This window comes from Lysinibacillus sp. NPDC097287, assembly GCF_044761695.1.
Taxonomy (GTDB): Bacteria; Bacillota; Bacilli; order Bacillales_A; family Planococcaceae; genus Lysinibacillus.
Genome location: NZ_JBIWCX010000008.1, coordinates 1 through 57,671, shown reverse-complemented (window position 1 = coordinate 57,671; position 57,671 = coordinate 1). Strand labels below are relative to the sequence as shown.

Genomic DNA, 57,671 nt, shown 5'->3' with positions numbered 1-57,671 from the left:
TTGAACAAGCTAATGCACAGCTAGTGCCAAAGCGTGCTTTACTACAAACGGCACAGACAAGCTTACAAGATGTTGAAGAACAACTTGCTCAGATAGAGGAAACACTAAAAGATATCAACGTGTCTGGTTTGAAAAAAGAGAAGCAGCTAAAGGCATTAACGGAGCTTTTACAATCAACACCTGAGCGTACACGTGAAGAGGTATCAGAGGCCATTACAGTGGCAAAAGAGAATTTAGAAGAACTAGGTCGCAAAGAAAAGCAATTACCATTAAGAAAAAAATTACAAGAACAGTGGCGTGAAAAGCTGCTAAGTGCAACGGAATATGATTTAGATGAAATTCGTAAATTGTACGTGCGTCATGCAAATGTCATTGGGACAACTTGTGTGGCTTCAGCGAGTAAAGAATTTATGGAAAACTATCCAACGTTTGATGTCGTGATTATCGATGAGGTTTCAAAGGCAACCCCGCCAGAACTACTCTTACCAATGCTAAAAGGTAAGAAAATTATTTTAGTAGGTGATCATCATCAGTTACCACCACTGCTGGGTGACGATACACTTGAAGAAACATTGAAGTCGCTGCTAGATGAAAATCCGAATTTTGATGGGGCGCAGGAACTGAAAAGTCTATTGCGCGAATCATTGTTCGAGCGATTATTCAATAATTTACCGGCAACACATAAGCAAATGCTAGCTATCCAGTATCGTATGCACGAAAAAATTATGAATAGTATCACACCGTTTTATGCCCACGAGGAAAACGGCTTACAATGTGGTCTGCCAGATTCAGATGTAGCGCGAGATCACGGTTTAGAAGGGGAGTTTGTCAGTCGAGAAGATCATTTAATGTGGATTGATATTCCGGATGAAAAGCCATTCTTTGAGGAACAAATGAAAGGCGGCACAAGTCGCTATAATGAAGGTGAACTACAAACAATTCGTCGTATTTTAACTGACTTAAATCAAGCTGTTATAAATGCTAAAGAAGCGGGAAGAATTCCACAGGATGTGCAAAAAAGCGTCGGGGTAATTAGTTTTTACGGCGAGCAAGTGAAGAAAATTAATCGCCTCATACAGCAAGAATTAAATTTACCGCATTTGCAGTTTAGAACAGGGACTGTTGATAAGTTTCAGGGGATGGAAATGGACGTTATTTTAGTGAGTATGGTACGTAACTCCCTAAAAGGTGGAGATATAGGCTTTGCGCGTGATTACCGTCGTGTCAATGTCGCGCTTTCTCGTGCACGTGAGTTACTAATGCTTGTTGGGAGTGCAGATATGTTTGCCAAACGTGCAAAACATCAAGATACGCGTGAGATGTATAGTCAATTGCTGACAACAGTAAAATCTTATAATGGCTTACGCAACCATGAAGGATTGGTGAAGTAAATTGTCGAAATTACAACAACGTTTAATAAAGGAAATACAGCAAAACCACCAAGTGAAGATTGTTGAGCGTAATCAATGGTGTATTCCGATTCGTACTGTTGAGGTAACATATGAACCAATTCGCCGCTCAACAATGGACGTACTGATGACAATGCTCTTGATTAGTATGAAGGAAGCGGATTTCCACGATGCAAAAGAGCTAAGTGAATTGCTATTAGTGGACCCACTTTTTATTGAAGATTTGGTATCAATCATGATGCGTGTACGCTTAATTGAAAAGGTTGATGCTTTTTATCGACTAACTTCAAAAGGGGAATTACAGCTAGAACGAGGGGTTTTTGAGGAAGAGTTAGAGCTGGAGTCGGCAAGCTTGTTGTATAGTCCGTGTCATGAAGCTTTTCTAACTGGTGATTTAGAGAGAATAGAGGAGTTTGATGAACTACCACCGCTTTATCGTTATGTCGATGAAGAGGCGGAGCGTAAAGATACATTTGATGATGCTGAGATCATTGCGGCCCTCACAAAAGAGGATAATGAAGATGATGGTATACCTTCTGTATCGCAAACGATCATTTCAACAATAGCTTCTACAACTGCCACTCAGATTAATGATGTTCCTTGTTTTGAGTTTATTGTCTATGATAAAGACCAGGATATTTATTATGCACGAGTGTGGAATACATTGTTATCTCACTGGGATGAAGTTCTAGAGCAGCAATTGAATGAAAAAGAGCGTCTGAAATGGCGTGAGGCTAATCACTAATAATTAAAGGGTGTTATAAAATCGATGAAAACTGATTTTATAACACCCTTTTTATGTGAAATAATTACTGTATCAAGTAAAACGTTCGACTAGTTCATGCATCCGTTCTGCTTCTGTGTGCAGGTCTACGGAGGAATGCATAATGGAAGTGATTGCGGCTTTTTGCTCATCAATAGAGGCGTTGACCTGCTCGGAAGCGGCAGCCGATTGTGTCGCGACACTGGAAATCTCATTGATAGCACTGACAACGACTAGACGATTAACGGTCATTTCTTTCATTCCGCTATCGAGAGAAGCCAGATGAGTCGTAATACCTTCAATTGAATTAGACAGCGTGATAAATGCATTTTTTACGTCGGCAATTGAATTTACTTGAGTTTCTGAAAGCTGGAGTGTATGCATCATCTTCGAGTCCGAATTGGCAGTATCCGCTTCAATTCGATTTAGCAAATTACGTACACGTCCAGTCGCTTCGTGTGTATCCTCTGACAACTTGCGCACCTCAGCTGCAACAACTGCAAAACCTTTTCCATGTTCTCCAGCACGTGCGGCTTCGATACTTGCATTTAGCGCTAAGAGATTCGTCTGTTCGGATATAGAAGTGATTGTCTGTACGACACTATGAATTTCATGCATCTGTTTTGTCAAATTGGAGAAATTAGTCCGTAAATCTTCTATGACACTTGAGAATTCATCCGAATTTTGCTCCAATTCGTCCACTTTTAAACTACCATTCTCCTGTAATTTTTCAACAGTGCCCATCTCCTGAATTATTTCAGTGTATTTATCTGTCGTCTTTGAAATAAGAAGGGATAGATTTTCCACTTTACCGATTGCAATTTCTGCTTCCTCGGCTTGAGCTACAGCGCCATCAGAAACTTCGGTGATGGCATGGTGAACCTCATCGGCAGAAGCGGTCGTTTCTTCTGTAATGGCACTAAGCAGTTCAGAAGATACCCTCATTTTTTCAGCAGAATCTCTTGTGTTGCTGACCATTTCATTTAAGCTAGATTTCATATTGTTGACGTTACTGGCAAGTACACCGAGTTCATCATTCGTAATGATTGTAATGTCTTCACCCGTCAGTTTCCCTTTGGCGATATCTGAAGTCATCACCATAATTCGACGTATATAGGAAGTCATTCTTCCCGAGAAGAACCAATAGAGTGCGGCGCCGATACACGTTGCAATTAGTGTCATCATCAACGTATAAAAGAGTACTTTCTTGGCGCCGATATTAAAATCCATTTCATAGGTTCCAGCAGCTACAACCCAGCCCCAATGCTCATCCATTGCCGCATATGTAATCTTAGGGGCTACCTCGTCGGGATTGGTTGGAGTTGGCCAGTCATAACGGACAAACCCACCACCTTTTTTCGCCACATCAATTAACTCACGGATAAAATAGCGTCCATCACCTGTTTGGTAATCAAAAGCATTATCTCCTTCGATGTTTGGATGAGCTTTAATAATGCCATCATCAGTAAAGGTGTAAAAATAGAAATTGTCGCCATACTTTACAGGGTTATCGATTGACCTCGTTTTTTCTCCTGTTTTTTGACCAACAATTTGCACTCTTGCTTGCTCTTGGGCTTCTTCTAATGTTAATTGCCCTTTCTCTACTTGTTTATCAAGCTCTGCAATCATATTTACCATTGCATATGTCCCGTTTTCAAGACCAAGCCGGCCTGCGTCATCGAGCTCACTTTTTGCAATAAAATAACTGACGATGCCAACTAATAATGTGGGTATTAAAATAACAATTAAGGCCAAGCTGACAAGTTTGTTTCGCACTGACTTCATGATGACCACACCCCCGTTTTATTTATGTATATTTATTTTTACATAAATAAGTATATTATAAAATTTTTGTATAAAATATACTTGATTGAAATTTCTGAAAATTCGAAGGGGGATATGTTCACATTTAATAATTTTCTTTAGAAATCAGGTGTTTGCTTAATTACTGACTTGTCCAAATGGCTCATTTTACTTAGATTAGGAAGGTGCAGTAACCATTTTTGGGATAAAAAATTCCTTGTGATGATGTGATATAGTGTCACATCATCACAAGGAATTATTTCTTATATGAATATTGATAACTAAGCTTTTTGTGTAATTATCTCACTTACATATTTGGAGACAGCCTCGGTTTCTTCTAGCGAAAATATATCTTTAAATAGAGAGAATTGAGGTACCACTATTTGTGGTGCGACCAACAATGTTATTGTTGTCGTCAGCAAAATTACTTAATTGTAGGTTAGGGACGTTATGTCCATTTACACCTTGATCACCATGAACGGATATGCAGTTGCTGTGAAAACAGATAGCTGGTCCCCGGTACCACCTAATTTAAGTATATAAACTTTGTTGCCATGTTTTGTGCCAGTTAATACCTCACACCAACTTGAATAAGAGTGGGGCACACCATAGTGCGATAATAAAAAATGCCGCCATAAGTGGTCCATTCCATTGATGCATATGCCATTTTTCATCAGGATTACTTGGAGCTATAGCATTGTTTATTTCACTTATAATTAAGCCGGAGTCCGATTCGTTTTAAGGCACTTCAATGAAATTTACATAGATTGCATAGCCGATGAACAGTGATAAACCAACGATAATAGCAGCAGTAATCGTATACCTAGGTTTAAAATGTCGAGCTTGCATTTCTTGTCCTCCCCTTTCCGTTTAACTGCAGAACCTAGCACTTCAATATATGTTTGGTGTTTTAGAGTATGCGAAAATAACTGAAGGTATTTGAGAGTCTAGAAAAACATAACGCACTACGGATATTTGCAAGCTCTTCTATTTTAATGGCAGGAGCTAAAGGAAACGACATAAATGGTAAAGCGATTGGTTTAATATGTGGGACAATTATTTAATACTAGCTATGGTCCTTGGGTTTTTGTTAGTAAAATTAACGATAAAAAATATCAACTCATATAAAAATACAATTGACGCCGAAGTATAAAATGATATTAAACGAGGGCGATTGTTCAATAGAGCAATCGTTGATTTACTAACCCAAAAGTTTAGTTAAATAATTTATAAATTGAAAAGAAGAAAATAATAAAAAGCATTCAGGGAGCTGGGGGATTAACCCATGGCCTTGAATGCTTTTTCACTTCTTTTATTTAGAATGAATTTCCTGTACAGGTTCAATCGTTAGCTTCACTTTAATATTGTGGGGAAGGGTACCCGATTTGGTAAGAATATCTTAAATGATACATCACTTTTTCAACCCTTTTTAAAGCAATATCAACAGCTATGCCTAGTAATATGACGCCCGTTCATTAAACACCCATTTTTCTACGGGTATTGCTTGTTTTTTTCACTTGCTGGCTTTTCATTTTTTTTGTTGAAAGGTCGGTATTCATTTTTCCTTTATTAGCAGAGGACTGGTTCTTTTTGTTTGCAAGCTGTTGCTTCACTGCCTCTTGCAGGCTGATTTTCTTTTTTGGCGCTTCGGATTGATTATTTTCAGTCATTGGAAATTCCTCCTTTTTGAATAAGATAGTTAGTTCAGTATAATCTATTTCCTCTTATTTGTGAAACATTGCACTAAAAATAACAGGGTTGATTCTCCATGTTTTATAAAACAAAGTCTGTTTTTATTTCAAATCTTATTTAGAAAAACTCGAGAAAACAGCCAGTATTTAAAAATAAAACTTTAGTACCCGTGAACACAAGGGAAGGTTCACTATTGGAAAATAACTTTTACGAAGTTTAATTGGCTATGCTAAAAATGGTTAATTCCATTATTGCATTTAATCAAACTTCATACCCTTCAATAAATCCGCAAAAGCATTATTGAATGGTTCTTCCTCTTTGTTCTGCTGTTTCATATAGTTTTGCACCGCACGTTTGTCTACTTTACCGCCGCCTTCTTTTTTACGACGAGCCTCGAATGCAGATAATTTCTCACGATGTCCACATTTACATACAAAAATTTGACCGTCGCCTTCACCACGTAATTCTAACTTTTTCTTACATTGTGGGCAACGAGCGTTTGTGACACGAGCTACATTTTTACGGTGACCACATTCGCGATCTTGGCACACAAGCATTTTGCCCTTTTTGCCGTTCACTTCAAGCATTGGCTTACCGCAATCTGGACAAGACTTTGTTGAGATATTGTCATGCTTGTATTTCTTATCACTTGCTTTAATCGTTGAAACAATTTCTTTTGTGTGATTTTTCATTTCATTGATGAATGTTTCTTTTTTTAATTTGCCGTTCGCGATTTGCTCTAGTTTTTGTTCCCACTGAGCTGTCGTAGCAGGGGATTTTAATTCTTCTGGAACTAAATCCAGTAGCTGGCGACCTTTAGAAGTGATGTAGATTTCTTTACCACCACGTTTTTCAATCATGAACGAGTTGAATAATTTTTCAATAATATCTGCGCGAGTTGCAACCGTACCAAGTCCACCAGTAGATTTTAATGTATCTGCAAGCTGTTTATCGCTTGTTTCCATATATCTCACAGGGTTTTCCATCGCTGTTAGTAGAGTCGCTTCATTGAATCGTGCAGGTGGCTTTGTTTGACCAGATGTTTGCGCGATTAATTTTGTTTTTAATGTATACCCTTTTTCAAGGCGAGGCAGTAATTGTTCTTTTACATCTTCACCTTGGTCTTCATCATCAAATCGGTTTTCGTATACTTCCTTCCAACCGGCGTTAATGATTGTTTTGCCACGCGCAACGAATTTCTCATCGCCAATAGTTGCATTCAATGTTAGCTGTTCGTACTCGAAAGCAGGGAAAAGAACGGCTAAGAAACGTTTCACAACTAGGTCATAAATTTTACGTTCCTTATCGGTCATAGCTGAGACATTTACGTAACCTTCAGTTGGAATGATGGCGTGGTGATCGGATACCTTGCTATCATCTACAAATGATTTCGAAGTTTTTATTGGCTTGTTCAAGACTTTATTTGTTAAAGAACGATATTCGCCGAATCCGCACGCTTTTAAACGCTCAGGAAGGGTACCAACGATGTCTGATGAGATATAACGTGAATCTGTACGCGGGTACGTTAATACTTTGTGCTGCTCATATAGCTTTTGCATAATATTTAGCGTTTCTTTTGCAGAATATCCAAATATTTTATTCGCATCACGTTGTAGTTCTGTTAAATCATAAAGACCAGGAGAAAACGTCTTTTTAGGCTTGCGATCTATGTCAGTTACAATAGCATCCTTGTTGCCAAGTTTTTTAACGATTGCATCGACTTTATCTTTCTCGAAGCTACGGCTATTACCGTTTTTATCTTGCCACGTTAGTTTTAAATTATCAGCTGTTTGAGCTTCGATACCATAGTATGTTTGTGGCTTGAAATGTTTTATTTCATCTTCGCGTTTGGCGATGATTGCTACGACAGGTGTTTGAACTCGTCCTGTATTTAATTGAGAATTATACTTTGTACTTAGCGCTCTTGTTGCATTCAGACCCAAATACCAATCTGCTTCAGAACGTGCTACTGCTGCGTGATATAAGTTTTCATATGCTTTACCAGGTTTTAAATTAGCGAAACCATCTTTAATCGCTTTATCTGTTACAGATGATATCCACAGACGTTTAATTGGTTTATTTACTTTCGCTTTTTCGATAATCCAACGTGCCACAAGCTCACCTTCACGCCCAGCATCAGTCGCAATGATAATTTCATTTACATCGCCACGTGTTAATTGAGATTTAGCGGCGTTGAATTGTTTACCAGATTGCTTAATAACCGTCAATTTTAGACGTTCTGGTAGCATTGGTAAATCTTCTAAATTCCATGTTTTATATTTCACATCATAGCTTTCTGGATCAGCTAATGTTACAAGATGGCCTAGAGCCCACGTAACAATATATTTATCTCCTTCAAGATAACCATTTCCTTTTTTATTGCAATTCAGTACACGCGCAATATCGCGAGCTACTGACGGTTTTTCAGCTAGTACTACACTTTTAGCCATAAATAACATCCTTTCGTAAATCCTTGTGTTTAATATAGCATATAGAATTATTATTAATAATTATTATGTTGAAAACCTGATCCAAAATAGAAGCTTAATTTCTCTTAGAGAGAATTAAATATCTTGTTTAGATGAACGGAATAAATGACGTTGGGACCTTTAGCAATAGGGTTCCTTTTTCAAAGATTCGATCATCGAAATAAACAAAACGTATTGGATATTATATAATCCAATACGTTTTATATTTGCATTGATTTTAATGTTTACACTGTTGGAAGCCCATACACACTATCAAAACTTTGTGATTCGTATTACTTTACATCTTTTGTCCATTCAGCAACTTTATCTTCATTTTCTTTAATCCATTTTTTTGCTGCATCCTTAGGGTCAGTGCCTTCCATAATATCATACATAACACTTTCTATATCCTCTGCAGTCCAGTGGAAGTTATCGAGAACGTTGTATGCTTCCGGATTATCTTCTTTAAACCCTTTACGTGCAAACGTGCCAATATATTCTTCATCTCCGTATACACCTTTAGGATCATCTAAATATTTCAAATCATAAGCATTAAATTTCCAGTGAGGAGACCAACCAGTAACGATAATTTCTTCTTTTTTCTCAATTGCTTGACCAAGTGCTGCTGTCATTGCACTGCCAGAAGAGGTAAGTACCGTCCAACCGTCAAGGTTTGGATAAACCTTATGAGCATTTTCTGTAGCTAGTGTCATATTTGCTCCTGGATCAATGCCTGTAATCGTCTTATCAGCTTCATTTGTTAAATCTTCGATAGAGTTCACATCCATATAACTAGGCACTACCATGCCAAGCTTTGCACCTGTTAAATTTTCACCTAAATCGTCTAAATCATCCTTGTACTTCTCCACTTGTGGGGCATGCGTTTGTGGAAGCCAAGCAGACACCATACCATCAACTTCGCCCTTGGATATAGCTTCCCACATAATCCCATTGTCAAGTGGTGTTAGTGTAACATCATATCCTAAATCCTCAAGTACTTGTCCAATTACATGTGTAGAAGCAATTTCAGTATCCCATTCCACATAGGTTAGGTTGACTTCTTTATTTTTGGTGTCTTCATCACCTGAGCCACAGGCAGCTAATACTATACTTAATCCTAAAGCCAATCCTAACTTCGATAATCTCTTAAATTTCATAAAATCTCCCTTTCTTATTGTATTGTTTTATAGTAATAGAATGAATTTAACCTAAAAATTAACAAGTAACAACTTGATGTTAACAAAGGGTTGTTACTTTTGTCAAATAAGGTATGTCCTAGATAGTACAAGTCAAAATTGAGTTTTAGGGTTCTTGAGATTCCTTCGGATAACAGAGAATGCTCCTCCTTCAACTAATTGGTGGGTTAGTGGAAGAAGGAGCATTCAAATAGTCAAACTTAAGGTATTGCGAATTTACAATGAAATTCTATTCAATTAATTTATATACATTTGTACGAATATATTAACAATATATGTATGTATAACAAGTGTTTTCTATTAAAATAGATAGATTTTTTTGACAAATTTTTGATGTTTTAGCGATATTGCCTTTGTTGGGAGGGGGAGTATGTAGTGCGAATTGTTCTTGGGGGCAAAATTTTAATATGCTATTGTTTGAAGTATAAAAATTGAATAGGCAAACCTAGAGAAATTTAGGGACGCAAAGCTATAGGGACTAAGGTTAAATACTATGTCAGCCAGTTGCCGAAGAGTACATATTACTTTTTGTTATTTTAAATTTTCATAAAAAGTGTAGCACTATTTTTTATGGGAATTTTATAGGAAAAGGAGCCACTCTTAGAGTGGTTTTTTTTATGTGTTTCTTAGGATGAATTCATCAGGAGGAAATATATATGAAGGTAGTAAAAATTGCAACAGTCACGGCCATGGCTTTAAGTTTAGTCGGAGCTCCGATTAATGTCTTAGCAGATCAAAATCAAGACACAAGAGTAACAACAACTACAGTGGGTAGCACCCTTAAACAAGCAAGTGATGCTAGTGTCAGCAAGTTTTATTTATATGGAAATGGCCTATTAAATACATATAATAAAGTATTTAAAGTAGATAAATCTAATATCATCTCGATAACTAACAATGGTGGAAATTACGCTGGATCTCCCCTTGAAAAGGCGATTGATGGCGATATGAATACCCATTGGGAAACAGGTAAGCAAAATAATGCAACATTCACTAATGAGGTTATCTTTAATTTCAACGAAACAACTTCATTAAATCGCATTGTATATGCTGCCCGCCAGTCCAGTGCAAAAGGTAAAGGTTTTGCACAAGAGTTTGAAATACATAGTTCATCTACAGAAGAAGGTAATGATTTTACATTAGTTTCTTCTGGTGAATATAAAGGTTCTACAGGTGATATCGTTGAAATCCAATTTAAACCTACAGAATTTAAGCGTTTGAAATTTGTTTTTAATAAGGCAAACCAGGATTGGGCAAGTGCTGCAGAATTTGGTTTTTATAAAGAAGACGTTGTATCTGATAAGATGGAGAATCTGTTTACGGATGAAAATCGTAATCAAGTCGCAGATGAATTCAATACTATTGAAAAATTAGAAGTTTTAGAGAAGATCGCTCAATCACATCCATTATACGTACAGTTTAAAGAGGATATTGAGAACGCTAAAGCGTTAATAAATGAAGAAAAACTAGAAGCTACAACAGCTATAACAAAAACATTTGAACATTATTCTAATGAAAATTATTCTGCATTATTCAGAGTGAATCTTGAAAACATAAAGGGTATCCGAAACAACGGTGGGAATTATAGTACTGCAGTAATTGGAAATGCTATTGATGGAAAACTAGATACTTATTGGGAAACAAATAAGAGTAATTCAACGGATTTCACAAATGAAGTAGAAGTAGAATTTAAAGAGGCAATAGAACTAAATAGAATCATGTACGGGGCAAGAACATCTGACAGAAAAGGGTTTGCTGAAGAGTTCGAAATTTATGCTTCTCAGACTTCTACAGGAGATACCTATCAACTAGTAGCAACTGGTCAACATAATATGGTTGCTGGATTAGTGGAAGCTAAATTCAAACCTACTACATTTAAACGCGTTAAATTTAAGTTCAAGAAATCAAATCAGAACTGGGCAACTTTATCGGAATTAGCATTTTATAAGGAAGATGTCCTAGAAGAGCGAATAAACAATCTATTTACGAACGGCTTAATGAATGAATTAAAGCCTGAGTTTGCTTCAATGAGCGTGATCAACCAATTAGAGGCAGAAGTTGCTAAACGCCCATTAATGGAACAATTACAAGTAAACTTAAATATTGCAAAAGATGTATTGTACAACGTAAATGTTGCTAACGAAGCAACGGTAACAGCTTCTCAGCGAGGAAACTCTAGTACAGAAGCAAGAGAGCATCAGATTGCAAGAACATCATTCTCTCTAGAAACTTTTGGTAGATACGTAGTGCCTGGCGAAACAATTCAAATTTTTGTTGATGCTGATGAAAAAGGCGTAATGCCGAACTTAGTTTTAGGTCAAATAGCAGATGATAAAAACGGTTGGCATAGAAGATATTCATTGCATCCAGGTTTAAATACGATAACTGCTCCTTCTTATGAAAATATGAAACCTGCAGTCATTTATGTAGAAAATGCTGCTTTACCAAGCGAGCAAGCTTATGCTCCGAAAGTAAGGTTAATAGGTGGGACAGCCTTCCCTGTTTACTATCATGGAAAAACAGATCCTGCAGAGTTTGAAAGAGAATTAGAAGAATATGTAGCAAAAATTAGCACAGATGATAATGACTTTGCAACCGGAAAACCAAAAGATGTTGTGTATAACGTGACAGAATTAATCTCTGAAAACAATACAATTTCTACAAGTGCAGCAGGTGCCCTAAAAGGCATACAAGAACTTGAAGGAACAGGGAAAACAGTTTCTGATACGATGGATGAATGGGAAATAATGTGGAAAGAGTTCCAAAAAGTTAGTGGATATACAGAAAATGAGCAAAGTTTTAATGCAAAGTTTACTTCAAGAGTATTCACAAAAGGTCCTTATGGTTGGTCTGACTGGGGATATACTGGATATAACGGAGGTAACTCACCGAGAAGAGATGGTGGATTCTTCAAACAAATTGTTAAACCATTTAGTGTTCCTGGAAATGATGGTTGGGCTTATTATCATGAATGGGGTCATAATATAAATAACTCCGCTATGGAACATACTGAGGTAACTAACAATATCTATTCCGTAATTATGAGAAAGATATTTAATAACAGTACTGATGATAGAGTAGATTGGAATTCATTGTATAAAAGATTTGCGGGAGAAAAAGTTAATCACGGTTACTGGACTTACCTAGGAGTACTTGAGCAAGTGCAATATTACTATGGTGAAGACAGTTACGGTAAGGCTGCTCGGATTTCTAGAACAAATCCTGATGGTGTTATGAATGGTTTAGGAAGCAACTTACAAAGATTAGTTGTAGGGTTATCTTTAGCGACTGAAACAGATTTAACAGTATTCTTTGAAGACTGGGGATATGTAACAGCTACTGATAAGATGAAGGAGAAGGTAGCTCATTTACCTAAACCAGATGTAAAGTTAGAATACATGCATAGTTTAGGACGTAGCTATGAAGGTGCTGGCTTCTCAAAAGATGCTCAAGTTAATGTGAAATCTCTAACAGCAGATAAAGAAAACAATGCGATTAAATTAACATATGGCATAGATGCAGCTAATAAAGAAGCGTCAATGGGTTATGAAATTCTTAGAGATGGCGAAGTAGTTGGATATACTACTGAAACTTCATTTGTCGATAAAAATGTAGATACTAATGGTTCCTATATTTATGAAATAGTTGCTTATGATAAAAAGTTAAAGAGTTTGAAACCAGTAGAAGTGAAATCACAGCAACCAAATTTATCTGTAGAGGAACAACTAACGCTTAAATTACATCAAAAATTCGATCCAATGAATTTTGTAAAGGCATCATCGTATCAAGGGCATGATATAACGGAAGACGTAATTATAAAATCAAATAATGTAGATGTTACAAAAAAAGGTAACTATGAAATTGTTTACGAAGTGAAGAATGCAAAAATTACAGAAACAAAAACGACGAAAGTTACCGTAGTAAGTGATTTTGCATACATCTCTGATATGGATGCGAAACTAGCTAACATTGCATGGGGCGGATTGAAGAAAGACTTAGCACCTGCTGGTAGTGCAATTACACTTGTTAGACAAGGATTAGATACAACTTACGAAAAAGGTATAGGAGCACACGCAAATTCAGAAGTCGTTTATGACATCGATGGTAAAGGCTTTGATTTCTTTGAAAGTTATATCGGAATCGACCAAGCGATGAAAGGAAGAGCCTCATCTGCAACATTCGAAGTGTGGATCGACGGAGAGAAAAAATTCAGTAGTGATGTATTCAAAGCGGGTACAGAACATGAATTTGTAAAGGTTCCTGTCACGGGTGCAAAAGAAGTAAAGCTAGTTACTACAGATGCTAATAACGGTAACGAGTCTGACCATACAGTATGGGCGGATGCGAAATTTACGCAAGATTCTAGTAAGCCCACAATAACTTTGTCTGAAGAGCTTACATTCGTGAAGCTAAACAGCGACTTTGATGTACTGCAAGATGTTGAAGTGCTCGATACGGAAGATGGTAATCTAATTGAGCAGGTAAACGTAACAACTAACGGCTTTAATGTTAATAAAACAGGCACATACAATGTAGAATACTCTGTCACTGATAGTGATGGCAATACTGTTAAGAAAGCAAGAGAAATCTATGTGTACAGTGATGCTACCTTTGCAAGCGACACAAATTGGAAGTCTGCACAAACTGCTTGGAAAACAGTAAACAAAGATAAGGCTTCAGTTGGTGAATCTATCAAAGTACTTGTTAATGGGGAAATAAAAGAATTTGCTAAAGGTATCGGTACGCATGCAAGCTCTGAAATTGTTTATGATCTTGAAGGCAAAAACTATGATTATTTCGAAACTTTAGTAGGAGTAGATAGAAATATCGTAGAAAATAATAAATCGAGCGTTACATTTAAAATTTTAGCAGATGGAGAAGAAGTCTATAACAGCGGTGTTATGAATTATAATACAGAAGCTAAATTAGTAAGACTTCCAGTAAAGGGCGTTAAAAATCTAACACTTATTGCAAGTGATTCTGGTAATGGAAATGAATCAGATCACGCAGACTTTGCAGATGCGAAGTTCTATATTTCAAATGGACTTCCTCAGCTTACTATCCCAAAATCGACTGCAACTAAAGTGGGGACTCCTATTGATATCAACGAGCAATATACTGCGATTGATGCAGAAGATGGCGATTTAACGACTGCCGTACAAGTAACAGGAGCAGATCAAGTAAACTTCGATCGAGCTGGTAAGTATGAGATTGCTTATACTGTCACTGATAGCGATGGCAATGAAATCATGAAGAAGCGAACAATTTCTGTCGTGAATATGGACGATTATCATTACCTGTCAGATTTCGATTGGAAGTCTACTCAAAACAGCTATACCGCTCCTACGAAAGATATCTCTATTAGCGCTAAAACTTTACGTTTAACAGCAGAAGATGGCAGCGAAGTAGCTTACGAAAAAGGGATTGGCGCACATTCTAATTCAACAATCGTCTATGATTTAACGGATAAAGATGCTGATTACTTTACTTCATTCGTAGGTGTAGACCGTCAAATGTATGGAAGTGTTGGCTCTGTTATATTCCAAGTGTTTGTTGATGGAGAAATGCAATTCGACAGTGGCTTAATGAACTCTAGAGATTCTCAAAAGTTCGTTGAGGTGAATATTAGTGGCGCGAAAGAATTAAAGTTAGTCGTTACTGACGGTGGCAATGGAAATGGCTCTGACCACGCAACGTGGGGAGATGCTAAATTACATTTCGCTAACGCAGCTAGTATATTTACACAAGATTTAGAAGCTGCTATTGAAGAAGCGAAAGCAATCAATATAGAAGACTATACAGCTGACAGTGTGGCTGCCCTAGAAGCAAGCATTGCACAAGCAGAAGAAACTCTTGCTAACAAGCAAGCTACCCAAGCAGACATTGATCAGGCTGTAGCGATGCTAAAACAAGCGAAAGAATCATTAGTGGCAATTGATTTAGGTCAATTCATCACAATACCTGATACAAGTTTAAGCACATTTATTAAACAAACACTAGGTATTACAGGTGAAATAACACTTGGTGATATGTATAAACTTACAAGCCTATCTGCTGCAGCTACTCGAACAGAGCGAGTTGCTAGTCTTGAAGGTTTACAATATGCGAAAAACTTAGTGACATTGGATATCGCGGGGAACGAAGTTACAGATTTCTCGCCACTACAGGGCCTAGAGAAATTAGAAAATCTAATCGCTAATCCTCAAGTAATTGAAATGTCTGCTGTTGATGGTCAGGATGGGATATTCACTATGCCAAATATAGTGAAGGGCTTAGACGGGAAACATGTGAATCCTAAGCAAATTGCTCTTAGAAATACGAAGACGTTTAAAGAAATCGTAGTAAATGTCGAGCAATTAGCACCAAATGCTGAACAATTTATAGTAGATCTTTCAGCAGAAGATAAAGGGACTTACTCAGTCGGCATAGTTTATGAAGTAGAAGGTAACTTAATTCAATTAATTTCTTTTATTGATAATAACTAATATGCTTCTGAAGAGTTTCTCTTTCTATGGAAAGAACTAAACTATCATAAAGACAAAACGGGATTGTCCAATAAGTCCTTAAATGAAAAACCGCTGTACGAAAAATAACTATTTATCGTACAGCGGTTTTTGTCGTCTGTTTAGAACTAAATTGCCCTAAAAGTGATTTTCTGAAAGCTAAAAGTATATATACTTGAATCAGGTTAGTCCCAAGTGTATCAAAAATGAGGCGCAATGGGAGACTAAATCAAAAGAAGCGAAAAAAATTACAAAGGGATTCGCTACAGTTTATAAAAAAAATTCAGGTGAAGGTGTATACATTTTTCTTCCTCATTCGTTACAAAAGTGAAGGCGATGAAAATAAGAAAGCGAGAAGGGTAGCGTTGACAGATGATCTAATTACATCACTTTATAAAGAAAAGGCAGTCATTATCAAGAAATATTTAATAAAGAATGGATGCAGTTTGTTAGATGCTGAAGATATTGTACAAGGAACATTTGTAAAGGCGATTCAATATATGGTAGAGCTTCATGAACAAAATCTTTCAGCTTGGCTTTTTAAGGTAGCGTTGCACGCTTACTATGATTTGTGTCGAAAGAACAAACGGTATCCAAGCTGCTCCATTGAAGATCAAGATCAATTTTTCGCTGGATTAGCAGATGAGCTTGATGGAGAAATGTTGTTTTTAACGAAAGAAAAAGGTGAAGAAATAACAAAAGTTCTCAATATGTTAAACGCTAATCAACGAAATCTGTTGTTACTAAGATATGAAATGGAGCTGTCCTATAAAGAAATTGCAGAGCTAACAAATATGGATGAAAAGACGATTAAAACCTATTTGTATAGGGCTCGTTTAGCGTTCAAAAAGAAATGGGAGGAGACAAACGATGAAAAACTCAAAGATGGATGAATTATTTGATTTTGAAAATGTCGATACAAAACAAATGCTAAAAGAAGCAAAAGGGAAAAGTTATGCACGAATTATTTTAATTAGTTTAAGTATGGCAGTATATATTTTCGGATTAATTTACTTGCAGAAAATACAAATTACGCCTTTTTTACTTGATAATAAAATTTCAGAAATAGATTCTTATTACAATGTGTTTGGCGCAAATACTCACTTAGGCATGTGGGATGAAGAATATCGTTTCATTGGCAGTAGTGCATCAGCTCCAAAGTATAAAATTATTGATGGAAAACCAGTAAGCTTAGGAGAAGTAAAAGCGCCAGGGAAAGTGAACTTTAATGAATTCTCGCTAAATTCTAACTGGCCAAAAACAGACACAAAAGATGTATTTACTTACGATGGCGTTAGAAAACTTCAATTCTATCACCCATCTGTTACTTACGAGGCATATAAAAACGATATGAGTTTAGTAGCGGACATTCCTGATTACAAAAAAGTAGAGATGGGTATCTCCTTTGATAAACCATACACATTACAAGAAGTGCAAAATATGCTACCGAAAAACGCGAAATTTCAGTGGGCATGGGTAGATACGTATGATGAAACGACCCTACAAGGCTTGAAATCATCGGAAGGAACGCCTTCAATCGTTGTATCAGAAGAGACTGCCGCAGGATTCCATTTGTACAATCAAGTGGGAGAGGTAATCGAAAAACCAACAGAAAAATTTGTTGAAAACTTAGAACTTGCTTTAAGAAATAAAGGCGATTACTATAACGACCTAAAAGCAGTAGATGAATTTCTAAAACAAGGAAATGAAACAATCAACAACAATAATATTAGAATCGTTGGTGCTGTTATTACAGGCAGTCCAAAAGATATTCTAAGCGTACAAAATGAAGATTATGTAAAAGCGGCTGTTTTAGGAGCAGTCGTAGATAAGTATTAAGGAGTGATAAATGATGAAGGCTTTTATGGAAAATAGACCTGTTCTGTTTGGAGGTATAGCATTTGGTATTGCTTCTCTGGTGCTAAATTGTCTGTATATTATTTTCTTCAACATGGCCCATGTATACGATGTAATACATGTTTTCCCGATAATTTTTCTGATGGAACCAATTATAGATAAGGTAGGATATTTGGCAACTCCATTTATGTTGCTACCAATCGCGGTTATTCTTGATTTTATGTGTGGCTTACTTTTTGGTTGGATTGCTAAAAAAATTACAAAAACACCTATTGCTTACGTAGTAGCTCTATTACTTCTATTTGGTTTCTATTGGGTAGTTATTACGTATCAATGGATTATGATTATATAATTTTAAAATGTTTATTTCCTGTTCATTTATTTTAAAATGGACAGGTTTTTTTATGTATTGAATCCGCAATAAGGAGCAGAAAAATTGTTAGGAAATTAATTGATGGAAGTGACGCTTATTTACAGTTATGTTGTATGTCATTTTAAAAAATTTTAATGAATGCACTTTTCAAAATACGATGCTTAAGAAAAAACATGCACTTTCGATATGACAATAAACATTTTCTTGAGAAGATAAAGGCATAAAACCGTGTCTATTATGAAAGTTAGTGCGTAAACTAGAATGAATTCTAAAATAGCCTTATCTTCATTCAGCTGAAAACTCCCGCCTTTATAGGTGGTGAGATGAATGCGGGTTAAGCTTTTTTTCAGTAGATGTCCAAATGCAGACTGATTGAAGATAAAGCCTCCGGCGGATGTCACAGATTTTGAAGGGAGTGAATTGTGCGCGCACAATTCAAAATCTGGACGCATTGTTTTTCTGCACGAAAGCGAAGCGTCAGTGGCAATTACGCCGAGACGTAATTGATTGAAAAACGATGGGGTTGACTAGAATGAACGAGGATTTACGAAGGTTACAGCCGAGGTTGGCTGAAATTTTTACACACTTACATGAACATGCAGAAATTAGTTGGCAAGAGGAGCAAACGACAAATTACATTGTGAATTTATTGAAAGAGGCCGGTATGGAACCATGTGTGTTTGAAGATATCCCCGGACTTTATGTCGATATCGGTAAAGGGACACCCAAGGTAGGATTTCGAACAGATATGGATGCACTCTGGCAAGAAGTAGATGGTGTATTAAAAGCTAACCATTCTTGTGGACATGATGGGCATATGACGATGGCAATTGGGACGGCATTATTGTTAAAGGATATGGAATCCGTGCTTTCTGGTGCAGTGAGAATTATTTTTCAACCGGCGGAAGAAAAGGCAGAGGGTGCTCGTGCATTTGTCGAAAAAGGTGTGGTTGATGATTTAGAGTACTTATTTGGTGTACATGTTCGTCCTTTAAAAGAAATGAAGGATGGCACATATGCACCTGCCATATATCATGGAGCGGCCAAGGTTTTTACGGGGACAATTATTGGTGAAGATGCACATGGATCGCGTCCGGAATTAGGTACGAATGCTATTGAAGTAGGGGTTGCAATTGTAGAAGGCTTACAAAAAATTTGGACTGACAGGAATGTTTCGGCTTCAGCTAAAATGACGCAATTTCAAGCAGGGGGTCTTTCGAAAAATATTATCCCAGGGAAGGCGACATTTAGCATAGATGCACGTGCGCAAACAAATGAAGTAATGGAAGCATTAACAACAGGTATTCATCGTGTGGAGAAAACGGCAGAAACAATGTATGAGGCGAAAATTAAGCTTCAGACAGAAGTCCATGTTGCAGCGGCATCAGTAAATGACGAAGCAATGGAAATAATGCGTTTAGCAATTGTTGACGTAGTTGGTGAGGGAGGCTGTGCACCACCAGTAGTTACTCCAGGAGGAGAAGACTTTCATTTTTATACACACGAACGCCCTAAACTAAAAGCGACGATGCTTGGACTTGGATGTGGTGTAACACCAGGTTTACATCATCCTAAAATGACATTTAATAGAGAACGTCTCATTACAGGTGTAAGTATAATTTCAAGAGCTATTTTACGTGCGTTATAAAGATTGAAATTGATATCACAAAAAATTGGAGATTTTTTTCTTATGTAAATGAATTGCATAAGGAAAAATCTCTTTTTTTTAGGTTTTACCAGATGTTGAAAGGGAAATAGGTGATACAACGCTAATATGTAACAGATAGAACGGAATGGGGTGGTGGGAATGGAATTTAGGGATTTACAAATCTTTATGGCCATTGTGGAGCATAGCAGCTATACAAAAGCAGCTGAAGCGTTATTTATTTCGCAACCTACGTTAAGTAAAAGTATGAAGCGGCTTGAAAATGAGTTGCAGGCACAATTATTGCAGCGGACGACAAGGCAGTTACAGGTGACCGATATAGGGGCAGTTGTTTATGAGCATGGGCAAAAAATTTTATATAATCTGCAGGAATTGGGACAGTCCATTCAAGATATACGAGATGTGCAATTAGGAACGATTAAATTAGGTATTCCTCCGTTAATAGGTACATTGTTTTTCCCGGAAATCGCGCGTACCTTCCATCAGCAGTATCCGAAAGTGACGTTAGAACTTGTGGAGCGGGGGGCTAAGCTAATCAGTGAATTAGTACATTCTGGGCAAGTGGATGTGGCTTTTGTAGTTTTGCCGATTGTGGAACCAGCGTTTACGATTGTGCCATTTATCGAGGATGATTTTGTTTTATATGTACATAAAGACCATACTTTTGCACAGTGTGCTGAAGTGTCCGTCGAAGATTTGAAAAATGAAAAGTTTATTTTATTTTCTAATGAATATGCCTTACATGATTTTGTCATTCGAGCTTGTGAAAATGAGGGCTTCTCACCTGACATAGTCTATAAAAGTTCGCAGTGGGATTTAATTGTGGAATTGATTGGTCTGAATTTAGGTATTACAATTTTGCCGCGTGCTATTTATGAAAAGCAGTCAAATGCTAATGTGAAAATCATTCCACTGACGAATTCACTTATTTGGAAACTAGGTTTAGTTAGCTTAAAAGACCGTTATAAATCATTTGCCTTGCAGGAATTAGTGAAAACGATTCATACAGAATCATGGTCATGGCAATCATTTATTCCATTGAAGAATAAATAATATGCGATATATGCATTTCTCTTATGGAAATAAACGGGCTAACATTAAAGTACATTTGAGTACAAGGGGTGATGGGGATGACGAAAGTGAAACAAACTTTTGAAGAAGCGCTTGTGGATTTAAAGGATGGCCATACTGTTATTGTAGGAGGATTTGGACTCTGTGGGATTCCGGAAAAAGCGATTGAAGCAATCCGTCAAAAAGGTACGAAGAATTTAACTGTTGTTAGTAATAATTGTGGTGTCGATGATTTTGGTCTTGGACTTTTATTAGCAAACAAGCAAATAAAGAAAATGGTTTCATCTTATGTGGGTGAAAATAAAATATTTGAGCAGCAATTTTTAAGTGGGGAACTTGAAGTGGAGTTAACGCCGCAAGGTACATTAGCTGAACGTATTCGTGCTGGTGGTGCAGGTATTCCAGCTTTTTATACAGCGACAGGAATTGGGACACCTATCGCTGAAGGTAAGCCGACGAAAGAATTTGACGGTAAAGTGTATTTAGAAGAACGTGCGATTGTTGGCGATTATGCGTTTGTGAAGGCGTGGAAGGCAGATACACTTGGGAATTTAGTGTATCGAAAAACGGCACGCAATTTTAATCCGCTTGCAGCAACAGCTGGGAAAATCACGATTGCTGAAGTTGAAGAAATCGTGGAAGTGGGCGCATTAAATCCTGATGAAATTCATACACCTGGTGTATATGTGCAACATGTTTTTGTTGGCGAGAACTACGAAAAGCGTGTTGAACGCCTAATAACTGCCAAGGAGGTTGGGTAACTATGTCTGAAATGAGAGATCGTATTGTACGTCGTGCGGTGCAAGAAATTGAAAATGGTATGAACGTTAACCTGGGGATTGGTATGCCTACATTAGTAGCAAATGAAATTCCAGCGAGTTATCAGGTGTTATTACAATCTGAAAATGGTCTTCTAGGCATAGGACCGTATCCGACTGAAGCGGAGGTGGATGCGGACTTAATCAATGCGGGCAAAGAAACGGTAACAGCGGTGGCGGGTGCCTCTTATTTTGATAGTGCGGAATCGTTTGCAATGATTCGTGGCGGGCATATCGATTTAGCAATTTTAGGCGGTATGGAAGTTTCAGAGACTGGTGATTTAGCTAACTGGATGATCCCGGGCAAGATGATTAAAGGTATGGGCGGTGCAATGGACCTTGTACAGGGGGCAAAGCGTGTCATTGTCATTATGGAGCATGTGTCTAAGCATGGGGAGTCTAAGGTGAAAAAGGTATGCACACTGCCATTAACAGGACAGGGTGTGATTCATCGTTTGATTACGGATTTAGCTGTTTTTGATTTTACACCTAGTGGAATGGTGTTAGTGGAAAAAGTCGCAGCATTATCAGTGGAAGAAATTCGTGCGAAGACGGAAGCTTCATTTATAGTAAGTGATAGCTTAAAAGTGTATTGAAAATAATTCTGTTTAATGACGTTAAAATACTCGAAAATACAAAAATCGACTAAATCAATGATGGACATCCAATTTTTTGAATGATATATTGAATTTGTCATTACATTTCCATAGTTAGGTAAAATGAGTGGTGAGGTTCAGAGTCACAAATGAGGGATAGATGCTTATGAAGAAAACATTGAAACAACGAATTGTAGAGGCTTCTCTAATACTGTTTCAGCAAGATGGTTATCATGGTGTGACGGTCGATCGTATTGTTGAATATATAGGTGCCTCAAAAGGTGGGTTTTATCATAATTTCAAATCAAAAGATGAACTGTTATATGAAATCCATGATGTGTTTATCTCGTATGTTATTAAAAAGTCACAACAAGCATACGACCAATACGACACACCGATTACTAGATTGTGTGCGATGGTCCAGACACTCACAGAAGTATTTGATGTGTATCAGGCACATATAACGGTGTTTTATGAAGAAAGTGATTCGTTATCAGAAGTGTACAGTGATCTTATCCACAAAAAACGTAATCAGTATCGTGAAATTTTACAGAAAGTTATTGTTGAAGGGCAGCAGACAAGTGATTTTCGTGCGGAATTACCGAGCACGATTGTGACGATGGCTATCGTTGGCATGATTAATTGGACATACAAATGGTATAAGCAGACCGGACCACTGACTATGGAAGAAATTACAGAAGTATTTACGGACATGATTTTACGTTCAATTGTAACTGAACAAGCAAGGGAAGAAGCAACTCAATTTATGTTAGCGATGAAGCCAGCGATAGAGACTGGTTTTATTAATCAGTAGAACAAACCGACTAGTCGGTTTAACTAGATTAGTAGATGCAAAGGGGAGCTAGGGATGAACTTTGAACTAACGAAAGAGCAAGAGATGATTCGTGATATGGTGCGTGAGTTTGCTGAGAAGGAAATTAAGCCGTATGCGCGTGAAGTAGATGAAACATCAACGATGCGAATAGAGAGCTTTGAAAAAATGGCCGAACTCGGTTTGATGGGGATCCCATTTCCAGAAGAATACGGTGGTTCGGGTGGAGACACAGTTTCTTACGCAATTGCTGTTGAAGAAATTGGTCGCGCCTGTGGGGGTACTGGTTTAAGTTATGCAGCTGCTATTAGCTTAGGGGCTGCTCCAATTTATAATTTTGGAACAGAGGAGCAAAAACGAGAATGGCTTGTTCCACTCGCAAAAGGTGAGACACTTGGTTCATTCGGATTAACAGAACCAAACGCTGGATCAGATGCAGGTGGAACGCGTACAACAGCAGTGGTGGATGGCGATGATTACGTCATTAACGGTGAAAAATGCTGGATTACGAATGCTGGTCATGCACGACAAATTATCGTAACAGCGGTGACAGGCAAACGTGACGATGGCAAAAAAATTATTTCGTCGATCATCGTGCCAACCAATACTCCGGGCGTCACAATCAACTGTAATTACGACAAGATGGGTGTGCGTGGATCTAATACATGTGAGATTGTGTTGCAAAATGTCCGTGTACCAAGAGCGAATTTACTTGGTGATGAAAAACGTGGCTTTAGTCAATTTTTAAACACTTTAGATGGTGGGCGTATTTCCATTGCGGCATTGTCTGTAGGGATTGCACAAGCGGCTTACGAAAAAGCGCTCCAGTTTGCAAAAGAGCGTGAACAATTTGGCGTATCCATCTCAAAATTCCAAGCAATACAATTTAAATTAGCTGATATGGCAATGGAAATAGAGCTTGCTCGTACGTTAGTACATAAAGCAGCATGGCTAAAAGATCAGAAGAAACCGTTTGGCAAAGAAGCTGCGATGGCGAAATTATTTGCCTCTGAAATGGGCTTCCGTACTTGCAATCAAGCAATTCAAATTCATGGTGGCTCCGGTTATATGAAGGAATACGATGTAGAGCGTCATTTGCGTGATATTAAGTTAATGGAGATTGGCGAAGGTACATCTGAAATTCAGCGTCTAGTTATTGCTCGTTTAATTGGCTGTTAAAACTATTCAATAGCAAATACAAGGAGGATTTTCATGGCAAATCTTGTGTATCAAACAATTGGTCAGTTGCTGGATGAACAAAGTGAAAAGTATCCGAAACGTGAAGCGCTTGTGTATGCAGATAGAGACTTGCGAATGACTTATGAGGAGTTAAATAGACAGAGCCGCTTAGTTGCTAGAGGTTTGATGGCACTTGGGATTGAAAAAGGTGATCATATTGCTGTGTGGACGACGAATGTGCCTGAGTGGGTGCAAGTACAGTTCGGCACAGGTAAAATGGGCGCTCCCATTGTAACGGTGAACACAAATTACCGAGCAAGTGAGCTGGAATATCTATTAAAACAGTCTGATTCGAAAACCATTATTTTAATCGAACAATATCGTGATCATTCTTTCATAAATACACTGCAAGAATTATGTCCTGAGCTTGAGCACTGTGAACCTGGAAATCTACAATCTAAGCGATTACCTCTTTTAAAGAATGTTATTTTAATAGGCGAAAACACATATCCAGGTGTGCTGAATTGGTCGGATGTATTATCGGCTGCTGAGCAAGTTACGGAAGACCAGTTAGATATAAGACAAGGAACGCTATGCTATGATGACGTCATTAATATTCAATATACATCTGGAACGACAGGCTTTCCAAAGGGAGTTATGTTATCGCATTTTAACCTAGTGAATAACGCGGTTAATATTGCTGAGTGCATGAACTTAACACATGAGGATCGTTTATGTATTCCAGTACCATTTTTCCATTGTTTTGGCTGTGTAATTGGTACGTTAGCTATTACAACTAGTGGAGGCACAATGGTTCCAGTACAGGAATTTTCTCCGGAAGAAGTATTACGAACGGTAGAAAAAGAAAAGTGTACTGCTTTACATGGTGTACCGACAATGTTTATTAGTGAACTTAATTTACCGAATTTTTCGTCATTTGATTTATCAACATTGCGTAAGGGTGTAATGGCAGGCTCGAACTGTCCAATCGAAGCGATGAAAGCGGTTATCGAAAAAATGGGTATGAGAGAGATAACAATCTGTTACGGACAAACAGAGTGCTCGCCAGTTGCTACACAAACAAGAGTAGATGATCCGCTCAAATTGAGGGTCGAGACAGTCGGGCGCGCATTACCAAACCTAGAAGTGAAGATTATAGATCCTGAAACAAATGAAGAAGTGCCACCGAATGTGCAAGGTGAGTTATGCACTAGGGGGTACCATGTGATGACAGGGTACTACAAAAATTCAGAGGAAACTAGTATAGCGATTGATAGTGACAACTGGCTTCACACAGGGGATTTAGCAACAATGGATGAAGCGGGTTATGTTCGTGTGACAGGTCGTTTGAAAGACATGATTATTCGCGGTGGAGAAAATCTTTATCCACGTGAAATTGAAGAATTTCTTTATACGCATCCTAAAATTTTCGATGTGCAAGTAGCTGGTGTACCTGATCCAGTATACGGAGAAGAAGCTGCAGCTTGGATAATATTACGTGATGGTGAGCAGGCAACTGCAGAAGATATTCGAGATTTTTGCCGAGATAAAATTTCAAGACAAAAAATCCCGCGTCATATTTTCTTTATCGAAAGCTTTCCGATGACAGCTTCCGGCAAAGTACAAAAGTTTAAATTGCGTGAGGGTTTTGTAGCAGCAGTTATATAGAAAGGGGGCAGGGAAATGTTCAAGAAGGTATTGATTGCAAATCGTGGTGAAATAGCTAGGCGTATTATCAGAACGTGTAAACGATTAAATATACAAACTGTCGCAGTGTACTCAGAGGCTGATGCAGAGGCGCTACATGTTAGAGAGGCAGACGAAGCGTACTGTATTGGTAAACCACCTGTTGCACACAGCTATTTAAATATTGAGCGTATTCTTGAAGTGGCACACGAAAGCAATGCAGAAGCTATTCATCCAGGTTATGGATTGTTATCAGAAAACGCTGATTTTGCTAGACGTTGTACGGAGGCAGGTTTTGTCTTTATCGGACCGAGTGCTAAAGTAATTGCGTCAATGGGCAGTAAGTTAGAAGCACGTAAGACGATGAAGGCAGCGGGTGTGCCGATTGTAGAAGGTGTGGAAGCGCCAGTGAAAGATGCAGCCGAAGCGATTGAAATTGCGTCCCGTATTGGCTATCCAATAATGTTGAAGGCATCCGCTGGTGGTGGTGGGATTGGTATGCAACTTGTGGAAAGTGCCGAGGAGTTGGCAAAAGCATTTGAAGGGAATCAAAAACGTGCGCAGTCATTCTTCGGTGATGGCACGATGTACATGGAACGATTTATTGCCAATCCCCATCATGTTGAAGTGCAAATTATCGCTGACCATGACGGCAATGTTGTCCCGTTATTTGAACGCGAGTGCTCGATACAAAGGCGTAATCAAAAAGTCGTTGAGGAGGCACCATCCCCGTTCATCTCGGAAGAAACAAGAATGCGTATGTTAGATGTTTCTGTGCAAGCAGTTCAACATATTGGTTATGTGAATGCTGGCACGATTGAGTATTTAGTAGATGCTGACCAAAATTTTTATTTTTTAGAGATGAATACGCGCTTACAAGTCGAACATCCAGTAACGGAAGAGATTACGAAGCTAGATCTTGTAGAGGAGCAATTAAAAGTTGCGGCGAAACAGTCACTATCATTTACGCGTGACAGTATCAAAAAACATGGTCATGCGATTGAAGTACGAATTTATGCAGAAAATCCAACGACGTTTTTCCCTTCCCCAGGAAAAATCACAGAGTTAGAGCTACCGATTGGTGAAGGTATTCGACATGAATGTGGTGTAGAGGCAGGCTCAACTGTTACACCATTTTATGATCCAATGATTAGCAAATTAGTAGTGTGGGGAGAAACGCGTGCGATTGCATGTGAGCGTCTTACACAAGCTTTAGCAAATTACAAAATTGAAGGTATTCAAACAAACATACCAATGCTTCTAAAAACTGTAACGCATGAGCAATTTTTAAAAGGTTCTACAACGACTAAATTCGTTGAAGAATACTATCTACCCCAGTTAGAAGAAATGAAATAAACATGGAGGAGTATTGCAACGATTTTTTGCAATACTTCCTTACTACCAACTATTTGGAGGGATTTATGATGGAAGTTGTAAAAGCGAGTATGGCAGGAACTGTTTGGAAAATTGTCGTGGCCGAGGGCGATCAAGTAACGGCAGGGCAAGATGTTGCGATTTTAGAATCGATGAAGATGGAAATTCCGATTGCCGCAGAAGAAAGTGGCGTTGTTACAAAAATTATTGCCAACGAAGGAGATTTCATTAACCTAGATGATGCTATTTTAGAAATCGGATAAGGGGGCGCTATTATGCAACTACCGAAACATGTGACGTTAAAGGAAGTTGGCCCTCGGGACGGTTTGCAAAATGAAAAAATACAAATAGCCACTGCCGATAAAGTACAGCTGGTGGATTTACTGAGTCAGACGGGACTAAATTATATTGAAGTAACGTCCTTAGTACATCCGAAGTGGATTCCCCAGCTTGCAGATGCAGTGGAAGTATTGCAAGCCATTAAGCGGGAAAAAGATATTACGTATGCAGCTCTTATACCGAATATGCGTGGCTTAGAACGCGCGTTGGAGGCAAATATAGATGAAGCAAGTATCTTCATGTCAGCTAGTGAAAGCCACAATAAAAATAATATTAATAAAACGATATCCGAGACATTTCCGGTGTTAGAGGAAGTCGTTTTAGGCGCAAAAGCAGCTGGTAAGCAAGTACGTGGTTATATATCAACGGTGATTGGTTGTCCTTATGAAGGCTACATACAGCCGGAGCAAGTTTTACGTGTAGCAGACAAATTACTTGAAATGGGCGTTGCTGAAATTTCATTAGGCGACACGATTGGCGTTGGTGTGCCGACACAAGTGGAACGTCTATTAGAAGAATTATTAAAACGATATCCGGCAGAAAAATTTGCGATGCATTTTCATGATACTCGTGGTACAGCGCTTGCGAATATAGTGAAGTCCATAGAAATAGGTATTTCAAAATTCGATAGTGCGCTCGGTGGTCTCGGTGGTTGTCCGTATGCAAAAGGGGCATCTGGCAATGTAGCCACCGAAGATTTATTGTATCTATTTGATGAAATGGGTATTCATACGGGTGTTGAAATGAATGCAGTGCTAGAGGCGGCGACATTTGTTGAACAAAAACTTGGGAAACCAGTTGCGTCCAAACAAATGGCGATTGTCCGCAACGAAAGGAGTGCGCAGACGTTATGACGCAACTTGTTCAGTTTGAAATTCTAGCAGAAGGTGTAGGACTTATCACATTATCGAGACCAGTTGCGGCAAATGCGATGTCTGTGCAGTTATTAACAGAACTAGGTGCTACACTTGACCGCGTTAACGGCGATCCAACTGTGCGTGTTGTTTTACTAACTGGCGCAGGAGAAAAAGCGTTTTGCGCAGGCGCAGATTTAAAAGAACGTCAAGGTATGTCTGATCGACAAGTAAAGCAAATTGTACAATTAATCGGTGCAACAGTGGCAAAGGTAGAAGCACTTGCACAGCCTGTGATTGCCGTGTTAAATGGCGTCGCATTTGGTGGTGGGCTAGAGCTAGCTCTTGCTTGTGATTTACGCATTGCTGCTTCTCATATAAAGGTAGCTCTTACTGAAGCATCTCTTGGTATTATTCCAGGAGCAGGTGGTACTCAGCGTTTACCACGACTTATTGGTATTGGAAAAGCAAAGGAGTTAATTTATACAGCACGGCGTTTAAATGCAGAACAAGCGAAAAGCTACGGAATTGTAGAATATGTGTATGAAGGTCATGAGTTAAGAGAAAAAGCTCTACAACTCGCACAGGAAATGGCGAAGAATGCACCGCTATCATTAGTGCAAGCAAAAATCGCTATTAATCAAGGGGTAGAAGTAGATTTAGCAACGGGCTTAAAAATTGAGTCACTTGCATATAGTGCACTTATTCCAACAGAAGATCGTTTGGAAGGATTGCTTGCTTTCAAAGAAAAGCGGGCGCCGCAATATTCAGGGCAGTAATCGAATGGCATAAGGAGGAATTGAACATGAGCAATGCAACGACAGAAAATACGGCAAATACGATGAAGGAACAAATTTTAGCTGGGGGTCAGCCAAAGTATCACGAGAAAAATACCCAACAAGGAAAGTTATTCGTACGTGAGCGTCTCGAATTATTATTAGATGATGGATTGCAATCGGAGGATGGCTTATATGCCAATTGTTTGGCTGGTGATCTGCCAGCGGATGGCGTTGTCACAGGTATTGGTAAAATCCATGGTCGTACAGTATGTATTATGGCGAATGACTCGACGATTAAAGCAGGCTCTTGGGGTAAACGAACTGTAGAAAAAATTATTCGTATTCAGGAGACAGCTGAGAAGTTAAATTGTCCTTTACTGTATTTGGTTGATTCGGCGGGCGCACGTATTACTGATCAATTAGAAATGTTCCCAGGACGTCGCGGAGCAGGGCGTATTTTCTACAATCAAGTAAAGCTTTCGGGTAAAGTGCCGCAAATTTGCTTATTGTTCGGTCCCTCTGCAGCAGGCGGCGCTTATATTCCAGCTTTTTGCGATATTGTGGTGATGGTGGAGGGCAATGCTTCGATGTACTTGGGCTCACCTCGTATGGCGGAAATGGTCATAGGTGAAAAAGTAGATTTAGAAACAATGGGTGGGGCAAAAATGCATTGCTCGGTATCTGGTTGTGGTGATGTGCTGACAAAAACAGAACAAGAAGCCATTGCCTATGCACGAAAATATTTGGGCTACTTCCCAAATAATTATGCTGAACGCAGTAAAGTAGAGGCCCCGAAGCCACCAGCATCTTTTGAAAAATCAATTGAAGAATTAATTCCTAAAAATCAAAACGTGCCTTTTGATATGTATCAATTAATTGATCGATTAATCGATGAAGATTCGTTTTGCGAAGTGAAGAAGTTATTTGCACCAGAATTAATCACAGGGTTAGGGCGTATTAATGGTCAATCTATTGGGATTATTGCCAATCAGCCTCGTGCAAAGGGTGGGGTATTGTTCCACGATTCTGCTGACAAAGCGGCGAAGTTTATTTCATTATGTGATGCGTTTAACATTCCGCTAATTTTCTTAGCGGATGTACCGGGCTTTATGATTGGAACGCAAGTCGAGAAGGCTGGGATTATTCGTCATGGTGCGAAAATGATTTTCGCGATGAGTGAAGCGACTGTACCTAAGTTAACGGTTATTGTGCGCAAAGCATATGGTGCAGGACTTTATGCTATGGCAGGTCCAGCATTTGAGCCTGATTGTTGTATCGCTCTATCTAATGCGCAAATTGCAGTAATGGGTCCAGAAGCGGCTGTAAATGCAGTGTATGCTAATAAGATTGCTGAGCTTCCAAAAGAAGAGCAGGCAGACTTTATTGCAGAAAAACGAAAAGAGTATCAAGAGGAAATTGATGTCTATCGCCTTGCTTCGGAGCTGATCATCGACGATGTCATCGAGCCAAATGATTTACGTAAAGCACTTGAAACACGTTTGGAATTATATATGTCGAAATATGTGCTATTCTCACAACGAAAGCACGGTGTTAATCCAGTGTAAAAATGAAAAACCGTTTTTAAAAGCCAAGAAAGAGGCTTTTAAAACGGTTTTTTGCTATATTTACCCCATTGCATAGGTGGGCATATCGTATTAAAATATGAGATGGATAAATAGGAGTAGGTGGTGATGGAGTGGCGAAAAATAATATATCAAATGTGCAGGATGATACCAAGCTGCCATTACCGTACCGCGTGTGGATTGATAAACATTATATGGAGATAAAATTCATAGGCTGGTTACTGTTTAGTGTCTACTCTTGTATAGCGTTTTATAAATTAGTGATCGATCGTCTAGTAAACGTTGTAATCGTCTTGTTCCGTGGCGAATATACATTAGGTGAACTTGGTCTATTTGATTATAGCACGTGGCGCGGAACGACTAATTTTGTACCGTTTGATACGATTATGCGATACATAAATTACTCACAGTATTTTAATATGAATTTAATTGTTGTGAATTTACTTGGAAACTTATTGATCTTTACACCGATGGGCTTTTTGCTACCATTATTATCGAAGCGTTTTCGAAAAGTGTGGCCGATACTCCTTGTAGGATTTATCTCGAGCCTAGCGGTGGAAATGATACAATTTATTTTTAGAGTAGGTTCAACAGATATTGATGATTTAATTTTAAATACGGCTGGTGCTTGGCTTGGCTATTTAGCCTATAAATTTATGTTGCGATTTTCAAAAAATAAACAAATAACTTCTTAAGGCTACGTAAAATTTACGTAGCTTTTTTTTTGTAAAAAAAATTATATCTAAAGACCCGTTTGTATATTTGTTTTTTAGTTATCTGTGAATATAGTACGGATTGATGATTTATTTTTTCAAGGTTGGCCCGATAATAAGTGTACAGATTTTGTTTAGTGGGTATATGTAAAGTCATATATACTAAACAACTTACATATTATAGAGAGTAGAGGTGAATACTATGAAAATTTCAGGTTTAATTCAACAAGAGAGAATTGCAGCCTTAGAGGAACGTAGAAAAATTCTACAGCGTAAAGGGGTAGGAGATGCATATCGTAAAAATCTCCAGTATTTTCAACCGAAGAAAAACCCCGTTTTAATCGAGTTAGAGAATTTATTATTTGGTCATAAAGATCATGATTTATATGAACAACACAAAGAAGAATTGAAAGAAATTACACCTCAAGAACAGGCAACTATTCAAGAAATGCAGCAAGCTGAAAAGAATGTGCGCGCACATGAGCAAGCAAACAGAGCATTTGATAGCGAACCATTAAATGCGAATGGAGCTAGCTCTAGAGAAGAAGAAACACTGCATATTTTAGAATCCGTTAGAAGTGCTGCATTAGCGCCTGCCGAACCGTCTCCGCAGGATTTGCGTGTAGCAGCAAGTGCGAGTGCGCATATTCAGCAAGTAGAGGCACAACTAAATGGTACTGAAATAGCAGAAATCGAGTATGTTGACGATGAGCCAGCATTTGTTCGAGAACCGATTGAAGTAAATGTACCAGAGCGATTCACAAAGAATTTGAAATTAGACCCATTTGCAGATACAATTTTCGGTAGGAGCTATGAAGAAGCGTATAAGGCAAACATTTTTAAACAAGCTGCCGAAAAATATACAGCACATTCTGAAATGGCGAAAAACGGCTATCTACCGAGGTATGAACCTACGTTTTCGTGGACAGCCTAATGATATAAATGGGGGACTTTCACGTGGCTAAAGCGAAACATGCTAAAACAAATGCAGTGCGACAATTAGAGCAACAAAAAATACAATTTGATGTGTTGGAGTATGAGACTGGTGACGGTCAAGTGGACGGAATTTCTGTAGCCGAAAAAATCGGACATCCCGTTTCTCGTGTATTCAAAACATTGGTGGCAAAAGCAAGTGCACAAAAATTATTTGTCTTTGTTATTCCAGTTGCAGAAGAACTCGATTTAAAAGCAGCGGCAAAAGTCGTTGGGGAAAAGAAAATCGAAATGCTACCTGTGAAGGAGTTACTTGGTTATACAGGCTATGTGCGCGGAGGATGTTCACCGGTTGGTATGAAGAAATTATATCCGACAGTTATTGATACAACGGCGCGTGAGCAAGGGAGTATCATTATTAGTGCAGGTAAAATAGGTATGCAAGTGCACGTCCAAATAGATGATTTATTGGCAGTGACGAAAGGACAGCTCGCGCCAATTACGACTATCCATGAGTAAAATTTTGGATAGTTTTTTTATTTGGTGAATTATGGAACAACTAACGATGTCGGTTCGTTTGGTTAAAGAAAGTATTAATTTTAGAATGCTTGTTGATTGGAGTGGAGGTTGGGCGACTCATAGGGGTAGCATCCTAAATGAGACCCTGGAGCGAGGCTTGTATAGGAGCGAGGGCTAAAAGCGTCACGTCCTGTGACAATTTATCTGCGCGAAAGCGAAGCGACAGCAGCACACGCCTTCGTGACCAACATCCTGTTGCCCACCGGAAAGCGCCCAGCCGGAACGGAAATCAATCCCATGTTACGGTGATGAGCCAAAATATGATACAGTATAGCAATCTTATACATAAGGAGTAGTTTGTAGAATGCGAAGGGTTATTGGATGGCGTTGGACGTTTTTTATCGTCGGCATGATCATTATGTCGCTCGGCATTACTATGTCGATAAAAGGGAAAGTTATAGGAACAAGTCCATGGGATGTGTTACATGTAGGTTTATTCCAAAACTTTGGTTTAACAATTGGCACGTGGTCGATTTTAACGGGATTGCTTATTATTACATCAACATCATTAGTTCTAAAAGAATGGCCGAAAATGGGTACTTGGTTAAATATGCTGTTAATCGGATTTTTTATTGATGTGTTTAACTGGCTGTTGCCCGCGACAGATGTTTATGTGTTACAAATCGCGTATTTTGTAGTTGGTGTTCTTATATTAAGCTTTGGTTGTGGAATGTATATCGCGCCAAACATGGGAGCGGGACCTCGAGATACGTTAATGATGATACTTGTCGAAAAATTTGGTGGGACCATTAAAAGTGCACGAATGGGCATTGAAGTGTTAGTAACTATTTTGGGTGGACTACTCGGTGGACCAGTGGGTGTCGGAACAGTTGTAATTGCACTAACATCAGGTTACATTGTGCAATATTCATTACCGTATTGTAGAAAAGTGTTAATGAAGTGCATTGGAAATATGGAAGGTGTAAAGCCGTTTTATTAAAATGAGTGGGCTACTTTTATCGAAAATGATAAAAGTAGCTTTTTCATGTTTTTAAGAGAAGCATCATATAATGCATGGCAGAAGGCAAAGGGGGAAGTACATTGAACGGAAATGTAACTTATTATTTTGGACACGCATTGACGGGACAAGGTAGAAAGCATTTATATAAAGAAATGATGGAAGAGGCAGCAGTTGTTTATGTATTACAAGGGGCACCGACATATAAAGGGTCAGAGCTTTTAAAGGAGCTTGGATATTTCTATGTGAAGCAAGGTTTCGCGGTGGAATGGTTCAAACATCCGCTGCTTGATGAAATTGTGGAAGCTGTCTTTATTCGAGAATGTAATTATCTCTTTGTGTGGTCATCTGAGTGGAACCTTGAGCCAACATTGTTAGGTACAAAACATCGTGTCGTTTCTTTCTATGACTGTTTGGAAGAAGACCAGTTAGAAAGTGTTGGCGGGCAGCTTGCTACAGCGATGAAGGACCGAGAGCTTTGGCGTGAAAAGTGTATTTGTATGCTAGCGATTGCGAAAAAGTTGCATGATGACTGGGAAGTTGTGACGCAAAGTTGTATGAATTGGCAAGGCTTAGATGAGCAGATTACTACTTTGAAGTCAGATATTTTCCAATCGATGACACTTAACAAAACAGGCACACGTACACATCGATTACTTGGAACTTTAACGCCAACTGGTGCGCAAAACACGGTAGAAAGTATGACGAAAAATTTAGCAAGACGGTTAATGATTAAAGGAAAGCCAGGTACAGGTAAGTCTTCATTAATGAAGGGCTTAGCTGATGAGGCGAATGCCAGGGGGCTAGACGCGCAAATTGTTTGGTGTGGTCTTGATGCAGGGTCTGTCGATATGATCATCATTCCTGAGTTAAACTTCTGTATTTTTGATAGTACAGATCCACATATTTTTGATCCGGAAGAAGGAAGAAGTGGTGACGCTATTTTTGATATGGGCCAGCATTGCAAGCTGACAGAAAAGGCTGAAGCGGAAATCGAAGAAATCCGTTCATCCTATAAAGAAACTATGCAAAATGCAACGGGCTATGCAGTACGTTATGCAGAGGCTGAGCATACAATTCGTCAACTAATGGACCGCTGTTTATCGACATCGGAATGGAGAGAGAAAACTGCGCCATTATTTCAAAGATTGCGAAATTGAATTATTTCAATAGAGTATGAATGTGCTAAACTAGGAACAAGTATGGTTTTTTAGAAAGGATGGTACTAGTGTCTAAAATATTAAATACATTTTTAGATGAGAACTTACAAGCCTTACGTGAACAAGGCTTATATAATGAAATCGATCCAGTAGAGAGCGCAAACGGACCTATTATTCAGGTGCGCGGCAAAAATCTTATTAATCTATCTTCCAATAACTATTTAGGTTTAGCCACAAACGACGAATTAAAGCGTATTGCGAAAGCAGCGACAGATAAATACGGTGTAGGAGCAGGGGCAGTACGTACCATTAACGGTACACTTGATCTTCACGTAAAACTAGAAGAAAAGTTAGCAGAATTTAAAGGAACTGAAGCGGCTATTTCCTATCAATCGGGCTTCAATTGTAATATGGCAGCGATTTCTGCTGTTATGGATAAAAATGATGCCATTCTTTCGGACCAATTAAATCATGCTTCTATTATAGATGGATGCCGTTTATCACGTGCGAAAATCATCGCGTACAATCACTCTGATATGGATGATTTACGTGCGAAAGCAAAAGAAGCAACGGAATCTGGTTTGTACAACAAAGTCATGGTCATTACAGACGGCGTGTTCTCAATGGACGGCGATATTGCAAAGCTTCCTGAAATCGTAGAGATCGCAAAAGAGTTCGACTTAATTACTTATGTTGATGATGCACATGGATCTGGCGTAACAGGTAAAGGGAAGGGAACAGTTAAGCATTTCGGTTTAGAAAAAGAAATCGACTTCCAAATCGGTACGTTATCGAAAGCAATCGGTGTTGTGGGCGGTTATGTAGCCGGTAAGAAAAACCTAATCGACTGGCTGAAAGTACGCTCTCGTCCATTCCTATTTTCAACAGCTTTACCACCAGGTGACGTAGCAGCTATTACAGCAGCGGTACAAATGCTGATTGATTCGACAGAGCTTCATGATAAGCTTTGGAATAATGGGGATTACTTGAAAGCTGGACTGACGAAATTAGGCTTCAATATTGGTAATTCAGAAACACCGATTACACCATGTATTATAGGTGATGAAAAATTAACACAGGAATTCTCACGCCGACTATTTGAAGAAGGCGTCTATGCAAAATCAATTGTTTTCCCGACAGTTCCAAAAGGTACTGGACGTGTGCGTAACATGCCAACAGCGGCACATACGAAAGAAATGCTCGATGAAGCATTAGCAATCTATGAAAAAGTAGGGCGCGAATTAGGGATTATTTAATAATAATGTTTAAAAAGTAGATTTCTAGCTTATTTAGGCTGAAATCTATTTTTTTTCGTTTTAATTGCTAAAAATATTTTCAATAGTCTTTATTTTAAAATTGTACGTGGTAATATTAGAGTTCTAAAATAGATTGACAAATACTAAAATTCGAAATATTATATAAAGCATATAAGAATAGTATGATTTAGTTTTATGCCAGAGTATATAAGGAGAAAAAAATGCTAGAATTCCGTGGAATAACAAAGATTTACAGCGTAAAAAAGAAGAAAGTAATTGGTGTAGATCATGTATCTTTAACAATAAATCGTGGTGATATTTTCGGTATTGTGGGTTATTCAGGAGCTGGGAAAAGCTCGTTACTACGTTGTATTAATTTACTAGAGCGTCCCACTAGTGGGGAAATTTTAATTGATGGCGTTAATTTAACAAAACTATCGAGCTCTCAACTCCGTCAAGCACGGTTGAAAATAGGAATGATTTTTCAACATTTTTATTTAATAAGTCAAAAAACAGTTAGTGAAAATATTGCATTTGCGTTAAAGGCAGCTAATTTACCTGTAAATAAAATACCAGCACGTGTGGATGAATTGCTAGAAATGGTTGGACTGTCTGAAAAACGTGATGTTTACCCAGCGCAGTTAAGTGGTGGACAAAAGCAACGGGTAGGAATTGCTCGTGCTTTAGCCAATAATCCATCCATTCTTTTATGTGATGAGGCTACATCTGCATTAGATCCAAAAACTACTGTATCCATTTTGCGCTTATTAAAAGAAATCAACATAAAGCTAGGTATTACTATTGTGCTTATCACACATGAAATGGATGTTGTGAAAGAAATTTGTAATCGAATGGCTATTATGCAGGACGGTAAAGTAATTGAAGAAGGCGAAGTTTATGATATTTTCGCTAGCCCTCAGGAAATACTTACCCAAGAGTTTATTAGTAGTGTTGTGTCTTTTGAAATTCCGGCAGCAATTTTAAAGGATGTTCGTGGTCAGATCGTGAAAATTCTTTTTAAAGGAAATGTTGCAGGGGAAGGTGTCATATCTGATACGATACAGCGTTTTAATGTGAAAGGGAATTTCTTACATGGCACGATTGAATACATACAAGAACGTCCGCTCGGCATTTTTTTGATGGAACTACAAGGGGAACAGAATGAGTTATCTAAAGCAGTGGCTTATATGACTAAACGTGGCGCACTAGTGGAGGTGATTCAACATGTTTGATACAGCTCATTTTATAAGCATGTTACCCGATATTTGGAAAGCATTTCAAGAGACGTTACTCATGATTGGTATTTCGTTAACAGTATCAATTGTTCTAGGCTTGCCACTCGGTATTTTATTGTTTGTGACAGACAAAGGATTGTTTTGGGAAAACCGCTTTATTAAGACGGTATTTGGTTTTGCAGTCAATTTAATACGCTCGATTCCCTATATCATTTTACTAGTAGCCCTATTCCCGTTAACGGATTTAATTGTAGGGGAAACGATTGGACCTGTCGCAGCAAGTGTTTCATTATCGGTTGCGGCCATTCCTTTTTTTGCTCGGTTAGTAGAGACATCTTTGCGTGAAATCGATAAAGGTGTAATTGAAGCATCGATTGCGGTGGGAGCTACACCTTGGATGATCATCAAAGATGTCCTTATCCCAGAAGCAAAATCAAGTATTATTCAAGGGGTTACATTAACGATCATTAGTTTAGTTGCCTTCTCTGCAATGGCAGGGGTAGTTGGTGGTGGAGGTATCGGTGATTTAGCCATCCGTTTTGGCTATTATCGTTATGACAATACAATTATGATTGCTACAGTTGCGATATTAATTTTACTCGTGCAAACGATTCAAATTGCAGGCGACTGGTTTGCAAAATCAATTGATAAAAGATAAGAAGAGGAGAGAACAAAAAGATGAAGAAATCATTATTAGCATTTTTGACAGTCATTCTTGCAGTTGTTTTAGCAGCTTGTGGCGGTAGCGATGATAAGGCAGGTTCAAAAGAGAGCTCAGGCGGTTCTAATGAGGAAAGCAAATCTATCAAACTGGGTGCAACGGCTGGCCCTTATAGCGACATGCTTAAAAAAGCGATTATTCCACAACTTGAAGAAAAAGGTTATGAAGTAAAGTTAGTAGAATTTAGTGATTATGTACAACCAAACAAAGCATTAGATAATGGCGACATCGACGCAAACTTATTCCAACATACAATTTACTTAGAAAACTTTGAAGAGCAAAATAAGATGGATTTAGAAGCATTAATCATTGTACCAACTGCACCAATGGGCTTCTTCTCGAATAAATTTAAATCTGTAGAAGAAATTACAGATGGTGCAACGGTTGCGATTGCCAACGACCCATCAAATGCAGCACGTACATTAATGTCTTTACAAGAGCAAGGATTAATTGAAATTGACCCGAACATCGAAGAATTGAAAGCATCTGAGAAAGATGTTGTTAAAAACGACAAAAACTTAGTATTCCAACCAATTGAAGCTGCAGCACTTCCTCGCACAGTCGAAAGTGTAGACTTAGCAGGTGTACCAGGGAACTTTGCGTTAGCAGCAGGTTTAGACTTACTTGATGCAGTATTTTTAGAAAATATGCCGGACCGCTTCCGTAATGTTGTAGCTATGAAGGCTGAAAACAAAGAGTCACAATTAGCGAAAGACTTAATCGAAATCGTAGAATCAGCTAAATTTGAAGAAGTAATCGACACTGATTTCCAAGGTTTTGGTAAACCAGAGTGGATGGCTAATCGTTAAAAATGAAAAAGACATGAAGTGCTCGTTTATCCGAGTACTTCATGTCTTTTTTTAGGCTTTCACTTTTTTCTATCATGCTCCCGCAAACGGCAAGAACTCTTGATAAGAGATGTTTATTAAATTTAATATCTATTGGGATAACAATAGATAAAAGCCTTTGGGAATCTACAACTTTTCGGAAAATTATAAATATCATGTAATTACGCAGAGAATATTCCTAATTTCTCGATTCTTACCATTGCTTCACGTAGACGTTCTTCGCTTACAAGGAGACCAACTCGCACATAACCTTCACCATATTCACCGAAGCCGTTGCCCGCTGCTACCGCTATATCCGCTTTATCTAGTAGGAGATTTGCAAAGTCTTCACTTTGATAACCTTCTGGCACAGGCAACCATGCAAAGAATGAGCCTTTTGGTGCCATCACATGCCAGCCTATACGATGAGCTTCTTCTACAAGTACATTACGACGGCGTTCGTAAGTTGCTCTTAACTCGTCAACACAGCTTTGCTCAACAGTGAGAGCGACCGCTGCTGCTTGTTGCACAGCAGGGAACTGGCTACAAAACAGATGATCTTGGATAATATTAATGGCTTCAATAATTTGAGCATTTCCAACTGCAAAGCCGATACGCCACCCGGCCATATTGAAGGTTTTCGATAGGGTATACATTTCAATACCTACTTCTTTGGCACCTTCAGCTTGTAAGAAGCTAACAGGTTTGATGCCATCAAAACCAATCGCCCCATAGGCAAAATCATGCGATACGACGATATTATTTTCTTTCGCGAATTTTACAGTTTCTTCAAAGAAAGTAAGATTCGCTGTGCCACCAGTAGGGTTGTTTGGGTAATTCATATACAACAGCTTTGCACGTTCTTTAACTTCAACTGATAATTTACTGTAATCTGGGAGAAAGTCGTTTTCAGCTAAAAGCGGCATCGCATGGTAATTGACATCCCCTAATACAACACCCGATAAATAATCCGGGTAGCCTGGATCAGGAAGCAGCATGTAATCGCCAGGATTTAAAATGGCCATTGGTAGTTCGACGAGCCCGATTTTTGTGCCTCCAAGAACTGCCACTTCAGTATTTGGATCGATATCGACATTGTACTCACGTTTGTAAAAGTCTGCTGCGGCTTGACGTAATTCTTGTACACCTCTAAACGGGGAGTACTTGTGGTTTTGTGGATTTTCAGCCGCTTCTTGTAACGCTTTGATAATATGTGGCGGTGTTGGTTGGTCGGGATTTCCTTGCCCAAGATTGATGACATCGCGACCTTCTGCTAGTGCTGCATTTACTTTTTGCGCAAGAGCAGCAAAGAATTGAGTAGGGAGTTGCTGTAGTTTTTTCGAGAATTCCATGTACATTCACCTTTTTCAGAATATAATAATTACTAATAGATTATGTTGCAAATACTATTACTTTTTTTTCTAAATGTCTAGAGGAGGATGAAATTGTGAAAATAGGTTGTATCCAATTAAATGTAGGTTTTGGTAAGGTTGAGGAAAATTTTGCGCGAGCTGAAGAGAAAATTCGTGAAGCCGCAAACCTTGGAGCAGAAATTATTGTGTTACCGGAAATGTGGAATTCAGGCTATGCACTAGAGAAATTACAGGAGCTAGCAGATGTTGATGGTGAACGCACGAAAGCCTTTTTGCAAGGCTTGGCGCAAGAACTGGGCGTCCATATTGTCGGTGGGTCAGTTTCAACGAAAAAGGAAGATAAATTTTACAATACGATGTACACGTTCAATAAAGACGGTGAACAAGTAGGCGAATATAGTAAGGCTCATTTATTCCGATTAATGGACGAGCATTTATTTTTAGAAGCAGGGGATAGCATGAATCGCTTCCAGCTGGGTGAAATCGAAGCGGCAGGCGTGATTTGCTACGACATTCGCTTCCCAGAATGGCTACGTGCACATGCACTGGACGGCGCAAAAGTATTATTCGTACCAGCACAATGGCCAACACCACGCATTGATCACTGGAAAACATTATTACAAGCACGTGCCATCGAAAACCAATGCTTCGTCATTGCAGTCAACCGAATTGCCAACAAAGTAGAAAACTTCAATGGACAATCAATGGTGATTCAGCCATGGGGGGAGGTACTTTGGATTGGCGCGGAGGATGAAGAGGTTGCTGTAATTGACGTCGATTTCTCGATTGTCGATGAAGTACGCGGGAGAATTCCTGTATATGAGGATAGACGACCTGAGTTATATGGGGAAGTAGTAAAAAAATAATGAAAAAAATCCAGCAGAAGCATCATTTTTCTGCTGGATTTTTAAAGCATTAGGTAAGCTAGTCTAATGATAAGCACTAACAAAGCACTACCTGTTAATAGCATTAAAAATAGAATTCTTTTCTTTAATGTATCATTCATTTAAATCCTCCTGCTGCATTGAAGTAAACATATAGCCGTTATAAGAATTATGAATAACCATCACAATTCCCATCAGCATGAAGTTAGATAGGAGAGAACTACCGCCATAACTTAGAAAAGGTAATGTCACACCTGTGACAGGTAAAAGTCCAAGCGTCATACCAATATTTTGTGTGATTTGGAATGCTAATAAACTAGAAATACCAGCGCCCATAAGTGTCATGAATGGATCTCTAGCTTGCACAGTAATCAAGACAATTCGATAAATGACAAAAAACAATAGTGCAATGACAAATGCGCCTCCAATAAAACCTACCTCTTCAGCAATAGTAGAGAAAATATAATCTGTATGTTTTTCAGGGATATAGACCTCATTATTTAAATAGCCTCTCCCAGTCATCTGCCCAGAACCAATTGCTATAAAACCTTGTCTAGATTGAAAGGATGAATCCATATATTCGTAGGGGTGAAGCCAACCATAAATGCGTGAAACTTGATGATCTGATAATTTCGCCAAAATCATTTCAGTGAAAAAATTATTAAATTTCACATATAGAATAACGAGTGCGCTAACAATGACCGCTGGTACAGCGGTAAATGCTACGAGTAATTTTGTCTGTATGCCGGAAAAGAAAATCATCGGCAATAACATCGCCATATAGAGCATGACCATCCCCGTATCGGGCTGCTCATACACAACTAGCACTGGTGGAACGACAATCAGTGCAATTTTAACAAGTAGCTTAAAGTCCGCTAAATAAGAAGGGCGTGTAAACTTCGCCTGATGCGCCACTATAACCTTGCTCACAACAATTAAAAACGCAAACTTTAAAAACTCCGACGGCTGAATCGTCCCGATAAATGGAATCTGATACCAAGCTTTTGCTCCATTCACTGCGCGTGCAATATTTTCTGGCGCAAAAATCAATCCCACAGTTAGCCCAACAATCAATCCATAAAACGGCCAACCAAACTTTTTCAATTGCTCGATATCAAGTATGGTCACACCATACATCACTAAAAATCCAAGTATGTAAAAAATAAATTGCTTTACAGTGAAGGAGCCTTCATACTGTCCGATTGCCACACTGCTGGAATGGACGAAAAGACAGCTAATTACTCCTAGTAATAACAAACTAACGGCTAAACTTTTATCAACCCTTCCCTTACTCTTAATTTTAAATCCCTCCCTATATTTGTAAAATATGTTATTAATACAAAACGATAGGGAAAGTAAAAAGTTTCAAATAAAAAGCTAAAGTACCGATAATTTTCCTTGAAAAAATAAATTAGCACTTATAATGGGGGAATTATCGAAAAATGACTCTATCTAATAAAGTGGTAGTTGCTTTCCGCTCCAAGCAATTGCTAGCAATAAAGGGGGAGAGAGGATTCTATCAATGGATGTAAGTATTTTTTTAAAGAGCTCATTATTAGTAGCAGGCTTTTGGATTAGATTGGAGTGGAGGCTGTGCGACTCCTGGGGGATTACAATAAAGGAACGGAGGCTGAAAACGTCACATCCTGTGACGACGCCTTCGTGACCAACATCGTGTTGGCCCGAGACCCTGGAGCGAGGCAATAAAGGAACGAAGGCTAAAAACGTCACGTCCTGTGACAACGCCTTCGTGACCAACATCCTGTTGGCCCGAAGCTGGCTCATCGGACGCCCCCCGGAAAGCGCACAGCCGGAACGGAAATCCCTCATTCATGATGATGAATCCCTTGTAAAATGAGTTCGATATTTTGGGGTGTAATTTTTCACATATCGAGTTAGTGCTTAAAGATGAAAATCATCAACGAGAATCTTAGCAAAACTTTTACAAAAACATCACACAGGCTTTATATCTCAATATTATCCTTAGTGTAAGGATGGAAGAAGGAGCCGAAAGTGATGCATTTTTTTCGTTACATTAAAGTGAAGGATAAGCTACTTGTACTAATGATTGTTTGTGTACTATCAAATGTACTGTTAGGTGTGTTTAGTGTAGATTATTTACGGAAAATGTCGTGGCATGCGAGCGAAAGTCATACGCAAGGGCTTGTACCAATTGGATGGTTGAATGAGTTAGAGGAAGTCCAGCGACAAATGGATTTTTTAGTGACGACAAGTGGAAATGATCAGAAATTAGCTGCAATACTAAAGAATACAGAGAAGCCTTTACGTCAGTTAGAAAGTCTGGATATCGATAAAAAAATGAGTCATCAGGTGAAAAAATACAAAACTCTACTAGCGCAGCAAACGGAGTTGATAAACGACTATCAGCGTTTGGATGGAGATGCGTTAGAGAATTTTTATGAGCAGTCGTATTTGCCGATGAGCCAGCAGAGCCATACTTTATTAGAAGAGACACAAAGTTATTTAGTGAAGCGTGCAGAGGAACAGCAAGCTGTATACCAAAAGGATATGCAATTTGCTTATTGGTTATTAGGAGGCGTATGTATATTTGTCGTGGTACTTGTTATGGTCATTGGTTATGTGGCGACAAGGGCAGTTAATGTCCCGACTCGTCAGCTGAAATCTTTGTTAAAGCGTGCGGAGCAAGGTGATTTTACTGCGAATGCTAGCTATGTGGCGCAAGATGAGCTAGGAGAAGTTGTCCTTTCCTATAACCAGATGGTGACAGAGGTGAAGAGGCTATTGCTGACTGTCACAAGCAGTGCGCAGGAAGTTGAAGGGATGACGGAAATACTTCAAGAGTCGTCTGAACAAGCAACGACGACAACGATGAAAATGGCGAAGGATATTCAAAAAATTTCTGATTCTACGAATGTATCGACAACGAAATTAGCTTCTAACACGGCTTCTTTAGATGAAGTGCTAAAAGGTGTGCAAGTCATTTTAGAAAAAGTGAAGTCAGTTGAGCAGTTTGCTTATGAAGCGGCGAAGGATGCTGAAAGTGGGACAGACATTGTACAGGCTAATTTATCACAAATGCAGGTGATTAAGCGTGCGGTTGAAAAGTCAAATACAGCTATTTCAAATCTAGTCGAGCGAGCAGAGACGATTGATCAAATGGTGGAGGTCATTGAAAAAATTACGGCACAGACAAATTTACTGGCACTAAATGCATCCATAGAAGCAGCAAGAGCAGGCGAACACGGAAAGGGTTTTGCAATTGTTGCGAATGAAGTGAGAAAATTAGCCGAGCAAACAGTACGTTCAACACAAATGATAACGTCGATTGTACAAAATATTCATGTCGATTCGCAGTACGCTGTGCAAATGATGGAAGGTGTATTATCAGCGACGGATAAAGGGGTAGCAGTTACAGGGCAAACAGCCACAAGCTTCGAGCATATTTTAGAAAAGGTCCATACAATTAAGCCTTATATGTTTGAAGTTTCGACAACGGTGCAACAAATCGCTAATCATACAGAGAAGATAAGCGAGGATGCGCTTATGTTGACCTCATTTTCGGATGAGAATGCAACGTCCACCAAACATGTAGCGACTTTAACAACAGAGCAATTAAAAGCACAGCAGCATTTTCATAATTATATAAAAGAGGTGCGTAAGGTATCGAAAGTGTTACAGATTGCTGTGAAACGTTTTTCAATATAATAAAAGATGTGTAGTGTAGAAAAATAATGAAGTTTCGAGAAGATGGAGAACTTTACTTTATGGAGAGCCGTAGAGAAAGTTCTTTTTTTATGTAAAAAATAGATAATTGTATTTATGGAAAATACATATGTGTTTTTCTGCTCTTTTCGTCACATTATTTAAGAGTAATCATATACTAGTAGTAGCGCATTTTATGTTGAATTTTCGAAAAGTTTAAATATTGGTATTGTGTTTTTAAAAAGAACACATTATAATGATAAACATCAAATGTAGTGTTAAATCAATGTTTATATTAAAGATAATGTACTTTCTAAAAATACAAATGTTTGCCGTCGGAGGTTATTGAATATGAAAAAAATTATGGTGACCGGAGCGCTTGGTCAAATTGGTTCTGAATTAGTAGAGAAGCTTCGTGGTATTTATGGAGAGGACAACGTATTGGCGACAGATATTCGCAAGCCAGAGCATACAAAGGGTCCGTTTGAAATTTTGGACGTCTCAGATGGACAAAAAATGCATGATTTAGCAAAGGATTTTGGTGCTGATACAATGATGCATTTAGCTGCATTATTATCTGCTACTGCAGAAAAAAATCCATTGTTTGCTTGGAATTTAAACATGGGCGGGTTAATGAATGCGTTAGAGGTATCTCGTGAATTAGACATGCAATTTTTCACACCAAGTTCAATTGGGGCATTCGGTCCGTCAACGCCAAAGGACAATACTCCGCAAGATACACTGCAACGTCCAACGACGATGTATGGGGTGAACAAGGTAGCAGGCGAATTATTATGTGACTATTATTTCAATCGTTTTGGCGTAGACACACGTGGTGTGCGCTTTCCAGGTCTGATTTCTTATGCAACTCCTCCGGGTGGCGGTACAACAGATTATGCGGTTGAAATTTACTATAAAGCGATTGAGCAAGGTAAGTACACTTCTTACATTAAAGAAGGTACGTACATGGATATGATGTATATGCCTGATGCACTGCAGGCGATTGTTGACTTAATGGAAGCGGATGGTAGTAAGTTGATTCACCGAAACGCGTTTAACATTACGGCGATGAGCTTTGAGCCAACTCAAATAGCTGCTGAGATTAAAAAACATATTCCACATTTCCGTTTGGATTATAAAGTTGATCCTGTGCGGCAAGCCATTGCAGATAGTTGGCCGAATTCTTTAAACATTGAAGCGGCACAAGAGGAATGGGGCTTCAAAGCAGAATATGATTTAGCACGAATGACAGAGGATATGCTGGCAAAGTTAAAAGTGAAGCTTCAAAAGAAAGCAATTTCATAAACAGAATCCCGTAGCGTTTTACAGCTACGGGGTTTATTCATTTTAGGCATAAATACAGCTGGTGATATAACTATATGGAAATACAAAATAACGGTTTTAAAAAGAAATTTTTTGGAATATATAGCGTATTTTTCGGATTTCCAATATAATGGTATTCAGAATATTAATAGTATTCGAACAATAACGTTCTATTAACTATTCAACAAGGGTTTAAGGGGAATTTCATAGGAGAAGGGATGAATGTTTTATGATGCAAGGACCATTAGTGTTAACGAATTATTTTAAACGAGCAGAAAGTTATTTTGCAAGAAAGACAATTATTTCACGTACAAGCCCTACTAAAATTCACCGTTTAACGTATGGCGAATGGGCAAAAAGAACACGCCGATTAGCAGATGCATTGACAAAGCTTGGTATGGAGAAGGGCATGAAAATAGGTTCCTTCGCATGGAATCAGCACCGTCATTTAGAGGCATATTTCGCAGTACCATGTTCTGGCGCCGTGCTACATATGGTGAATATTCGCCTATCTGAAGAGCATTTAATTTTCATTATTAATCATGCAGAAGATGAAATTTTACTAATCGATGCAGACCTTGTGCCAATTATTGAAAATATTGCTTCGGAACTTAAAACAGTAAAACATTATATTATTATGACGGACGAAGAGACGTTACCAGAAACAACATTACCAAACGCACTATCCTATGAGGATTTACTTGCTGCTGCAGATGAGAGCTTCGAATTCCCAGGGGATTTAGAAGAAGATGCACCGGCTGGTATGTGTTACACAAGTGCAACAACCGGGAATCCAAAAGGTGTAGTTTATACACACCGTGGATTAGTACTTCATAGTACGATGCTTAACATGGTGGACTCAATGGGAATTTGTGAACGCGATGTCGTGATGCCGATCGTGCCGATGTTCCATGTAAATGCATGGGGGTTACCATTTGCAAGTGTAAATGTTGGGGCATCGCAAGTACTGCCGGGACCTCATTTCACATCTAGTATAATACTAGATTTAATCGAACAGGAAAAAGTTACGTTAACAGCGGGTGTACCAACAATTTGGCTAGGTGCTTTACAAGAGCAAGAAAAACGAGAGCGTGATATTAGCTCTTTACGTGCCATTTGCGCGGGCGGTTCTGCGTCACCAGCAGGATTAATTCGTACATTTGAAGAGAAATACGGTATTCCATATATCGTGGTGTACGGCATGACGGAAACGACTCCAATTGTGGCACTGTCGAATTATATGTCATGGATGGACGAATGGCCAATTGAAAAACGTGTGGAAGCACGTGGTATGCAAGGTATGACGATGGCTGGCATTCAGTCGAGTATTGTGAATGAAGAGGGTGAAGTACCGTGGGACGGTGAGACGATGGGTGAACTGCGTCTACGTGGCCCGTGGATTTCACACGAATACTATCGAGACGAGCGTACGATCGACGCATATCGTGATGGCTGGTTGTACACAAGTGATATTGCGGTACGTACAGAAGATGGATTCATTAAAATTATGGACCGTACGAAAGATCTTATTAAATCGGGAGGGGAATGGATTTCTTCAGTAGATTTAGAAAATGCTTTAATGACGCATGATGATGTGTTCGAGGCGGCTGTTATTGCGATTCCACATGCTAAGTGGCAAGAGCGCCCACTTGCTTGTGTCGTGTTGAAAGAAGGGGGCACTGTAACTGCAGAGGAGCTTCTTGCATTTTTAGAAAGCCAATTTGCGAAGTGGTGGGTGCCGGACGATATCGTATTCTTAAATGAGATTCCGAAAACATCTGTTGGTAAGTTTTTAAAGGCGAAACTGCGTGACAATGTTGCAGAATTTTATCCGAAATTAAATTCATTAGTATAAAAGAAAGAGCGATTTCCATTAATAGTGGAAATCGCTCTTTTTAGATCATTATTTATTCAACATATGGAAAACTTGCTCGACGTCTTTATCGCCACGTCCAGAGATGTTGATGATGATGCTTTCTTCGTTTGAAAGTGTAGGTGCAAGTTTTAATGCATGTGCAACGGCATGAGCGCTTTCAAGTGCTGGAATTATTCCTTCAACTTTTGATAGTACTTGGAACGCTTCTAGCACTTCTTCATTCGATACAGTCACATATTCAGCACGACCAATTGTTTTTAACTGGCTATGCTCTGGACCACAGCCAGGGTAATCTAAACCGGCTGCGATTGAATATGTCGGCAGTGGATTGCCTGCTTCATCTTGCAGTAATAGACATCTGAATCCGTGTAAATTACCTGGTGTACCTTCATTTAATGTAGCTGCTTTATCTGGCTCAACGCCGATTAAACGTACTTCATCATCAGTGATATATTCAGCGAAAGCACCAATGGCATTACTGCCGCCCCCAACGCAAGCAAGTACTGCTGTAGGTAACTTGCCTTCCTTTTCAAGAATTTGCTCACGGCTTTCTTTGCTAATCACTGATTGGAAGTGCTTCACCATTGATGGGAATGGGTGAGGCCCAACTGCTGAACCTAGTAAATAGAAAGTAGTTTCATAGTTTTCCACTAAATCAGCGAAAGCTTCATCTACAGCATCTTTAAGACGACCTTGACCTTTATCGACGGCCACCACTTTTGCGCCTAGTAACTCCATACGGAACACGTTTAATGCTTGGCGTTTTGTATCCTCAAGCCCCATATAAATCGTACAATCCATGCCGAACATTGCACAAGCTGTTGCTGTTGCTACGCCGTGCTGACCTGCACCTGTTTCAGCGATCACACGATTGGCACCCATGCGTTTTGCTAGTAAAATTTGTCCTAATACGTTATTAATTTTATGTGAACCTGTATGATTTAAATCTTCACGTTTTAAGTAGACTTTCGCGCCACCTAATTGATTTGTTAGGTTTTCAGCGAAATAGAGCGGTGATTTTCGGCCGACATATTCGCGTAGATAGTAGTCTAATTCATTTTTGAAATCTTCGTCTTCTTTATATTTTTGGAAATTGTCATCTAATATATTTAATACATTTTGAAGTTCTTCAGGAACGAAGCTACCTCCAAATTCACCAAAATACCCTTTTTTCTCTGCTACTGTACTCATCTAATCTCGACTCCTCTATTCTAATTTTGTCCATAAAAAAAGCCACTTCAATCCCTTAGGTAAAAGGACGAGTAACCGTGGTGCCACCTTTGTTCGCAATCATTGCGCTCTCAAACCTCCTGTAACGGGGAGTAACACCGTCCTCACATTTGGATGAGGCTGCTCCGAAGTCCATTCGCAAGTGTGTACTGCTGATTTACACCGACCATCAGCTCTCTATAAGTACAAAAGCTTGTTACTACTCTTCTTCTACGCATGTTATTGAAATGAATTTTAAGTTATTTTCAGAATAGTGTCAATAAAAAGATACACCCTCAAATAAATTTGAGGGTGTATCTTTTCTGTGGCGAAAGCGAAGCGACAGCCACAAAAAGAAAGATCTATGGGGAGAGTAAAGCAATACAATGCAATAAAAAAAGACGAACCTCAGTAGAGACTCGTCTGAAAACGTTAGATTAATTTTTTGAAATTTAAACGTTTGTTCAGTGCATACATAATTGGTGCACCGATAGCTAATACAACGAATTCGCCAACAGCGACTGTAAGCCATGTCCATAAGAATGGCAATTCAAGCGCTAAGTTTAATTCGAAGGCGATGATGAACATCGTGCTTGTAAATAATAAGGTGTTAATGACTAAACGAGCCCAGATATTTTTCACAAATTTACATATGAAGATAAATAGGCTAAGTGTAATCACAGAATGTCCAACACCAAAAGCAAGATCGTACACGCCTAGTGGTGAAAATAAATTGGAGATAAAGACACCAATAATGATACCACCAGCAAAGCGAGGATTAAAAGCAACTAAATGGTTGAACATTTCCGATACACGGAATTGCACCTGAGTAAAACCAAATGGTTGAACAAGCAAGGTTACAGCAATATACAATGCTGCAATAATTCCACTTGCCGCTAAAAATTTTATTTTCATATTCATTTCTCCTTAGTTTTTTTTCGTGGGATGGTTACGAACCACGGTGTTTTGCACAAGTAGATATTCTAGTATAGCGATGGGGAGAAGTCAAATGTCAGAAAAATAGTGTTGTTCAAAAAATTTGCATCTTGTGAAGATCAAAATTTGCTAAATTGACATAAAAAAATTTCATATTCTACGAAAATATTTAAACCTACATAAATCGCGTAGTTTAGCGGTTTAAAGCGACAAATTAATAGAAAAGAAAAAATATTTCGTCATATTTAAAAGTCAGAACATTCATAATGTTGTTGACGAACCTCATTAATAACGATAATATAGCGATACATTCATACTTTGCTAGGATGAAGTGCCATATTGTTGGTACGGTATAGCATGATAATGAGACAAAAGGTCGAGGGGGATTATTTGTGAAGAATAATATGAAAAAGTTTTCTTTACTTTTATTCGGTTTAGTTTTACTACTTGCTGCATGTGGCGGTGGTACTGAATCGAAAGGTGACGAAAAGAATAATGCAAGTGAAAGCGGCTCTAAAGGGGAAAAAACATATAAAATCGGGATTTCTCAATATGTTGATCATCCTTCTTTAAACGCAGCGACAGATGGTTTCAAAAAAGCAATTGAAGAATCTGGATTAAAGGTGGAATTCGATCCACAAACTGCTGCGGGTGATAATAGCTTGAATACAACAATTGCTAATAACTTTGTAAGCTCAGGTGTAGATTTGATTTTTGCTAATGCAACACCTTCAGCTCAAGCAGCTGCAGCAGCGACAGGTGATATTCCTATTATTTTCACATCTGTAACGGATGCGGTTGGTGCAGAATTAGTCGCTTCAATGGAGGCGCCAGGTAAAAATGTAACAGGTACGATAGATTTACACCCAGATACGATTTCAAAAACAGTAGCATTCCTAAAAGAATTAGGTGTTAAAAAAGTCGGTATGGTATACAACGCTGGTGAGCAAAACTCGGTGGCACAAGTAACAGAAGTGAAAAAAATTGCGGCTGAACATGGTTTAACTATAGAAGAAGCATCTGCAGCAACTTCAGCAGATGTAAAGCAAGCTACGGAATCATTAGTAGGTAAAGCAGAGGCATTTTACATTATTACTGATAACACAGTTGTGTCTGCATTAGAATCAGTAATTGATGTAGCAAATACAAATAAATTACCACTTATTGTGGGTGAACTTGACTCTGTAGCACGTGGTGGCTTAGCTGCATACGGCTTCCAATACTTTGATATCGGATATGAAGCTGGACAAATGGCTGTGAAAATCCTTAAAGGCGAAGCAAAGCCTGCAGAAACACCTGCACAATATCCACAAAACTTAAAATTAGTAATAAACAAAAAAGTAGCAGATAGCTTAGGCATCGATGTAAAAGATACTTGGGGTGCTGAGCTTTTAGAGCAATAATTTAAGTGTGAAGCGGGGTGTTTTAAACCCCGCTTTATCTTCATTTTAAGAAAATATTTTAGGAGATGATTCATCGATGTTTACAACAATTTTCGGTTCAGTGGAGCAAGGAATCATCTATGCAATTATGGCACTCGGTGTGTATTTAACTTTCCGCGTGTTAGATTTTCCGGATTTAACGGTTGATGGAAGCTTTGTAACAGGTGCAGCTACTGCGGCGATGATGATCGTGCTTGGCTACAACCCAATCATAGCTACATTAGTAGCAATTGTTGCTGGATTTATTGCTGGATGTATGACAGGAATTCTTCATACAAAAGGGAAAATTAACCCTCTATTATCAGGGATTTTAATGATGATTGCGTTGTACTCTATTAATCTACGTATTATGGGGTTAACTGCAGAAAATACGATAGGACGTCCGAATATCCCACTTTTAAATTCAGAAACGATTTTTTCAAGTTTCCAAAATTGGTGGGGTAATTTAGGCATTGATGCCGCTTTAAATAATATATTAAAAAACTTCGGAGTACAGTATGTACCTTCTACTTGGGGTACGCTGATTGTAGTATTATTCATCACGATTTTAATTAAATTTATTGCTGACTGGTTCTTAAAAACAGAGGTCGGACTTGCTATTCGAGCAACTGGTGATAATAAACGAATGATTCGTAGTTTTTCTGCGAATACAGATACACTTATTATTCTAGGACTGGGTCTTTCAAATGCACTTGTCGCATTTTCTGGAGCTTTAATCGCACAGTATTCGAAGTTCGCGGATAACGGAATGGGGATTGGGATGATCGTTATTGGTCTTGCCTCTGTTATTATCGGTGAAGCAATCTTCGGGACAAAAACAATTATGCGCACAACTCTTGCTGTTATCGCAGGAGCAATCATTTACCGTATCGTATTAGCACTCGCACTAAAAGTAGATTTCCTAGATACAGGAGATATGAAATTAATCACAGCAGTTATCGTGATTATGGCGTTAATTATTCCTCAGTTTGTTAATAAAAACAAAGAACGTAAACGTAAAGTGAAACGTGCACAAAGTGTAGCAATTGCAAAGCAAGGGGGAAGCGATCTTGCTTAAATTAGATAGCATTAACAAAATTTTTAATGAAGGTACACCTGATGAAAAAATCGCATTAGCGGATATTAATTTACATTTAAAGCCTGGTGATTTCGTAACGATTATTGGTAGTAATGGTGCAGGGAAATCAACGATGATGAACATGGTATCAGGCGCACTAACACCTGACTTCGGTACCATTTCAATTGATGGCACTAATGTAACAGGTTTGCCGGAATACAAACGTTCACAATTTATCGGTCGTGTGTTCCAAGATCCGATGGCGGGTACAGCTCCGACAATGACGATTGAAGAGAATGTGGCTTTAGCCTATTCTCGAAATAAGGGACGTGGACTACGAATTGGCGTTGATAAGAAACGCCGTGAGTTTTTCAAAGAGTCTCTGGAGATGCTAGGCTTAAATCTAGAAAATCGCTTGTCGGCGAAGGTAGGTTTATTATCAGGCGGGGAACGTCAAGCATTGTCGCTTTTGATGGCAACCTTCACAAAACCCTCGATATTATTACTAGATGAGCACACAGCTGCACTTGACCCGTCACGTGCAGAGCTCATTACAAGTATTACAAAACATCTTGTAGAAAAAGATAAACTGACGACGTTAATGGTGACACATAACATGCAGCAAGCTTTAGACTTGGGGAATCGTTTGATTATGATGGATAAAGGTCAAATCATCTTGCAAGTTGGCGAGGATCGCAAGCACGAACTTACAATTCCAGACTTAATGGCAGAATTCGAACGCATCCGCGGCGAGAAAATGAACTCCGACCGCGCATTGCTAGGATAACTATTTGTTTGCTTGGCGCTCACACTTTGGTGTGGGCGTTTTTTCGTGTTTGTAAGGTGGATGTCGATATTTTTGAGATGATGGGCGATAAATTTAGAAAAGTAGGTGATAAACTAAGAAACTCTTCCTATAGATCACGCAACCTTATCGATAAAATAGAAAACCTGTCCGATAAACCCTAAATGCGCATAAAAAAACATCAGCCACACTACGTAGCTGATGCCAAAAACTATACTAATAACCCAAACAATTGGAGATCATTATTCACTTCTTTATAATTGAAACCGAATTGCTTCATACGAGCAAGCAGTCCTTCGTATTCGTCACGATTACCGAGTTCGATACCGACTAAAGCAGGGCCACTTTCTTTGTTGTTTTTCTTTGTATATTCGAAAGTGGTAATGTCGTCATTTGGGCCTAAAACGCTTGTTAAGAACTGGCGAAGTGCACCGGCACGTTGTGGGAAGCTAACGATGAAGTAGTAAAGTAAACCTTCATGAATTAATGATTTCTCTTTAATTTCTTGCATACGTCCAATATCGTTGTTACCACCACTGATGATGACTACGACAGATTTCCCTTTAATTTCTTCTTTATAGAAGTCGATTGCTGCAACAGAAAGTGCACCAGCCGGCTCAGCGATGATTGCATGTTTATTATATAAATCTAATATTGTTGTACATACTTTACCTTCAGGCACCAGTACGATGTCGTCTAAATAGCGGCGACACACCTCATATGTGTGATTGCCAACACATTTTACAGCAGCACCGTCTACAAATTTATCAATCCAATCAAGTGCGACAGAGCCACCTTCCGCAAAAGCGGCCTTCATACTACCTGCACCAGCAGGCTCAACTCCGATAATTTTACTATTGGGCGATAGGTTTTTCACATAGGCAGAAACACCCGACATTAAACCACCACCGCCAATACTACCGAATACATAGTCGATAGGCTCTTCCATGTCGTTCATGATCTCGACAGCAACAGTTCCTTGCCCAGCAATGACATCAAAATCATCGAATGGGTGGATGAAGATTTTGCTTTGTTCCTCACAATAAGCCATTGCGCTCTCAGCAGCATCATCGAATGTATCACCAGCTAAAATAATTTCTACATACTCGCGACCAAACATACGCACTTGGTCGATTTTTTGTTTTGGTGTTGTTTGTGGCATGAAAATGCTTGCTTGGATTTTTAGTTGTGCACAGGCATAGGCCACACCTTGTGCGTGATTGCCTGCACTGGCGCATGCAACTCCATATTCTCGTGCTTCTGATTCGATTTTTTTAATTTTATAGTAGGCACCACGAAGTTTAAAAGATCGTACATGCTGCAAATCTTCGCGCTTAAAATAAATATTAGCTCCGTATTTCTCAGATAAATAATCGTTTTTTTGTAGCGGTGTGTGGACCACTACATCTTTTAAAAAATGATGTGCAATAAGGATATTTTCGACTTGCACGGTTTTTGTATCAGTCTCCATTGAATTTTTCCCTCCGAATTTAACTAAAACATATATCATTTTAACATAAAAAAGGGATTAGGAGACTAAATATTTAGTTAATTCTAAAAATTAAAACGTTTTCAAAAAAAGCAATTGTTCTCGCTTGTTAAATGCGAGAACAATTGCTACATAAGTTAGAAAATTAGGTGTGCCATCAGTGCGGCAATTGGTAATGAAATAAGGGTACGAAGTAAGAAAATCACGACTAGGTCTAAAAACTTCAGTGGGATTTTCGTACCTAAAATCAGTCCGCCGACCTCAGACATATAAATAAGTTGTGATACAGAAACGACTGCGATCACAAAGCGTGTCATTTCAGATTCAATGCCAGCACCTAAGATTGAAGGAAGGAACATGTCAGCAAATCCTACAACCATCGTTTGTGCTGCCTCAGCTGCTTCAGGTAATCCAAGTACTGTTAAAATAGGCTCAAATGGTTTCCCTAAAATTGTGAAAACACTTGTGAATTCAGCAAGCATTAATGCAATCGTACCAAATGCCATAACGATTGGTGCTACGCCAATCCATAAGTCAAACATGTTTTTAAAGCCATCTTCAAAGAATCGACGAGGGCTACGATTAGCATTCGCGACAGCTAAAGCTTTTTCTAATCCATGTGTCACAGAATTATAGCCTTCAGGCAACTTTTCACGGTCTAGGTCTTGTGGTGATCCATCAATGTACGTATCTTCTTTACCAGCGAGTGGATAAATACGCGGCATGACCATTGCTAGTACAAGCCCGCACAGTACAACTGTTAAATAATACGGGATAAAGTATTGTGAAAGATCTACACTATCTAACACAACAATACAAAATGTAATGGACACAATTGAAAAGCTTGTCGCAATAATGGATGCTTCTTTTTTTGTATAGTTACCTAATTCGTATTGTTTACTTGTCATGAGGACACCGATTGTACCATCACCAACCCAAGAAGTAAGTGCATCAATCGAAGAGCGACCAGGAATTTTAAAGAGTGGACGCATAATATACACCATCATTGAGCCGAAAAACTCTAACAAGCCGAAGTTTGTTAAAAACGGTAATAATAATCCGGCAAATAAGAAAATCGTAAATAAAAATGTCACTAATCCATCGTTTGGATCCATTAATAATCCACCGGTATTTTCATTAATAATTACAGATGGGCCAAAGTCAAATACGACCATAGATGCAAATATCAAGCCGACAAGTCGTGTAATTGTCCAAAACCAATTGACGCGGAAAAGCGTATCAATAAAAGTTGGCTTCTTCTCATCGTGCGGCATAAATTTAACAATGAGTGCACCAAAACTGGCGATTGCAAAAATAAATAAAGTAAAGTAGCTAATGACAGGAGCGACAAAACTAGCGAGTAGATTTGCCATAATAGCAATAGGTACTTTCCATCCATCATCCGTTAAGAGGGGTGTCATGAATAAAAGCACACCGATAAGAGAAGGAATGATGAAGTAAAAGTATGTAGAAACAGGATATTTCTTCATATTGTGTATATACCTCATTCTCATAGTTGTTATTGTTGAATAATTATACATAATACATGGTTATCTATGCGTTGTCCACAAATAGAAAAATAGTGAAACTTTTCAGTGAATTTAATGTTTGTAGGGGATGCGAAAAGTAGGTTACATAAAAAGACATCTTGCTAAAAAGAAGTTTTAGTGGCAATTACGTCAATGAATTCTATATGAAGAATTTGCAGAGTGTATTCAAGGCAACTGTTGATTTCCGTTACATGTGGTGCTTTCCAGGGGGCGCACTTTGAGCAGCTTAGGACAACAAATGTTTTGTGTAGCGAAAGCGAAGCGTCAGCTACAAGATGTTTTGTGTAGCGAAAGTGAAGCGTCAGCTACAGGCTGTTGGTCATGAAGGGTGTGCTGCTGTCGCTTCGCTTTCTCGCAGATGAATTGTCACAGGACGTGACGTTTTTAGCCTTCGTTCCCCTAGTGCTCCTTCATGGGCTTAAGTTCCTCGCTGATCTCCTAGGAGTCACCGCCTTCCACTCCAATCAACTAGTATTTTTATTAGAAAATTTTTTTACTATACGAGACAGTAAAAAGGGATGAACATTCTAATTTTGCGAGAAGAGGGCTGTGAGCGGCTGACCTTACTCACACAATATCTAATGAAAAGATACTTTATCAGCATAAAAAAACACTCCGCTCTAAAAGAAGCAGGAGTGCGGGACTGACCTAATAACATGAGACAAATAAAAACACCTTTCATTGAATAACGGGTATTTAAACCTGAAATAATCAATGTGGAGGTATTTTTCTATGGGAACAAGAGTCAGTTATCCAATCGAAGTAAAAATGAAGGCCATTGAAATGAAATTAGCAGGTGTATCAACTAAAGATATTATGG

At 38.7% G+C, this 57,671-nt stretch carries 44 protein-coding genes, 2 riboswitches and 1 other annotated feature (1 of these 47 running past the window's edge); of the genes, 34 read left to right on the top strand and 10 right to left on the bottom strand.

Annotated elements, in window-relative coordinates; genetic code table 11:
* Both ACIQ2D_RS12740 and ACIQ2D_RS12735 read left to right on the top strand, forming a co-directional pair.
* Positions 1 to 1,391, top strand: partial view of an AAA domain-containing protein gene (locus tag ACIQ2D_RS12740; protein ID WP_402864559.1) — the end only. 2,398 nt of this gene lie to the left of the window's left edge; 1,391 of the gene's 3,789 nt are visible here — the last part of the coding sequence; the start codon falls outside the window, past its left edge; it ends in the stop codon at positions 1,389 to 1,391.
* Position 1,392: 1 nt separating this feature from the next.
* The gene (locus tag ACIQ2D_RS12735) at positions 1,393 to 2,154 is read left to right on the top strand and encodes a hypothetical protein (RefSeq protein ID WP_402864557.1); all 762 of its coding nucleotides are present in this window, start codon (positions 1,393 to 1,395) and stop codon (positions 2,152 to 2,154) included.
* Positions 2,155 to 2,226: 72 nt separating this feature from the next.
* On the opposite strand, the gene ACIQ2D_RS12730 is transcribed toward ACIQ2D_RS12735, so the two are convergent.
* The 4 genes from ACIQ2D_RS12730 to ACIQ2D_RS12715 form a co-directional block, all read right to left on the bottom strand.
* Positions 2,227 to 3,957, bottom strand: coding sequence for a methyl-accepting chemotaxis protein (locus ACIQ2D_RS12730; protein ID WP_402864555.1), 1,731 nt, complete (start codon positions 3,955 to 3,957; stop codon positions 2,227 to 2,229).
* Positions 3,958 to 5,450: 1,493 nt separating this feature from the next.
* A complete protein-coding gene (locus ACIQ2D_RS12725) occupies positions 5,451 to 5,645 on the bottom strand; it encodes a hypothetical protein (RefSeq protein ID WP_402864553.1) in 195 nt (64 codons plus the stop codon).
* Positions 5,646 to 5,924: 279 nt separating this feature from the next.
* Complete coding sequence (locus ACIQ2D_RS12720) at positions 5,925 to 8,117, bottom strand: DNA topoisomerase III (RefSeq protein ID WP_402864551.1); 2,193 nt, start codon at positions 8,115 to 8,117, stop codon at positions 5,925 to 5,927.
* Between the two features lie 311 nt (positions 8,118 to 8,428).
* The gene (locus tag ACIQ2D_RS12715) at positions 8,429 to 9,292 is read right to left on the bottom strand and encodes a glycine betaine ABC transporter substrate-binding protein (protein ID WP_402864549.1); all 864 of its coding nucleotides are present in this window, start codon (positions 9,290 to 9,292) and stop codon (positions 8,429 to 8,431) included.
* A 467-nt stretch (positions 9,293 to 9,759) separates the two neighbouring features.
* A riboswitch (cyclic di-GMP riboswitch) is annotated at positions 9,760 to 9,843 on the top strand.
* A 144-nt stretch (positions 9,844 to 9,987) separates the two neighbouring features.
* Here ACIQ2D_RS12715 and ACIQ2D_RS12710 point away from each other — a divergent pair.
* The 25 genes from ACIQ2D_RS12710 to ACIQ2D_RS12590 all read left to right on the top strand — a co-directional run bounded on the left by ACIQ2D_RS12710 (position 9,988) and on the right by ACIQ2D_RS12590 (position 39,205).
* On the top strand, positions 9,988 to 15,816 hold the full coding sequence (locus tag ACIQ2D_RS12710; protein ID WP_402864547.1) for an NPCBM/NEW2 domain-containing protein: 5,829 nt from the start codon (positions 9,988 to 9,990) through the stop codon (positions 15,814 to 15,816).
* A gap of 383 nt (positions 15,817 to 16,199) precedes the next feature.
* A complete protein-coding gene (locus tag ACIQ2D_RS12705) occupies positions 16,200 to 16,727 on the top strand; it encodes an RNA polymerase sigma factor (RefSeq protein ID WP_402864545.1) in 528 nt (175 codons plus the stop codon).
* Entirely contained in the window at positions 16,705 to 17,673 is a 969-nt protein-coding gene (locus ACIQ2D_RS12700; RefSeq protein ID WP_402864543.1) for an anti sigma factor C-terminal domain-containing protein, read from the top strand. The genes ACIQ2D_RS12705 and ACIQ2D_RS12700 overlap by 23 nt, the downstream gene beginning before the upstream one ends.
* 13 nt (positions 17,674 to 17,686) lie before the next feature.
* Positions 17,687 to 18,043, top strand: coding sequence for a hypothetical protein (locus ACIQ2D_RS12695; protein WP_402864541.1), 357 nt, complete (start codon positions 17,687 to 17,689; stop codon positions 18,041 to 18,043).
* A gap of 553 nt (positions 18,044 to 18,596) precedes the next feature.
* On the top strand, positions 18,597 to 19,712 hold the full coding sequence (locus ACIQ2D_RS12690; RefSeq protein ID WP_402864539.1) for a M20 peptidase aminoacylase family protein: 1,116 nt from the start codon (positions 18,597 to 18,599) through the stop codon (positions 19,710 to 19,712).
* 159 nt (positions 19,713 to 19,871) lie between these two features.
* Positions 19,872 to 20,783 carry a LysR substrate-binding domain-containing protein gene (locus ACIQ2D_RS12685; protein WP_402864537.1) on the top strand — a complete coding sequence of 304 codons (912 nt, stop codon included), beginning with the start codon at positions 19,872 to 19,874 and terminating at the stop codon, positions 20,781 to 20,783.
* Between the two features lie 71 nt (positions 20,784 to 20,854).
* Positions 20,855 to 21,562, top strand: a complete 708-nt coding sequence (locus ACIQ2D_RS12680; protein ID WP_402864535.1) for a CoA transferase subunit A — start codon at positions 20,855 to 20,857, stop codon at positions 21,560 to 21,562.
* Between the two features lie 2 nt (positions 21,563 to 21,564).
* Complete coding sequence (locus ACIQ2D_RS12675) at positions 21,565 to 22,215, top strand: 3-oxoacid CoA-transferase subunit B (RefSeq protein WP_402864533.1); 651 nt, start codon at positions 21,565 to 21,567, stop codon at positions 22,213 to 22,215.
* 160 nt (positions 22,216 to 22,375) lie between these two features.
* Positions 22,376 to 23,029 carry a TetR/AcrR family transcriptional regulator gene (locus tag ACIQ2D_RS12670; protein ID WP_402864531.1) on the top strand — a complete coding sequence of 218 codons (654 nt, stop codon included), beginning with the start codon at positions 22,376 to 22,378 and terminating at the stop codon, positions 23,027 to 23,029.
* Positions 23,030 to 23,083: 54 nt separating this feature from the next.
* Positions 23,084 to 24,226: an acyl-CoA dehydrogenase gene (locus tag ACIQ2D_RS12665; RefSeq protein WP_402864529.1), complete on the top strand. Its 1,143-nt coding sequence runs from the start codon at positions 23,084 to 23,086 to the stop codon at positions 24,224 to 24,226.
* A 33-nt stretch (positions 24,227 to 24,259) separates the two neighbouring features.
* A complete protein-coding gene (locus ACIQ2D_RS12660; protein WP_402864527.1) occupies positions 24,260 to 25,894 on the top strand; it encodes an AMP-binding protein in 1,635 nt (544 codons plus the stop codon).
* 15 nt (positions 25,895 to 25,909) lie between these two features.
* Positions 25,910 to 27,268 (top strand): acetyl-CoA carboxylase biotin carboxylase subunit, encoded by a 1,359-nt coding sequence (locus tag ACIQ2D_RS12655; protein ID WP_402864525.1) that lies wholly within the window; start codon positions 25,910 to 25,912, stop codon positions 27,266 to 27,268.
* Positions 27,269 to 27,336: 68 nt separating this feature from the next.
* On the top strand, positions 27,337 to 27,549 hold the full coding sequence (locus tag ACIQ2D_RS12650; RefSeq protein WP_402864523.1) for an acetyl-CoA carboxylase biotin carboxyl carrier protein subunit: 213 nt from the start codon (positions 27,337 to 27,339) through the stop codon (positions 27,547 to 27,549).
* Positions 27,550 to 27,561: 12 nt separating this feature from the next.
* Positions 27,562 to 28,479: a hydroxymethylglutaryl-CoA lyase gene (locus tag ACIQ2D_RS12645; RefSeq protein ID WP_402864521.1), complete on the top strand. Its 918-nt coding sequence runs from the start codon at positions 27,562 to 27,564 to the stop codon at positions 28,477 to 28,479.
* Positions 28,476 to 29,258 (top strand): enoyl-CoA hydratase, encoded by a 783-nt coding sequence (locus ACIQ2D_RS12640; protein WP_402864519.1) that lies wholly within the window; start codon positions 28,476 to 28,478, stop codon positions 29,256 to 29,258. The genes ACIQ2D_RS12645 and ACIQ2D_RS12640 overlap by 4 nt, the downstream gene beginning before the upstream one ends.
* A gap of 26 nt (positions 29,259 to 29,284) precedes the next feature.
* Positions 29,285 to 30,823 (top strand): acyl-CoA carboxylase subunit beta, encoded by a 1,539-nt coding sequence (locus tag ACIQ2D_RS12635; protein ID WP_402864517.1) that lies wholly within the window; start codon positions 29,285 to 29,287, stop codon positions 30,821 to 30,823.
* Between the two features lie 131 nt (positions 30,824 to 30,954).
* Positions 30,955 to 31,536 (top strand): VanZ family protein, encoded by a 582-nt coding sequence (locus ACIQ2D_RS12630; RefSeq protein WP_402864515.1) that lies wholly within the window; start codon positions 30,955 to 30,957, stop codon positions 31,534 to 31,536.
* Positions 31,537 to 31,756: 220 nt separating this feature from the next.
* Complete coding sequence (locus tag ACIQ2D_RS12625; protein ID WP_402864513.1) at positions 31,757 to 32,488, top strand: hypothetical protein; 732 nt, start codon at positions 31,757 to 31,759, stop codon at positions 32,486 to 32,488.
* A 23-nt stretch (positions 32,489 to 32,511) separates the two neighbouring features.
* The gene (gene ybaK / locus ACIQ2D_RS12620) at positions 32,512 to 33,006 is read left to right on the top strand and encodes a Cys-tRNA(Pro) deacylase (protein WP_402864511.1); all 495 of its coding nucleotides are present in this window, start codon (positions 32,512 to 32,514) and stop codon (positions 33,004 to 33,006) included.
* 364 nt (positions 33,007 to 33,370) lie between these two features.
* On the top strand, positions 33,371 to 34,006 hold the full coding sequence (locus ACIQ2D_RS12615) for a YczE/YyaS/YitT family protein (protein WP_402864509.1): 636 nt from the start codon (positions 33,371 to 33,373) through the stop codon (positions 34,004 to 34,006).
* 101 nt (positions 34,007 to 34,107) lie between these two features.
* Positions 34,108 to 35,184: a nucleotide kinase gene (locus tag ACIQ2D_RS12610; RefSeq protein ID WP_402864507.1), complete on the top strand. Its 1,077-nt coding sequence runs from the start codon at positions 34,108 to 34,110 to the stop codon at positions 35,182 to 35,184.
* 59 nt (positions 35,185 to 35,243) lie between these two features.
* Positions 35,244 to 36,440 (top strand): glycine C-acetyltransferase, encoded by a 1,197-nt coding sequence (locus ACIQ2D_RS12605; protein ID WP_402864505.1) that lies wholly within the window; start codon positions 35,244 to 35,246, stop codon positions 36,438 to 36,440.
* Positions 36,441 to 36,661: 221 nt separating this feature from the next.
* Positions 36,662 to 37,672 carry a methionine ABC transporter ATP-binding protein gene (locus tag ACIQ2D_RS12600; protein ID WP_402864503.1) on the top strand — a complete coding sequence of 337 codons (1,011 nt, stop codon included), beginning with the start codon at positions 36,662 to 36,664 and terminating at the stop codon, positions 37,670 to 37,672.
* On the top strand, positions 37,665 to 38,333 hold the full coding sequence (locus ACIQ2D_RS12595; protein WP_402864501.1) for a methionine ABC transporter permease: 669 nt from the start codon (positions 37,665 to 37,667) through the stop codon (positions 38,331 to 38,333). Before ACIQ2D_RS12600 ends, ACIQ2D_RS12595 begins: the two co-directional genes overlap by 8 nt.
* Before the next feature lie 20 nt (positions 38,334 to 38,353).
* On the top strand, positions 38,354 to 39,205 hold the full coding sequence (locus ACIQ2D_RS12590; RefSeq protein WP_402864499.1) for a MetQ/NlpA family ABC transporter substrate-binding protein: 852 nt from the start codon (positions 38,354 to 38,356) through the stop codon (positions 39,203 to 39,205).
* A 200-nt stretch (positions 39,206 to 39,405) separates the two neighbouring features.
* Here ACIQ2D_RS12590 and ACIQ2D_RS12585 read toward each other — a convergent pair whose 3' ends face one another.
* Positions 39,406 to 40,575, bottom strand: a complete 1,170-nt coding sequence (locus tag ACIQ2D_RS12585) for a pyridoxal phosphate-dependent aminotransferase (protein WP_402864497.1) — start codon at positions 40,573 to 40,575, stop codon at positions 39,406 to 39,408.
* 95 nt (positions 40,576 to 40,670) lie between these two features.
* Here ACIQ2D_RS12585 and ACIQ2D_RS12580 point away from each other — a divergent pair, with 95 nt between their 5' ends.
* A complete protein-coding gene (locus tag ACIQ2D_RS12580) occupies positions 40,671 to 41,462 on the top strand; it encodes a carbon-nitrogen family hydrolase (protein ID WP_402864495.1) in 792 nt (263 codons plus the stop codon).
* 132 nt (positions 41,463 to 41,594) lie between these two features.
* Here the strand turns inward: ACIQ2D_RS12580 and ACIQ2D_RS12575 are convergent, their stop codons facing one another.
* Positions 41,595 to 42,737, bottom strand: a complete 1,143-nt coding sequence (locus ACIQ2D_RS12575) for an FtsW/RodA/SpoVE family cell cycle protein (protein ID WP_402864493.1) — start codon at positions 42,735 to 42,737, stop codon at positions 41,595 to 41,597.
* 759 nt (positions 42,738 to 43,496) lie between these two features.
* Between ACIQ2D_RS12575 and ACIQ2D_RS12570 the strand changes: the two genes are divergently transcribed.
* From ACIQ2D_RS12570 to ACIQ2D_RS12560, 3 genes are all read left to right on the top strand, one after another.
* On the top strand, positions 43,497 to 45,167 hold the full coding sequence (locus ACIQ2D_RS12570; RefSeq protein ID WP_402864491.1) for a methyl-accepting chemotaxis protein: 1,671 nt from the start codon (positions 43,497 to 43,499) through the stop codon (positions 45,165 to 45,167).
* Between the two features lie 348 nt (positions 45,168 to 45,515).
* Entirely contained in the window at positions 45,516 to 46,469 is a 954-nt protein-coding gene (locus tag ACIQ2D_RS12565; RefSeq protein WP_402864489.1) for an L-threonine 3-dehydrogenase, read from the top strand.
* 247 nt (positions 46,470 to 46,716) lie between these two features.
* A complete protein-coding gene (locus ACIQ2D_RS12560; protein ID WP_402864487.1) occupies positions 46,717 to 48,342 on the top strand; it encodes a long-chain fatty acid--CoA ligase in 1,626 nt (541 codons plus the stop codon).
* A 48-nt stretch (positions 48,343 to 48,390) separates the two neighbouring features.
* On the opposite strand, the gene trpB is transcribed toward ACIQ2D_RS12560, so the two are convergent.
* Both trpB and ACIQ2D_RS12550 read right to left on the bottom strand, forming a co-directional pair.
* Entirely contained in the window at positions 48,391 to 49,554 is a 1,164-nt protein-coding gene (trpB, locus tag ACIQ2D_RS12555; RefSeq protein ID WP_402864486.1) for a tryptophan synthase subunit beta, read from the bottom strand.
* 60 nt (positions 49,555 to 49,614) lie between these two features.
* Positions 49,615 to 49,815, bottom strand: a binding site (T-box leader).
* 189 nt (positions 49,816 to 50,004) lie between these two features.
* A complete protein-coding gene (locus ACIQ2D_RS12550) occupies positions 50,005 to 50,487 on the bottom strand; it encodes a QueT transporter family protein (RefSeq protein ID WP_402864484.1) in 483 nt (160 codons plus the stop codon).
* A 6-nt stretch (positions 50,488 to 50,493) separates the two neighbouring features.
* Positions 50,494 to 50,538, bottom strand: a riboswitch (PreQ1 riboswitch).
* A gap of 362 nt (positions 50,539 to 50,900) precedes the next feature.
* Between ACIQ2D_RS12550 and ACIQ2D_RS12545 the strand changes: the two genes are divergently transcribed.
* From ACIQ2D_RS12545 to ACIQ2D_RS12535, 3 genes are all read left to right on the top strand, one after another.
* On the top strand, positions 50,901 to 51,911 hold the full coding sequence (locus tag ACIQ2D_RS12545; protein ID WP_402864482.1) for an ABC transporter substrate-binding protein: 1,011 nt from the start codon (positions 50,901 to 50,903) through the stop codon (positions 51,909 to 51,911).
* A 76-nt stretch (positions 51,912 to 51,987) separates the two neighbouring features.
* Positions 51,988 to 53,007, top strand: coding sequence for an ABC transporter permease (locus tag ACIQ2D_RS12540; RefSeq protein WP_402864480.1), 1,020 nt, complete (start codon positions 51,988 to 51,990; stop codon positions 53,005 to 53,007).
* The gene (locus tag ACIQ2D_RS12535; RefSeq protein ID WP_402864478.1) at positions 53,000 to 53,794 is read left to right on the top strand and encodes an ABC transporter ATP-binding protein; all 795 of its coding nucleotides are present in this window, start codon (positions 53,000 to 53,002) and stop codon (positions 53,792 to 53,794) included. Before ACIQ2D_RS12540 ends, ACIQ2D_RS12535 begins: the two co-directional genes overlap by 8 nt.
* Positions 53,795 to 54,023: 229 nt before the next feature.
* On the opposite strand, the gene ilvA is transcribed toward ACIQ2D_RS12535, so the two are convergent.
* Together ilvA and ACIQ2D_RS12525 are read right to left on the bottom strand one after the other, a co-directional pair.
* A complete protein-coding gene (ilvA, locus tag ACIQ2D_RS12530; RefSeq protein ID WP_402864477.1) occupies positions 54,024 to 55,283 on the bottom strand; it encodes a threonine ammonia-lyase IlvA in 1,260 nt (419 codons plus the stop codon).
* A gap of 155 nt (positions 55,284 to 55,438) precedes the next feature.
* Positions 55,439 to 56,791, bottom strand: coding sequence for a YjiH family protein (locus ACIQ2D_RS12525; RefSeq protein ID WP_402864475.1), 1,353 nt, complete (start codon positions 56,789 to 56,791; stop codon positions 55,439 to 55,441).
* Positions 56,792 to 57,671: the final 880 nt, after the last annotated feature.

Bases quoted from the DNA above. Each gene is read 5' to 3' on its own strand.
- ACIQ2D_RS12725 (WP_402864553.1), bottom strand. From the start codon at position 5,645: ATGACTGAAAATAATCAATCCGAAGCGCCAAAAAAGAAAATCAGCCTG.
- ACIQ2D_RS12525 (WP_402864475.1), bottom strand. From the start codon at position 56,791: ATGAAGAAATATCCTGTTTCTACATACTTTTACTTCATCATTCCTTCT.
- ACIQ2D_RS12595 (WP_402864501.1), top strand. From the start codon at position 37,665: ATGTTTGATACAGCTCATTTTATAAGCATGTTACCCGATATTTGGAAA.
- ACIQ2D_RS12670 (WP_402864531.1), top strand. From the start codon at position 22,376: ATGCTTATGAAGAAAACATTGAAACAACGAATTGTAGAGGCTTCTCTA.
- ACIQ2D_RS12660 (WP_402864527.1), top strand. From the start codon at position 24,260: ATGGCAAATCTTGTGTATCAAACAATTGGTCAGTTGCTGGATGAACAA.
- ACIQ2D_RS12585 (WP_402864497.1), bottom strand. From the start codon at position 40,575: ATGGAATTCTCGAAAAAACTACAGCAACTCCCTACTCAATTCTTTGCT.
- ACIQ2D_RS12560 (WP_402864487.1), top strand. From the start codon at position 46,717: ATGATGCAAGGACCATTAGTGTTAACGAATTATTTTAAACGAGCAGAA.
- ACIQ2D_RS12550 (WP_402864484.1), bottom strand. From the start codon at position 50,487: ATGAAAATAAAATTTTTAGCGGCAAGTGGAATTATTGCAGCATTGTAT.
- ACIQ2D_RS12615 (WP_402864509.1), top strand. From the start codon at position 33,371: ATGCGAAGGGTTATTGGATGGCGTTGGACGTTTTTTATCGTCGGCATG.
- ACIQ2D_RS12655 (WP_402864525.1), top strand. From the start codon at position 25,910: ATGTTCAAGAAGGTATTGATTGCAAATCGTGGTGAAATAGCTAGGCGT.
- ACIQ2D_RS12690 (WP_402864539.1), top strand. From the start codon at position 18,597: ATGAACGAGGATTTACGAAGGTTACAGCCGAGGTTGGCTGAAATTTTT.
- ACIQ2D_RS12590 (WP_402864499.1), top strand. From the start codon at position 38,354: ATGAAGAAATCATTATTAGCATTTTTGACAGTCATTCTTGCAGTTGTT.
- ACIQ2D_RS12675 (WP_402864533.1), top strand. From the start codon at position 21,565: ATGTCTGAAATGAGAGATCGTATTGTACGTCGTGCGGTGCAAGAAATT.
- ACIQ2D_RS12730 (WP_402864555.1), bottom strand. From the start codon at position 3,957: ATGAAGTCAGTGCGAAACAAACTTGTCAGCTTGGCCTTAATTGTTATT.
- ilvA (WP_402864477.1), bottom strand. From the start codon at position 55,283: ATGGAGACTGATACAAAAACCGTGCAAGTCGAAAATATCCTTATTGCA.
- ACIQ2D_RS12640 (WP_402864519.1), top strand. From the start codon at position 28,476: ATGACGCAACTTGTTCAGTTTGAAATTCTAGCAGAAGGTGTAGGACTT.
- ACIQ2D_RS12680 (WP_402864535.1), top strand. From the start codon at position 20,855: ATGGGGATGACGAAAGTGAAACAAACTTTTGAAGAAGCGCTTGTGGAT.
- ACIQ2D_RS12700 (WP_402864543.1), top strand. From the start codon at position 16,705: ATGAAAAACTCAAAGATGGATGAATTATTTGATTTTGAAAATGTCGAT.
- ACIQ2D_RS12625 (WP_402864513.1), top strand. From the start codon at position 31,757: ATGAAAATTTCAGGTTTAATTCAACAAGAGAGAATTGCAGCCTTAGAG.
- ACIQ2D_RS12645 (WP_402864521.1), top strand. From the start codon at position 27,562: ATGCAACTACCGAAACATGTGACGTTAAAGGAAGTTGGCCCTCGGGAC.
- ACIQ2D_RS12685 (WP_402864537.1), top strand. From the start codon at position 19,872: ATGGAATTTAGGGATTTACAAATCTTTATGGCCATTGTGGAGCATAGC.
- ACIQ2D_RS12605 (WP_402864505.1), top strand. From the start codon at position 35,244: ATGGTACTAGTGTCTAAAATATTAAATACATTTTTAGATGAGAACTTA.
- ACIQ2D_RS12635 (WP_402864517.1), top strand. From the start codon at position 29,285: ATGAGCAATGCAACGACAGAAAATACGGCAAATACGATGAAGGAACAA.
- ACIQ2D_RS12715 (WP_402864549.1), bottom strand. From the start codon at position 9,292: ATGAAATTTAAGAGATTATCGAAGTTAGGATTGGCTTTAGGATTAAGT.
- ACIQ2D_RS12650 (WP_402864523.1), top strand. From the start codon at position 27,337: ATGGAAGTTGTAAAAGCGAGTATGGCAGGAACTGTTTGGAAAATTGTC.
- trpB (WP_402864486.1), bottom strand. From the start codon at position 49,554: ATGAGTACAGTAGCAGAGAAAAAAGGGTATTTTGGTGAATTTGGAGGT.
- ACIQ2D_RS12720 (WP_402864551.1), bottom strand. From the start codon at position 8,117: ATGGCTAAAAGTGTAGTACTAGCTGAAAAACCGTCAGTAGCTCGCGAT.
- ACIQ2D_RS12565 (WP_402864489.1), top strand. From the start codon at position 45,516: ATGAAAAAAATTATGGTGACCGGAGCGCTTGGTCAAATTGGTTCTGAA.
- ACIQ2D_RS12665 (WP_402864529.1), top strand. From the start codon at position 23,084: ATGAACTTTGAACTAACGAAAGAGCAAGAGATGATTCGTGATATGGTG.
- ACIQ2D_RS12540 (WP_402864480.1), top strand. From the start codon at position 51,988: ATGTTTACAACAATTTTCGGTTCAGTGGAGCAAGGAATCATCTATGCA.
- ACIQ2D_RS12570 (WP_402864491.1), top strand. From the start codon at position 43,497: ATGCATTTTTTTCGTTACATTAAAGTGAAGGATAAGCTACTTGTACTA.
- ACIQ2D_RS12710 (WP_402864547.1), top strand. From the start codon at position 9,988: ATGAAGGTAGTAAAAATTGCAACAGTCACGGCCATGGCTTTAAGTTTA.
- ACIQ2D_RS12600 (WP_402864503.1), top strand. From the start codon at position 36,662: ATGCTAGAATTCCGTGGAATAACAAAGATTTACAGCGTAAAAAAGAAG.
- ACIQ2D_RS12695 (WP_402864541.1), top strand. From the start codon at position 17,687: ATGAAGGCTTTTATGGAAAATAGACCTGTTCTGTTTGGAGGTATAGCA.